This is a genomic window from Vibrio sp. 10N.222.52.B12, from assembly GCF_002875385.1.
Taxonomy (GTDB): domain Bacteria; phylum Pseudomonadota; class Gammaproteobacteria; order Enterobacterales; family Vibrionaceae; genus Vibrio; species Vibrio jasicida.
The window spans coordinates 159176-204836 of record NZ_MDAW01000098.1; the positions used below are offsets into that span (position 1 = coordinate 159176).

The window sequence follows — 45661 nt, forward strand, 5'->3', positions numbered from 1 at the left end:
ACTGAGCCACCACCAACAGCAAGAATAAAATCAACATTCTGCTCTTTAACGGTCGCTACCGCTTTATCCAAGGTTTCTTTCGTTGGGTTTGGCTCTACGCCAGAGAATTCAAGCCACTCGCGACCTTCAAGTGCTTGTGCAACTTGGTCGTACACGCCGTTCTTTTTAATAGAACCGCCACCGTAGATAACCAGTACTTTTTGGTCTGCAGGGATTGCATCTTTGATTGCGGCAATTTGGCCTTGGCCAAAGAAGATTTGAGTAGGGTTGACGTATGAAAAGTTCATTATTAGACCTCTTGCTTCCAATGTGAGGATGGTTAATACATGCATATTAGTATGCGTTAATGGCGCTGAGTAGACCGATTTCTGCAAATTTATTGCCTATTTCTACAAATATACCGTTCTTGTGCTGGAACTGTAATCGGAACTCCAAGTATAGTGCGTGCATAACTATTGGAGTGACAAGATGAAGACACTTGCTGAGATCATGCAGCAGTACGCCACTAAATATGGTTTAGATGATTTAGAAGGCATTAAAGAAACCGCCATTGATGGTGTGTGGTTTTATCGCAGTAGCAAAGGCAATAATCGTCAACCTTTTGTTTATCAATCAGGGATTATTGTTTTAGGGCAAGGTTACAAGAATATTCATATTGGCCAAACGCCAGTACGTTATGGCCCTGACGATTATTTGGTTGTAGGGGTGCCTATGCCACTTGAGTGCGAAGCAATTTCTGTTAACGACGAGCCTTTGTTGGGTATTTCCATTGATATTTCTCCCGCCATGCTTCAAAAGTTGGTCAAAAAAATGGAGTCGCAACACTTCAGCAATACTTGTGAGGACGCTGCTCGTTGTGGGTTGAAATCGGTTCGTATGAACGATCTAATGCTGGATGCGTGCAAACGTCTAATGACGGCATTGTGCAACGATCTTGAAGTCGCAATGCTTGGCGACATGCTTCTAGAAGAGATCGTCTACCGTACTTTGGTGAGTGAATCCGGCCATGTTCTTTTTGAGCTCGCACATCAAGAGGGGTCGTATGCGAGGGTTGCAAAAGCATTAAACCGCGTTCATCAGGAATACCATGAACAACTCAATGTACAAACGTTGGCTGAAGAGGCGAACATGAGTGTATCCGCGTTTCACCAAGCGTTCAGGAGTGTGACTTTGGAGTCACCGTTGCAATACATCAAAAAGGTGCGTTTGAATAAAGCTCGTGAATTGATTCAGCTTGAAGGAAGAAGAGTGAATGACGCCGCGAGACAAGTGGGCTATAGCAGTCCTTCTCAGTTTAGTCGTGAGTACAAGCGGCACTTTAACGAAACGCCAAGATCAACAAAGGCTTAGTGATCTTTATTTCAAAATTAGGACTTTTTTTGTGTTTTTTAATTATTTGCGATCGATATATTTATTTGAGTAATAAAATTAGTTATCGGTGCAAAATAAGATGTCATTCGTTGCAAGGTTTTAGTGGATTCTTGAGAGGTGTTGCTGAAAATCTATAAATTCTTAGTGTGAAACTCTGTACTTGTACTTAAGTTATTTTACGTCGAAACAAAAGTAATGATGCGCAGTATTTAAAGCGTATTTTGTATTGTACTAACAATAACTTAAGGAAGAGCAATATGCACCTTAGAAACGGGAAAGCAGTAAAGAGTGTATTTACACTCAGTACGTTAACTGCATCTTGTCTAATGGCCTTCAACAGCTATGCAGCCGTTGATTGTACGCCGTTAGCGGCTTGGGATTCGTCAAAGGTTTACAACGGCGGTGACCAAGTTCAACACGAAAACAGCGCATACAAAGCGCGCTACTGGACGCAAAACAACAACCCTGCACAGTCCGGTCAATGGGGGGAGTGGGAAAACCTTGGCGCTTGTGATGGTGGCCCAATTGACCCACCAGTGAATGAAGTTCCGACAGTTTCATTAACTTCACCTTCTGCGTCGGCTTCAATTACAGCAGGTGATGTTGTTACTCTTGCTGCGGATGCGGCAGATACGGATGGAACCATCAGTAAAGTTGAATTCTTTGTTGATGGCGCTCTAGTGGGTACGTCAACTGCAGCACCTTTCACAGCATCATGGACGGCGACTGAAGGCGCGCATGAATTCTCAACGAAAGCTTACGATGATAAAAACGCAGTGAGTGCGGCAAGTGCTGTAACCCTTACTGTTAACGCCGGTCAGCCTGGTAATGAAGCACCAACCGTTGACGTAGCGCTCTCTGCAACGACTGTGGATCTTGGTGGTACGGTAACGGTGACTGCAAACGCAGCTGATGCTGACGGTGCGGTTGCGAAAGTGGAATTCTTCGCAGCAGGTACGCTGATTGGTACAGCAACTGCTGCTCCTTATTCGGTTGACTTTACTGCAGCAACGGCAGGCAACGTCTCAATTTACGCGAAAGCGACAGACGATGCTGGTGCGACAACAGACTCTTCTCTTGTATCGTTAGTGGTTAATGGCGGTGCGGTTACTTCAAACTGTCGTCCAGATGGTCTGTATCAAACGGCAGGTGTCGACGTTCCTTACTGTACTATTTACGATGAAGATGGTCGTGAACTAATGGGTACAGATCACCCGCGTCGTGTTATCGGTTACTTCACAAGCTGGCGTAGTGGGGATGACCCGCAAGCTGCATACTTAGTGAAAGACATTCCTTGGGATCAGCTAACACACATTAATTACGCGTTCGTGAGCATTGGCTCAGACGGTAAAGTGAATGTGGGCGATGTAACAGATCCAACTAACCCAGCAACAGGTAAAACATGGCCAGGTGTTGAAGTTGACCCAGCACTGGGCTTTAAAGGTCACTTCGGTGCACTTGCAACTTATAAGCAAAAACACGATGTTAAGACGCTAATTTCAATTGGTGGTTGGGCTGAAACCGGCGGTCACTTCGGTGCTGATGGTAATCGTGTTGCTGACGGTGGTTTCTACACCATGACGACTAATGCTGATGGCTCTATCAACCATGCTGGTATCGAGAAGTTTGCAACGTCTGCCGTTGAAATGATGCGTACCTACAAGTTTGACGGTCTAGATATCGACTACGAATACCCAACGTCAATGGCGGGTGCTGGTAACCCTTACGATAAAGACTTCATGGAACCACGTCGTGCTTACTTATGGGCATCTTACCAAGAGCTGATGAAAGTTCTACGTGAGAAACTAGATGCGGCTTCTTCGCAAGACGGCATCCACTACATGCTAACAATCGCGGCGCCTTCTTCTGGTTACTTACTGCGCGGTATGGAAACATTCGACGTTACTAAGTACCTCGATTACGTAAACATCATGACCTACGACTTGCACGGTGCTTGGAATGATCACGTTGGTCACAACGCTGCCTTGTACGACACTGGTAAAGATTCTGAGTTGGCACAGTGGAACGTATACGGCACGGCGGCATACGGTGGTATCGGCTACTTGAATACTGACTGGGCGTATCACTACTTCCGTGGTTCTATGCCAGCAGGTCGAATTAACATCGGTGTTCCTTACTACACTCGTGGTTGGCAAGGTGTAACAGGTGGTGATAATGGCCTATGGGGCCGAGCAGCACTTCCTAACCAATCTGAATGTGCTCCTGGCACTGGTGAAGGTGAGAAGAACAATTGTGGTCACGGCGCTATCGGTATCGATAACATGTGGCATGACACTGACCCTAAAGGCAACGAAATGGGTGCAGGTTCAAACCCAATGTGGCATGCGAAGAACCTAGAGAAAGGTATTTGGGGTTCTTACGCTCAAGCTTACGGCCTAGACCCTGTGAACGATCCAACGGACAAGTTTGTTGGTTCTTACACTCGTCACTATGATGATGTTGCGGTTGCACCATGGCTATGGAATGCTGAGAAGAGCGTTTTCCTATCGACAGAAGATAAAGCGTCTGTACAAGTGAAAGCGGACTACGTTATCGACAAAGAAATCGGTGGCATTATGTTCTGGGAGCTGGCAGGTGACTACAACTGTTATGTACTAGACGCAAATGGCAACCGTACTGCAATCGACGCTACAGAACAGGCTTGTGCGGCGGGCAATGGTGAGTACCACATGGGTAACACTATGACTAAAGCGATTTACGACAAGTTTAAGTCTGCAACGCCTTACGGTAACAAGATCGCAACTGGTGCAATCCCAACTGAAGCAGTAGACATTGCAGTGAGTGTTGGTGGTTTCAAAGTTGGTGACCAAAACTACCCAATCAACCCTAAGATCACGTTCACCAACAACACGGGTCAAGCGATTCCTGGTGGTACGGAATTCCAGTTCGATATTCCTGTATCTGCTCCGGATAACGCGAAAGATCAGTCTGGCGGCGGTCTAAGTGTGATTGCTTCTGGCCATACTCGTGCGAACAACATTGGTGGTTTGGATGGTGTAATGCACCGCGTATCTTTCTCGCTACCAGCATGGAAAGACCTACCAGCGGGCGGCACTTACGAGCTTGATATGGTTTACTACTTACCAATCTCTGGCCCAGCTAACTATACGGTGATTTCTGGCGGTAAAGAGTTTGCGTTTAAGTTTGAGCAACCAGACCTACCAATTGGTGACCTAAACTCTGGTACTGGCGGCGGCGGCGGTACTGAGCCGGGTACTTGTGACACTGCGGGTCTAGTTACTTACCCTGATCTTCCACAAACAGATTGGCAAGGTAACCCAAGCCACGCTAACCAAGGTGATAAAGTGATTCACAATGGTGTGGTGTACCAAGCAAATTGGTGGACAGCATCTGAGCCGGGTAGCGATGGTAGCTGGGCGACAGTATGTAACATCTAATCCGTTTTAATCGGTTATGGAAAAGCGCGCGATGTAAATCGCGCGCTTTTTATTATGGGAGATTAATAGTGTTACCAATGGCGAGTCAGTTAGAATTCATACCCCTCAGGGATAACCACGATGCCTTTTTCCGATACGTGGAATCGCTTTGCATCCTCGATCTTGTTCATACCGATTTGAGTGTGTGGTGGGATGCAAACATGTTTATCGATAATACAGTTCACGAGTTGGCAGCCTTCGCCTACTTCAACATCATCAAAAATAATGCTGTCCACGACAGTTGCGCTGTCTTGAATACGCACATTCGATGCAATAACCGAGTGCTGAACTGAACCGCCTGAGTTGATTACGCCGTTTGCAATGATGGAGTTAATGAAAATACCCTCATTGCCAGTAGCAGAAGAAACGGTTCGTGCTGGTGGAAATTGAGCTTCATAGGTTCGAATAGCCCAATTGGGTTGGTACAAGTTCATCGGTGGAACGGGTTCTAACAAATCCATATTTGCTTCATAGAAAGAGTCAATCGTACCCACATCGCGCCAATAGCAGTCTTTGTCAACCCGGCCTTTGCTGCCACAAAATTTGTATGCGTAAACCGACTCGGTATCAATGAGCTTAGGAATGATGTCTTTACCAAAATCGTGGCTCGACTCTTCGAGTTGCGAGTCTTGTTCGAGAGCGTCTTGCAATACATCCATATTGAAGATGTAAATTCCCATCGATGCGAGACTCTGTGTCGGATCATCAGGCAGAGTAGGTGGGCTTTCTGGTTTCTCGATGAAAGACTGCACCAAACCACTTGCATTTGTTCCCATCACACCAAAAGCGGTTGCTTCTTCTACAGGAACATCCATACAAGCTACAGTTAGTTTTGCTCCGTTCGATTTATGCTCTTCGAGCATTGCCGCGTAGTCCATTCGATAGATATGGTCACCGGATAGAACGACAACGTACTTGGCATCATTTCGGTCGAGAAGCCACATGTTGTGGTAAATAGCGTCCGCAGTGCCTTCGTACCATGCACCACCTTTGCGCATTTGGGGTGGGACAGCGGTAATGTACTCACCAAGTTCGGGATTAAAAACGGACCATCCATCTCTTAAGTGTTTTTGTAATGAATGGGATTTGTATTGAGTGAGAACTAATATCTTTCTTAAACCTGAATGAAGACAATTAGTTAGCGTAAAGTCGATGATTCGGTATTTTCCTCCAAAGGGGACCGCAGGTTTTGCCCTATCATCGGTCAATGGACTGAGTCGAGAACCCATTCCTCCAGCTAAAATTACGGCGAGTGCATCTTGCATAATATTCCCTTTCCCTTATTCTTCGTGTCCTGAAGCAGCGATAAGCCTGAGGAGTTAGCCAACTGCTCGCGTGCTTATATTTGACGTTATGTAATGCTACATAACGCATTACAAGATTCGAGCCACAGAATTTTTCTAATAGAATCAATGCGCTTTGAGCAAAATGGAAGGTTGGTTGCACTATATTAGGGAGTTAAGGAATATACCGTGCACTATATTGGTGAAAGGGAGGTGTGGAAGTAGGACCTTGGTGTTGGTTTACACTGTAAAGCTATTTAAAAACAGAGGATTAAGAGGATTAAGAGGATTAAGAGGGTTAAGAGGAATAAATGGAAAAATAGGAGTGTTGAACACTCCCATTCTATTTTTAAATTCGCATACCTTAAGACAGGCCGATAATATTGCCTTGATCATCAAGGTCCAAATTCATAAATGCTGGTTTATCTGGTAAGCCTGGCATGGTCATAACATTACCTGAAAGCGCGTAAACAAAGCCAGCGCCTGCGCACAAACGCAGTTCTCGAATTGGTACGCTAAAGCCATTTGGTGCCCCTTTAATGGCAGAGTCGGTTGTGATCGACAATGGTGTCTTAGCAATACAGACCGCTAGGTTATCAAAGCCGAGCGCTTCAAAGTGTGCTAATTGTTTTTTCGCTTGCTCGCTCATGTCGATAGTTGACGCCCCATAACCCGCTTCACACACTGCCATCAATTTTTCTTTTAGAGGCTGTTCTGGCGTGTAAAGGGGACGGAATGATGAGGGCTGCTCACAGGCTTCAACAACATGTTGCGCCAACTCAATCGTGCCTTCACCCCCTTGGACAAATGCCGTGCTCACGGCCACTTTTACATCCGGATTGAAACGTTTAACCAATGATTTCAACTCACTAAGTTCTTCTAATGAATCTTGAGGGAATTGGTTAATAGCGACGACCGCAGGAATACCATATTTATGGACATTGTTAATATGCCATTTTAGGTTTTCAAATCCTGCTTCTAATGCGGCTTGGTCAGGGTTAAAGATTGAATCCGGAATCGCCATACCTGGGCGAAGATCATAATGACCCGAATTGGCTTTTAGGCCCCGGAGTGTTGCTACGATTACCACACAGTCCGGGGCTCGATTCGCTGCCGAAGCTTTAATATTGCACGCTTTCTCGAAACCCATATCAGAACCAAAACCCGCCTCAGTGACAACGTAACAAGAAAGTTTTAATGCAATTTGATCGGCAATGATAGAGGAGTTGCCATGGGCTATGTTGGCAAAAGGGCCTGCGTGAATCAACGTAGGTACACCTTCCAACGTTTGCATGAGTGTTGGGGCAATGGTGTCTTTTAGTGTGACAGCCATAGCTCCTGCGACTTGTAGATCTTCCGTCGTAATCGGTTTGCCTTCTAAGTTGTAAGCGACAACAATCCGACCTATACGCTGACGTAAGTCGTTTAAATCTTTTGCAAGCGCGAGTATCGCCATCAGCTCGGAAGCGGCAGAGATATCAAACCCTTCATCACGCTCAAAGCCGTTAATGGTTTTACCTTCTTCGTTCAGACCAATTTTCACCATACGCAGTGCGCGATCGTTATGGTCCATAACACGTTTCCACGTGATACGCTCAACGTCGATTTTAAGCGCAGTTAAACCCGTTCGTGCTTCAAATGCCTCATAGCCTTCTCGTTGTTCATGGTAAAGACGTGCATCCAATGCTGCAGAAGCAAGGTTGTGTGCTGCGGTTACAGCATGAATATCGCCTGTGAGATGAAGATTTAGTTCGTCCATAGGGGCGACTTGAGAGTAACCACCGCCAGCTGCACCACCTTTGACTCCAAAGACTGGCCCCATTGAAGGTTGGCGAATGCATGCCATGACCGATTGGTTAATCTTGGAAAGGCCTTGTGATAAACCAATAGTGGTAACGGTTTTACCTTCACCAAGAGGGGTGGGCGTGATTGCAGTAACCAATACCAATTTACCGTCTTGATTTGTATGAAGGCGTTGAAGGCACTGGGGGTAAACTTTGGCTTTATATTTTCCGTGTGTATCAAATTCGTGCGGTAAAAGGCCTGCGTTTGCGGCAACGGTAGCGATGGAAGATAACGGTGTGTTTCGGCAAATTTCAATATCAGACTGCATGGATACTCCAAAAAAATGGCTAACACGTAGCGAGCAACATTAGCCATCTGAGCTGCGGCCTTGTTGTTGCGCAAACGTTTGCGCGGGAATAATACTGGTAAAAAATAAGGTGTAAAGCAGTTCGTGCGCCTTAGCGTGCTACATCATAACAAAAACCACTAATTACTGCGCTAGATCAAAACAAAAAGGCCACCAAATGGTGACCTTCGCATATTTATTGCTCTAAGTACTTGGTTCTTATCGATCCCAGTAGGTCTCTTCTAGACTATCTTCGCGTTCTGGTAGCGCACGTGATAGACGAGGTGAGTGTTGTGTCAGTACTTCGTAGCTTACGCGGTTTGCGTATTTACAAATTTGCGACAGAGAAGAGTAGGTTAGGCAACGTACTTCGTGTTTCTCTGAGTTTGGCACTTCTTTATTGTGGAATGAGTTAGCTGCCATGTCGTGCAACAGTGCAGAGAGCGCAGCGTCGCCAGCTCCATTCGTGTTTTTAATCTCAAGCGGGCCGCCAAGGTATGGACCAATGTGAGAGTACACTTTCATTGGATTCTGGCAGTCGTCTTTACGCATTGCACGGCTAAACTCAAACTTGTTGAAGTCTTCAATTGAGCCTTCAAGAATATCGTGAGTGGTTTCACGCTTCACTTTTTCATCCGTGTAGCCAGCCATGTAAAGGCCATCTGGACCAGCAGTGCAAAGAACAAGGTCCACCCATTCCAGAGCTTTGTTTGCAGCAGCAAGCGGATCATTCTCACCTGTTAACGCTGCTCCTTCTTCTTCATTCATTGCGACAACTGATACGTTCTCGCGAATGTACTCTTGCCACCATTTAGCATTACCTTCGATAACGTATTTAGTGCCTAAAGTCAGTACCACAGGGACTTCGTGTTTCTTTGCAAACTCGATAGCGCGTTGAACGGCTTGCGGCATCTGGTCTTCTTCTTTACCACGCATTAGGTAAGAAGAAACCACGAGAGCAGAAGCTTTGGTAAATACTTCTTCCGGGATGCTCTCTGGAGAGAGCTTGTTCATATGACCTTCATTGATTGCGAACGTACGTTCACCATCTTGAGTGATCAGTGTGTAACAGCGACCAATCGGACCATCTACGGTTTGTAGGTGGTTCAAGTTCATACGAGAAGAGGTACGGCATAAGTAGCGGTATGCGAATGAACCTACTTGGATGTTTTTAGACATCACACCAAGAAGTACGGATTTACTGTCTGCAAGTACCGAGTAGTTGTGAAGCGTGTTGCCGATTGTATCACCAGGGTATTGGTGCGTAATCAGGCCTTGTTCAACGAGCTCTTCGTACAGTGCATCAGCTTTACTCTCTTCAAGAACGAGAGAGTGACCTTTACTTAGGTTATATTTTTCTAAAAACGCATCATCTACACGCGCTTCGATATCTACGATGGTTTGACCAACACCGACAACCGTTGGACGGTACAATTTAGGTGCTTGTCGAATTTGGTTTACTAATGGATCTCGAGCGTGAGTTGGGAAGTAGTGTTTAGATTTTCGCTGACCAGGAAACTTCATGCTTGTTCTTGAGTGAGAAAAAAAGAGGCGGGATTGTATCACAAAATTTTGAAAATCGTTCCGTTTTATTGCAAAGAAATTTGCCCGCTGAAAAATTCAACGGGCTGCTGTTTTTACAAACAATTTAGACTTAATTTGTCGGATTTACCGTCGGTTCTACATACGCTTTTGTTCCATAAAGAGGGACAGTAGACAGGCTGTGTTTGAAGCTGCCTTCTGTTTCTTTGGTCGTGTAAGACAAGTAAAGCAATGTTTGGTTTTCTGGATCGTAGATACGACGTACTTTCATGGTTTTGAAGAAGATACTCTTTGACTTTTTAAAGACCACCTCACCCGATTTGCTCTTGTCAATTTTTGCAATCATCTCTGGTGTGATATCGCCTGTTTGACGACATGAGATGGAGCTGTCACTTGGATCAGACAAGCTTAGGTTTGCTTCAATAGAGGCAATATGACAAGTCACACCGGTAACGACCTCATCTTGAAGATGACCAATCTTGATGTCTTTCATTGTGAACATGCCCAGTGAAACATCCCCAACTTCGTTATCGCTACATCCAGCTAATACCGTCACTAAACCCAAAGCAAGCAAGCTCTTTTTCATTTTTTCATCCCTTAAATAGGCAAATTTATCGAATCAATTTATCAGACGGACGCAGTTAAAACAAAATTTGGCGTTACCTCAGGAGTTTAGCTAGGTTTGTAAGAGGCTTCATGCTAATGTACCGCTCCATAACGGGTGACGCCTATATTTCTAATCAAAGTCCCGTCTTTACTCGCTGCCAATGAATAGCGTGTAGCTCTGAAGGTAATAAAATGAACGAACAACAGTTAGAAAGTATTCAACGTAAAAATGCATGGCTACATGACTTGGTCGAGGTCGAGTTTCCAACTAAGGAAAGCTTAGAAGGACGCGCGACTTACTTTCGTGCTCTTGAGACGCAAGAATACCAAGTCATGGGTAAATCAGAGTTACTCGATAGTGATAACGCGTTAGTCAAAGACGATATTTTCCTTGTTGATTTTCATCGGCTTACTGTGATGTTTTCTATTCTTCAGTCACAACGTTGGGCGGATAAGCACGACCAAGAAATGATCATTGAGTACCTGACTCAAATCATTCTGACCCCGGATTTTGAACTGTATGTTGGCTTCAAAGAGGGTGAAGCTGTGGGAGCGGCGATTGTTAGCCAACATGAGGAAAATACCCTCATCTCTGATATCGCTGTTTCTCAAAAGTTAGATAAATCAGACTTTATCGCGGATTTAGCAAAAAAATTGAACGACGATCAAAAGTTGTATGAAACAATAATAGTAGAAAATTGATCAATGTCGTGCTCAGTTAAGAGTTCGACATTTAGTATGTGCAACATCATTTCTTCTCGGCTGGGTATCACATGGTTAAGCGTTTGACGCGTTTATTGGCTCTTTTATTGTGCCTAGGGACGGCTGCAGTCAATGCTGACGAAACTGATTGGGAAATCAAACGAGTACTGGTTTTACATTCTTATGAACCGTCCTATCAATGGACGAGTGATATTCAAAATGGCATCGAAGAAGGTTTCGAACAGACCAACAGCGAAGTTAAACTGTCTATTGAATATCTTGATGCTAAACGTATTCACTCCGATGGCTATTTTCAAAGGATGGCCAACTACCTACAGCTGAAATATCAAGACTACGAATTTGATGGTGTCATTATCTCTGATGACGCTGCCTTGCAATTCGCCAAGAAATATTTACCTAACGCTGAACGTTCGACGCCTTTAGTGGCGGTCGGTATCAACGATACTTCGGCAAACTTAGATACCTTGAGTTCTGCCGGAAGTGTGCTCTATGAGCAAGACCGTGTTGTCGAGAACATTAAGTTAATCAATCAAGTACGCCCACAAATCAAAAACTTGTATTACTTAGCTGATCGAAGCATGACCTCTGAATTAATTCACCAACGTGTTGTTGAAGAAATGCAGAAGTACCCACAGATAAATCTGATTGAGCTGCGTGATGAAACACTCGCTGAAGCTTCAAGCATGTTGGCAAAGGTAAGCCCAAATGATGCAGTTTTATTGACGCACTATAATACCGAAGCAAAACACGGACATTACCACTCATATCAAGAAGTCGCGCATGTTATTGGCTCAAAAAGTGGAGCGCCAGTATTTGTGTTGTGGGAAATGTACTTGGAAGAACCCGGAATATTAGGTGGCTTTGTCAATCGCTCTAAGCAATATGGATATGAAGCCGCAGAATTGATGTCAGGTAAACTTGGTTTGTCGATAACAAAGGTGGATGATGAGCTTATCTCTGAAGCAGTGCTCGATTTCGTTGCTATTCAAAAATACGGCATCAGCCGCTTCGATATACCGAGAACGGCCCACATCATTAACGCGCCACCACCAGCAATTCAAGTCAACGTAAAGCTATTGCTGTTCGCCTGCGCCCTCATTATTTTGTTGTTTATGGTGATTGTCAGTCAGTTTATGACGATACGCCAACGTAAAGAAATTGATCGCAAAAATCGTAAGATAGTGACGTTGCAAAAACGTACCTTAAGCGTTCAAAAAGAAATGATCCACGTGCTTGGTGAAGCGATTGAATCCCGCTCGGGTGAGACCGGGCAGCATGTTAAACGTGTCGCGAGGTTATCCGCGACATTGGCTGAGTTCTGCGGTTTGAGTCATCGTGAAGTCGAGATGATTGAAATTATAAGCCCAATGCACGATGTGGGTAAGATTGCGGTGCCTGAATCTATTTTAGATAAACAGGGCAAATTATCCCCCCAAGAATGGGAGGTGATGAAGCGACATACTGTGAAAGGTTATGAGCTGCTAAATAACCGCGAAGGTGAACTGACTAAACTTGCCGCCATCATCGCCTATGAGCACCATGAACGGTGGGATGGCACTGGCTACCCAAATGGATTGAAAGGTGAGGACATCCATCTATTTGCACGTATCGTTGCTATCGCAGATGTGTTCGATGCATTGCTGAGTGAACGTTGTTACAAGCGCGCTTGGACAATCGATGAGGTGGTAGAGTTATTTAAACGTGAGCAAGGTAAGCATTTTGACCCCGCGTTGTGTCAGTTAGTTCTCGATAATCTTGACGACTTTATAGAGGTTCGTTACTTATTCCCAGATAACGAGGTGTAAGCAAGCCATACCTACCGAGTGAAGTTTCATATTTCTTCAATTTGGATCTTCATTCGGTGATCTTGCTTAGAAAATCGTTAATTCCTCTTTCTCATTTCCACGAAATGCCAACTCAGTCGTTTAAACATTTTTAAACTTATCTATCATGAAGAAACATATTTAGTACCAATAAATAAGTCAATAAGATCAAATAAATTGGTTATTAGTGTTTTTTTATTATTTAGCGTCGGGGGAAGTCATGGCTATTAACAATATTAAGTGTGTTATTTTTGATTGCGATGGCACGCTCGTGGACAGTGAGCGTCTGTGTTGCCAAGCCTTGGTTAATGTTTTTAGCCAGTATGGGACAGAGATGACTTTTGATGAGTGTGTTGAACATTTTAAGGGCGGCAAACTGGCCGATATTCTACGCGATGCTAAGGTTCTGATGAATATTAACGTATCGATTGATGTGCTAGAGCCACAATATCGTGCTGAGTTGCAAAAACTGTTTGTTCGTCACCTACAACCAATGGATGGCGCTAAAAAACTGATTCAGTTTCTCGATGAGCACAATATTGAGTATTGCGTTGCTTCAAATGGCCCGAAAGATAAGATTGAGTACGCCTTAGAGCTCACAGGGTTGTTGGGGGCATTTAAGGGGAAAGTCTTTTCCGCTTTTGATGCAAACAGTTGGAAGCCAGAACCTGATTTGATCATGTACAGCGCAATGAGCATGGGATTTTTACCAAGTGATTGCCTGTACATCGACGACACACCAAAAGGCGTTGAAGCCGGATTGAATGCGGGTATCAAGACCGTTCAGCTGTATAACGGTGCTGCTGTAAATCTCGTCGACGATGAGCGAGTCATTCGTATTCAGCACCTTGATGAACTAAAAGAGCAGCTCTTAGGCTGCTCCGTTTAGTGACATACGTTACTCAAACTGTGGATATGCTTGAATTTAGTTTGTAATAGTGGTGTTTGATGTAAGCATTGGATGGAAGAGAAGTTTTTAGTGTGAAACCCGCAAGAAGCACATGTGAATTTCTCACCATCTGATGAAATCATATATTCATCGCATTGGCAGAGCGGACACTGAAGATCTTCAGCGTTGTGAGCTTTGTTGTAATTATTCATATTATTCACCAGCAGCAAAATTGATTGGCAAGATCTAGAATAGCTGAACGCCTATCCTTTGAACATTCTTTCATCAAATACAGAAGATTATTTCGATTCACTTCAAACTAAATTATATCGGTGCTTTCTTTAAACTCAATTTAATTAAGTTCTCCCACTTTTGATACGAAAAAGAAATGACGAAACTTAGTGGTAATAATGAATAGATAACGTAATAAACAAGAAAAAGGGCTTCCAATTGGAAGCCCTTGTCGTAGGAAGCGGTTTGCTCTAAGCGGTACGATAACGCTTTAATATTTCACCTAAAGAGTTTGATGCTTTGGTCAGATTGGTGACTCCCGATGTTGATTGCTCGGCGACTTCTCTGATGGTGTTTGATTGGGAGCGGATATCGGCCAGCTCGGAGGCAATGTCATTTGCGACAGCACTTTGCTCTTCCGCTGAAGTCGATATTTGAATACTCATGTCCATTAATGAGCGGGCCGAACTCGCAATCGAAGCTACATCGCCACCTATCTCATCAATCAAATGACTGCTTGTTTGTGCTTGTTGAACGGTACGGTTGGTGATCGAGGCAATGTTTTGGCTTTCCGTTTGTAGTTTTTCAATCATCGATTGAATCTCAACGGTGGCTTGTTGTGTTCGACTTGCAAGCGTACGTACTTCATCGGCTACCACTGCAAAACCACGGCCTTGTTCACCAGCACGAGCAGCTTCAATTGCTGCGTTTAAAGCGAGTAGGTTGGTTTGTTCAGAAATGGCATTGATTGTGGTGATCACTTCGTTAATTTGAGTGGTGTTTTCATTGAGGCTTCCAACTGAAGCAGAGGCCTGCTCAATATAGTTCGATAATGTCTCAATTTCAGATATGACACTCTGAACACGGATACGGCTCGTCTCAATTTGTTGTGTATCTTGATCGGACTGCATCATCGCTTGTTGAGAGATATTCGATACTTCTTTTGCGGATGCTGTCATTTCTTCCATTGCCGTCGCAACAGAATCAAGCGTTTGATATTGGTGCGTAATCTGTGTCTCACTCCGACGCATGTCTTTTTCGAAGGCCGTTGAAGTCTCGCTCAATGTGTGTGCGTTGTTTTTTACGTTGTTGACTAGGTCAGTCAACGTATCCATCGATTTATCGAGTGCGCAGCCGATTGTGCCAAACTCGTCTCGGCCAGGATGAAAACCAAGACGTGAAGTTAGGTCGCCATCGCCGATTTTCTCAGTCGTCGTATACAGTACCCACAGTGCGCCACCGATAAAGGTTGCGACCCAATACGAAAAAAAACCAAATGGGACAATCCATAACATGCTAAGAAGGAAAGTTGTTAAAGCGTCTGTTTTAGCTTGTTTATATTGGTTAGATAAGTTTTGCGTTAACTGAATCGCTTGTCCGGATTCGAGTTGAGAGTATACCGTTACCGTACCATTATTGAATTTTGGGTTGTTTTGAGCGCTGACGTTTACCAACCCGTCTATATTACGCAAATTTTCGGGTTGGGCTTGCACCACACCAAAAATTGTCGCTTGTGCAGAAGCAATCGAGCGTTGCTCAAATGCCTGTATGTCATTGAAATATCGGCTTCCTGCCACTGAAGTTAGAGCTCCCAGAAATAGGAGGAAAATGGCCCACATTTTGTCGTTGATAGACATTTTAATGAATAGCTTATCTATCGTTCTAAACTCTACTTCTCTCATTTGTTACTCCATTTGAGATGAAAAGGATGGTGTACAAGTTATGCGACTATCGAAACAAAATATGCGATAGGAATCAGCAAAATATGTAACAGTCAGTTGATGTATTTCAAAATATGAGATCTAAATTCACAATAAACGGTTTGTCGTATCTTTTAATGACAGAAATATTGATTAACCATGACAATGAGCCTTTGTGTTTGTGGTTTTAGTTGGGCGGAAGGGGTTATAGAAGAGAAGAATCGATGCAAACGTTTACTTATGATTCCTGTCATAGCTTTCTAAATCTTTACTTCTCGCTGTCATGAATGTGTCATATAAAGTGTATAAAAAGGAGTTGCTGTCATCGATGAAGAAAAGAAATGACAGTGAAGATTGAAGCGGGTTGCTTCAGGAGATGTAAAACAAAGGAGGTCACAATGAGCGACCAATACCAAAACGACGAATGCCTAGAGTTGCTAGATGCACTTGAAATCGGTATTAACTTGTCGGAATACGTAGGCTCAGAAGACGAAGCCGAATAAGTACAATTAGTACTCTCACCGCGTCACAACAGACGTTATAATAAGTTCATGTAAGACGAGCCAAAAGGCCACTCACAGCGTCTAATGAACTTTCTAGCCCACCTGCATATTGCACAACATTGTAATAGCCATTTAATGGGAAACTTGCTTGGAGATTTCGTAAAGGGAGATCCAAGCAAGCAGTATCAAACTGACATTTCCAATGGCATTAAACTCCATCGCTTTGTTGACCGCATCACAGATCATCACCCTATAGTAGAAGAATGTAAGCCGCACTTTACTGGTGTCGCCCGTCGTTTTGCGCCTATTGCGCTTGATATGTTTTGGGATCATTGTTTGGCCAAACATTGGGACAGTTTTTCTTCTGAATCGTTAGATTCGTTTGTCCACAAAGCTTTCAAACAAGTCGATGACCAAATCACAGATTCATTGCCATCAAGGTTTTTACTGATACATAACCGAATGTGGAGTGGTGGGTGGTTACAATCTTATCGCCAATTGGAAAACATAGAGTTTGCGTTACATCGAATGTCTCAACGTACGCCTCGTATGGCGGATCTCACCACAACGTTTGAAGTATTGGATAAAGAGTATTCAACGTTAGAAGCAAAGTTTCCTGCGCTTTATCAAGATGTTCTGAGTGAATCACGAGAATTCTACCAACAACTGATCAATTCATAGATTGGCAGAGTCTAAAGGTAGTCGGACTATCAAGGCTCTGGTAAACTCTGCGCTCCAAAAATTATGAGGTTTATCATGTCCGTTAATTTCGCTGATCTTGGCATTGAACAACATTTGGTGGAGACGTTAACTGGTTTAAATATCGTTACTCCAACACCTGTGCAGGAAAAATCTATCCCGCATGTCTTGGCCGGAAAAGATCTACTTGCTGCAGCTCAAACAGGCACAGGTAAAACCGCCGCATTTGGTTTGCCAATTATCCAAGCCGTGCAGCAGAAGAAACTGAACGGAACACCTCAAGCTCTGATTTTGGTGCCGACGCGTGAACTTGCGCAACAGGTTTTCGATAATCTAACGCAATACGCTACCAACACTGAGCTTCGCATCGTTTGTGTCTATGGTGGCACAAGCATTGGCGTACAAAAGAATAAGCTTGAAGAAGGAGCTGATATTCTTATCGCGACTCCTGGACGCTTACTTGACCACTTGTTTAACGGCAATGTAAACATTTCAAAAACGGGAATACTTGTCCTTGATGAAGCCGACCGTATGCTAGACATGGGCTTCTGGCCAGATCTTCAACGTATTCTTCGTCGCTTACCTGAGAGCAAACAGTTCATGCTATTCTCTGCGACATTTGAAAAACGCATTAAAACCATTGCTTATAAATTGATGGATGAACCCGTTGAAGTCGAAGTGTCTCCACCAAATACGACAGCCGAAACGGTAAAGCAAATGGTGTACCCAGTTGATAAGAAGCGCAAGCGTGAACTATTGGCGTATTTGATTGGATCTCGTAACTGGCAACAAGTGTTGGTATTCACTAAAACCAAACAAGGTAGTGACGAACTGGCGAAAGAGCTTAAGTTGGATGGTATCAAAGCTGTGTCGATTAATGGTGACAAGTCGCAAGGTGCTCGTCAGCGTGCACTTGATGAGTTTAAATCGGGTAAAGTTCGCGCTTTGATTGCAACTGACGTCGCCGCGCGTGGCTTGGATATCCAGCAACTAGAACAAGTAGTGAACTTTGATATGCCTTTCAAAGCTGAAGATTATGTTCACCGAATTGGTCGTACTGGCCGAGCTGGTAAATCTGGTTTAGCTGTGTCTTTGATGAGCCGAGATGAAGAGTATTTGTTGCACGCTATTGAGAATTTGCTCGATCAACGTTTACCACAAGAATGGTTAGAAGGTTTCGAGCCGAGTCTAGTTGAAGAAGTGGAACCTGAAAACAATAATGGTGGTGGCCGACGTAAGAGCCGTTCATCAGAAAAACGTAAACTAAAAGCGAAATTAGCGATTCATAAAAATCGTGGTAAAAACCGCCGATAGAAAAGGTGATGGCGTCTATCAGTAACTCTGATTACGCCGTCTTAGCTTCTTGGTAAGCTTCAAGGGGGTGAGGCATCGCCAATAAGTAACCTTGATACATATCGAAACCGAGTTTTTTCATTAAGTTAAGTTGATGCTCGGTTTCAATTCCTTCAATAACGGTTTTTGAACGAATATCTTTTGCGAGATTGAGTGCTTCCATCAAGCAAGAAAAATCCCCATTTTCATATCTGAGTAAAAGTGACCGGTCAATTTTAATAATATTCGGTTTTACGCATCGAACTCGCTCAATGGTAGAAGCGTCAATTCCGTAATCATCAATCGCCAGAAGATAACCATTGTTGCTCAACTCCTTCGTGGCTTTATATAAGAAAGCTTCATCACTGGCGTCTAATTCCACCAATTCCATGACGATCTGCTCCCGCCTTAAATCCGCTTCAATAATCGCTTGTTTGAGTAGATTGCTGTACGAAACATCTTTTGCCAACATTTCCGCGGCTTTAGGCAGAACATTCAAAAACAGCTTCTTATTACTAAACTTTGATTGACCAAAGTTACTGATGTGAATGAGACGGCTGAGACGTTCAACATTGATTTGGTCATGGACGGGGATAGTGTTTGAATGGAAGAACTGATCAGGTCTGATCATTAAGCCTTCTTGGTTACTAATTCTAACCAATGCTTCGAGACCGATGATGGAAAGATCTTGTTTATAGATAGGCTGAAACACACTACGCAACGTGAGTTGATTGTATTGTGCTATGTACTGCCCATCGGGTTGCTTCGATATGCAGCCAAGCAGCTGCGAAATACTCATCATTATTGTTGTAACCTAGACCAATGCTCTTTACTGATGCTTAACTGATTGTTGTGCATCTAGTTTTACTTCAGTAGTTTGAATCTAAGCGGGGGCTTGCTCCAAGGCAAGAGAGTTAGCACTCGATAAACAGAAATATCGACCAGCATCAAACAAATGGATGAACAGGCTGATAATCTACCCGTTGCAATTTGATACTACCACTGTAATACCGCATAAAGTTGGAGGTATTTTCTGACCAATTGTTGTTTGTTTGAACGACGCAAAGGGTGGCCAAATTTAATGTAGCAAGGGCTAATCCCAAACCTACCATCCAAAGAATTGCTCAACTGCGATTCACTCGTAAAGAGCGTGATTCCTTGCTCGGTATATTCATTAATAGGCTCAGGAAGTTCACCCATCCACCAGTGTAAAAGTTCTCGACTGGTTTTACTGCGGCTAATCCAATGGTCACTGACCAAAAACAACAAATCATTGGGTTGTAGCGCATACCCATATTCACTTTGCCATTCGGTAATAGAGGAGAGCAGGTTTTCTCGGCAAGAATTTCCTGCGCTCACCATATGGTGGCTTAGTACCCAAACCGTACCCATTTCAGAAGAAATACGATAATGATGAGGTAAATCTGGTGCATCGAGCACTTCGATTGGTTTAATGACACTGCTATAGCCAAAATGGCGGAAGGTGTGTTCCATACGTCTTGCAAACGCGAGTCCAAGGTGATGTTCACTCATGCCTTGGTTATGCACCGCAGGATAATGCTTCTCACAGAGTTTGAGACAATCGTCCTGAAAATCATTGACACTTTGGATGACTAAGTCGAGTAGCAAAGAATATCCCTTAACGGTTAACAAAATGAACGGCGAAAGGTTAGCATAGTCCTTTTAGGATAGACTAATTTGGAGAGGCAACTTCTTGATCTAAACATCAATTTTGAGAATGGAACAGTATAGGTAGAACATGATCAAACTAGAAAGAGCACAAAAAGAAGCGTTAGCTCGCGCAATTCAAGATTATATGCAGGATGAATTGAGTGTGGAAATCGGCCAATTCGACAGTGAGTTTTTAATCGACTTCGTAACAGAAAAGCTTGCTCCGATTTATTACAACAAAGGAATTGAGGATGCGAAGTCAGTGATTGAAAGACGTATGCTAGAAATGACCGATGAGTTGTATGAAATTGAGCAAGAAGTTGATATCTAAGTGTCAGTTTTTTAAATGATTTGAAGTTCCTTCTAATTTTTCGAACAACTTGTTTAAAAAGGTGTTATTGGTTAGATGTAAAGGATGGTAAATAATCTGTTGCATACAAAGTAAATAAGTTAATGTTGTGTTTCTTGCTCAACATCAACTTAGGAATATATCTAGGACGTGAGATGGATACACTGGTAAAGAATTACAACCTAACTGCACGATTTATGCATTGGCTATCTGCGCTTTGCATCATCGGTTTATTTGCTGTGGGTTTGTGGATGGTCGACCTTAGCTACTACAGCGAATGGTATCGCACTGCACCACATTATCACCGCTCTGTGGGCATTTTATTAGCAACCCTCACTTTGGTACGCATCGTATGGAAGCATGTGACGGCGTCACCAAAAGTGGAAGGGAAACCTTATGAAGTAGTTGCAGCGAAAGCCGCACACGGTGTGATGTATCTATTGCTCATCACCATCTTTATTTCAGGTTACCTCATCTCAACATCTGATGGTCGCGGTATCGAAGTATTTAATTGGTTTACGGTGCCAGGGGCGGGGGAATTGTTTCCCGGTCAGTCGGATATTGCAGGTGAAATTCACTTCTATGCAGCTTGGGCAGTAATCCTAATGGCAGGTTTACACGCAGCTGCTGCACTCAAACATCACTTTATCGATAAAGACAACACATTGAGAAAAATGTTAGGAGCTTCAAAATGAAAAAGTCACTTTTCGCTACAGGATTAGCAATCGCTATGGCACTACCTTTTGGTGCTAACGCTGCAGATTACGTTATCGATACGAAAGGTGCTCACGCATCAGTTAACTTTAAAGTTAGCCACTTAGGTTACAGTTTCATCAAAGGTCGTTTTAATACATTTTCTGGTGACTTTTCTTTTGATGAAAACAACATCGCAGATTCGAAAGTAAATGTAGTGGTTGATACGACAAGCCTTGATTCAAACCATGCAGAGCGCGACAAACACATCCGTAGCGGTGATTTTATTGATGCCGGTAAGTTTGGCGAAGCCACATTTAAGAGCACCAAAGTTGTCGACAAAGGCGACGGTAAGCTAGATGTAATAGGTGACCTAACGCTACATGGTGTTACTAAACCAATTACGATTACTGCTGAATTTGTTGGTGCAGGGAACGACCCATGGGGTGGTGAGCGTGCGGGCTTTATTGGTCAAACTCGTCTAGAACTTGCTGACTTCGAAATCCCAGTAATGGGGTCTTCTAGCTACGTGGATATGGAACTGCACGTAGAAGGTATCAAAAAGTAACCTTCTTGCAGTACAACAGAGTTTCCAAATGATGAAAGCGCTCTTAATTAGAGCGCTTTTTTATTGGTGCCAACCGTATATTGTCAGTATTTATATTGTTTATGCGGTTTCTAGAACGTTATCTTCAACAAGGTTTAAGCGTTCGCCGTAAACTGGGCGCAGAGCTTTAAGCACTTCATTACGTGTTACAACGCCAACCATCAAGCCATTTTCTAGAACAGGGAGTACCTGAGGTTTGCTTACTTTAATGCTTTTTGCTCGCTCTTCTAGAGAAAGAGAGGTTAAGCGTGTAGCCATCCCCATACTTGTTGTCGGGTATAGTTGTTCTTTGTCAATGCAAAGGAATTCAACGACATCAACTAGGCGGTCATTGGCATCAATTGCCACGACATTACGACTCATCAAATCTACGACTTTCTGTTCGTTAGCAGGAATGTAGTCTTGGCACCACAATTCAACCATCACATCATGAGCAGAAAGGAAGCCAACTAGACGGTTTTGAACATCAACAACAGGTGCACTGATTAGATTGTTATCCAATAGGGTATCAAGTGCAGTTGCTACTGGCATTTCTACGCTTAGCGTAACTGGCGTTGGGTTCATGATTTCTTTAACGATAGATGCATTTTTCATAGTGCTTTCCTTAACTGACGTGAGTGTTGTAGTGTTTGTAATTGATGCAACTTTTGCTGCTTTTAATTCTGGGCGACGGTAAATACACCAGTTAGCCAAGCCAACTAAGACGGCACCACCGACGATGTTGCCAAGTGTCACTGGAATTAAGTTTGCAGTAATAAAGTGACCGACATTTAAATCTGCGTATTGAGAAGCTGGTACGCCGACTGCAGTCCAGAACGATTCCGGTGCGAAGTTTGCGATAACGATCCCCAGCGGTACCATGAACATGTTTGCAACACAGTGCTCGAAACCACTGCTGACGAACATGGCAACTGGCATGATGGTCATTGCGGCTTTAGTCATTGCATTTGCAGAGCTGAATGTCAGCCAAATAGCTAAACAAACAAGTAAGTTACAAAGAATGCCCAGTGCGAATGCTTGTACTAAGGTGTGGTGCAATTTATGTTGTGCGATGTTCAGTGCATTTAAGCCCCACTGACCCGCGTCCATTGTGTACAAGCCTGCCGCACTAACGAGAGCCAGTAAGAACATGGCACCAATAAAGTTACCAACGTAAACTTTGCCCCAAATCGAAAGCATTTTGCCGAATGAAATTTGTCTGTTTGCCCAAGAGATGCTCGAAAGCACAGAACTGGTAAACAACTCACCGCCGCAAATCACGATGAGAATTAAGCCCATACTGAACGCTAAACCACCAGCAAGACGACTAAGACCCCAACCAGCGTCAGCACTGCCTGTTGTTACTGTGATGTAGAACAGGAAAGCCAATCCGATAAATGCGCCTGCCATGATGGCCAAACCCAGTGTCATGCCGCTGGTTTTATTTGCCTTACTTAGCGCAAACTTCTCAGCTTCAGCCATCATTTCTTTTGGAGAAAAGTATTGATGATTTTCAGAGCTGCTCACCGCCATGTTGACTCCTTAGTTTGTGGTTCCATAGAAACTCCTTAGTTAATGAAATCGAGGTATTTAATGCGCTCGAAAATGAAGGTGTTAATTGTGTTTTGTTGCGGTGTTCCCGAACCGCATATCCAGATTAAGCACTCAGGACGTACAGGTAAAATTGATAATATTTAGAATCCTCATCAAATTATTTGATAAGTTCTGTAGGGTAGGTAAAATGAACCTCATTGCGTATTTACGCATGGATTTTGGGGTCGCGAGGGTATGAGGAATACTCGCCAATTAGGGAGACAACTTTGCGCTACTCACTTAAGCAATTAGCGGTTTTTGACGCAGTTGCAGACACCGGCAGTGTAAGCCAGGCCGCAGATAAACTGGCTTTAACACAATCAGCGACAAGTATGTCGCTTGCGCAATTAGAAAAAATGCTTGGCAGGCCTTTGTTTGAAAGGCAAGGCAAGCAAATGGCCCTAACGCATTGGGGGATGTGGTTAAGGCCAAAAGCTAAGCGTTTATTACAAGACGCGCTGCAAATAGAAATGGGATTTTATGAGCAGCATTTGCTGAGTGGGCACATTCGATTAGGTGCCAGTCAAACACCGGCAGAACACTTGGTTCCTGACCTTATCAGTATCATTGATAACGACTTTCCAGAGATGCGAATCTCACTTGGAGTACAAAGTACGCAAGCCGTTATTGATGGAGTGTTGGATTACAAATACGATTTGGGCGTGATTGAAGGGCGTTGTGACGATAACCGTTTGCACCAAGAAATTTGGTGTCGTGATCATCTTACTGTAGTCGCAGCGTCTCACCATCCGTTTGCTCGTAACGATTCGGTGAGTCTTGCTCAGTTAGAACATGCAAAATGGGTTTTACGTGAGCATGGTTCTGGTACTCGCAAGATTTTTGATAGTTCCATTCACCATCTCATTGAAGATCTCGATGTTTGGCGTGAATATGAACACGTCCCAGTGCTACGCAGCTTAGTAGCGAACGGTCAATATCTTACTTGTTTACCTTACCTTGATGTAGAGCGATACATTGAAGCGGGTGAACTGGTGGCACTAAACGTACCTGAACTAAAAATGGATCGAACGTTGTCGTTTATCTGGCGTGCGGATATGGCGGAAAACCCATTGGTTGATTGCATCAAGCGTGAAGGTCTACGAATGATGAAAGGTAAACCTTCGGTGCTTTAAACGATATCTGATATAAATTGATCGAATTTTTCAAAAGGCTCTGCATTAGGCAGGGCCTTTTTTGTGATTTTTGATCAATTCATTATGATTTTGTTATTTTCGAAATCTGTTGATTTATCGGTTGCGTCAAATTTAACGTGTAAAAAATGAAACGATATGAGGTTTAATGTGATCTTAATCACCGAAGTAATAGGGCTATATGCCTAGTATTGACTGCCTGATTTCAATGTATGAAGGCAGTTCTCAAACCAATTCGGTACGAACTAGCAAGCGGGTAAGAATACCATGACAACACTTTTAGCAATCTCTATTACTACTGGCATTCTCTCTGGCGTGTGGGGCTGGATCGCGATCTCCCTAGGCCTGTTATCTTGGGCTGGCTTTCTTGGCTGTACAAGCTACTTTGCATCCCCGACAAGTGGCTTAAAAGGCTTAGGAATTAGCTTAATTACCAACTTGAGTGGTGTTTTTTGGGCAATGGTGATCATCTACGGTTCTACTTACGCTGGGCTAGAGATTCTTGGCTACGTAATTACTGCTGTTGTTGCGTTTTTCATGTGTATTCAAGCCAAGCAAGCTTGGTTAGCGTACATTCCTGGTACTTTCATTGGCTCATGCGCGACTTTCGCTGCTGATGGCAACTGGCAACTTGTCGTTCCATCACTGATCTTAGGTGGTGTGTTTGGTTACCTGATGAAAGCGACGGGACTTTGGTTACATGCGAAATCAGCCGCTACTTCTTCGCTTGCTGAGCAAGTACAGTAGTGAACCCCCGATCTTATTTGTATCCGCTGTGTATTGAGACTTATCCCGCTCAATACAGTTAATCAAAATTATTGATTCTTGATACGAGCACACCAAATTGGTGTGCTTTTTTTATGTTTGTATTTCCGTCCGCTTATCTGCAACACAAGTCATGGGCACGATCAGGTGTTGCCGTTCGCCATCGTTACTACTCGTTTTAGGGTCCAACGAAGCAAGACAGGGATGCATTCGACACCTCGTTCTTCGCAATGGGCAACGATAGCAAGGGCTAAATCTGGCTTCGCTTGTTTCTTCAAAACACGATTAACCACTTTTTTCGCAGGGATCGGGTGGTCATGAGGGATCTTAACAATGTCTTTAAAGAACAATTCGAACCCGTTGTTATACAAGAAGTGTTCAATGTCTCGATCTGGCAATTCGGTTAAGCGATGGCGTTCCTGATCATTATCTAAGTGCGCTCGAACCGTATGTGCGTATTTTTTCCCCGCGGGGTCTCCATCGGTAACAACGTGCCAATCAATCCCAAACTCTTTGGCCACTTTGATGAGTGACTTCAAACCAGACTGTGCAAACTCAACAATTTGAACACCCTCCGCCGCTAAATCATATCCGCATTGGCGGGCGAGTTCGTTAAATAGCCATACTTCAGTTTCTCCCTCAACCAATAACCAACAGCGAGCAAAGAGTGCACCAGCACGGTGGAAGCGAATGTGGAAGCCAATCCGTCTCAATTGATCGACACTAAAGCGGTTAGTATTGAGTGACTTTGCAACGGTCTTGTCTGATAAACGAACTAAACGTCGGATAGAGGCCAATGGAACAGAACCGAGCAAACGGGCACTGTTGGTGGTAAGAATTTTCTGCATTGGTAATAGCTGCAACAAACTCCAAGCACGCGATAAGTGGGTAGGGTGTAAACGACCTTCCGGATCTTCAATAATCAAAATAGGGCGAGCGCAGCGCCTCAAGTCGGTTGGACCTTTTGCTTGCAAATACGCGTTTAGTAAGCCCATTAAAAGCAATCGACTTTGTTTGTTGTTGGTTTCTTTAAGAAACTGCGCAAGGCCTTTTTCAGAGGAGGGGCTCGCATAGAACAATCCGTCGCGTGGCTTTCTTGGGTTGCCTTTTTTAACACTTCGGAAAGCAAAGTAGTGTTCAACCAAAGTTTGCATGGAGCCTAGACTACTTCGTACCTCACCTTTGTTGACGTGGCCGGGCATGGCAACTAAACGACGACAAGTGTTGTTAATCCGTTTTTCAATACGTGCATTTTTGCTGTCTCCATTGGTGGGAGGAGCAGGGAAACGACGTGAGTCTCGTAGACGAATCACTGGATGCAGCGTCATGAGTTCAACCGCGAGCTTTTCTGAATGGTGCAGTTGTTTTGGTTCGCCGTCGCAATCTAGAAAGGCGTACTTTGTCGTCGTGTTATGGCCGTCTCGCGTGGCACTTATACGGTAATAAATGACGTGCTCATTGTCTGCATTGATACACCATGTCGGCTTTATACGACGGTAACGACCAGCATTCACTTCTTGTTTATCTTGCGCCTTAAAACACAGGATAATTTGTAAATGCTGCGATTGCGGATGGGCGATGGCGTAGTCAACGTGGAAATCAGTCATCTCAAACTGATAAAGAGAACCGTCAGCAGGAAGGGCAAGCGAAAGCGCATCAAGTAATGATGATTTGCCCCAAGTATTTTCACCAATCAAGGTGGTGAGTTCGTCAAAAGAGAGTGAAAGGCGTTTGATGCCTCTAAACCCAGAGATTTCGATGCGTTCTAGTCTCATCTCACTCCTCCTTGCAATTATTTGAATTATAGAGAGTTCTTTTGCTTCTCCTAAGCATATATGAAATTGGTCTAATCGAGTTAAGCTCAGTTCACAAAATTAAGAGCATTCACCCTAGGAATGCAGACCGTTTAGGCGTAAAGTCGCTTTCATAATTGTACGCAAGATGAATCTTGATCACGTTAAAATGAAATGACAATTTCTCTGTTTCATAAAATTCATGATTCTGTCATGATTCAATTCTAATAATTAAAAGGAATGAAAAGAGAGAAGATGACAATGAATAAAAATCATAAGCCAGTCAGAATCAAACTGGCGCACATCAATGACACACATTCCTACTTTGAACCAACGTCATTACAACTAAAACTCAATATCGATAACGAACGTACACTGGAGCCTTACGTGAGCGCTGGTGGTTTTTCGCGTATTGCAACACGCGTAGAACAGCTTCGCGATGATGCTCAACGCCAAGGTCAGGGCATGTTGTTCCTTCATGCTGGTGACTGTTTTCAAGGCACGTTGTATTTTTCCCTATTTAAAGGCAAAGCAAACGCTGATCTGTTAAATGCTCTAAACATCGATGCCATGGCTTTAGGCAATCATGAATTAGATATGGGGAATGAGCCAGTCGCGTTGTTTTGTCAACGTACTCACTTTCCACTGCTTGCGGGCAATTGGGATTTGTCGAATGAGTTATCGAGCAAAGATCACCGTATGAGTGATTGTGATAATGTACTGAGCTTCGATACTGCAACTCAAAGTGCGCAATATTTGGTCAAAGAATTTGATGGCGAGAGAGTGGCCATTTTCGGTTTGTCTATTGATAAGATGAGCGACATCGCAAACCCAGATTCGGATACACCATTCATATCTGCAATTGAAACCGCAAAGCATACGGTTGAACAGATTAACCAAGCGGGTATCAAAAATATCATTCTTTTAAGCCACTTAGGTTACGAAGGCGATCTTGAATTAGCATCCAAAGTAGAAGGTATTGGCATTATTGTCGGCGGTCACAGTCATAGGTTACAGGGTGACTTTACCGCTATTGGTCTAGGTCAAGACGACCCTTATGGCATTAAAGTTAATGACACTTACGTTGTGCAAGCTGGTTATCATGCGCTGACGATGGGGCATTGTGTGCTTGAGTTTGATGAAAGCGGCAAACCGACCATGCTAAATGGCCAAAATGAGTTGTTGCTTGGACGTCGAATCTTTTGGGACTCAACGTTAAACGAGCAGCTCGATCAAGGTGTGTTTGAGGAAGCGTGTGACTTTATTCATGGTCAGCCAAATGTGGTGGTGTGTAAGAAGCACCCTGAAACACAGGCAATTTTGAGTGATAAATACATTCCGCGAGTGCGCAAGTTGCAAGCACAAGTCATTGCAAACGTAGTGCAGAAAAAGCGTCATGTTCGAGTGCCCGATGAATTCGGTGGTAGCGAGCTTGCGCCATCCGTTACACACTCCTTTCTTTATAGTTTGAACAAACGTGGTCATCAGGTTCAATTTGCAATTCATAATGCGGGTGGGGTGCGCACTTCTCTCAATCCGGGAAAGATCACCGTGGCAGATGTTGCCGGACGATTGTTGCCATTTGCCGTGCCAATCGGCTGTTATGATGTGCAAGGTAAAGCGATTCGTCTAGCATTGGAAGGCGCAATCAATAATGCACTCAACAATGGCGTTGAAGGCACTGGTTCTGGTAGCTACCCATATACGCATAACTTGAGCTTTGATTACGATGCGGGTGCGGCCAAAGGACAACGCATTAAAAAGTTAGAAATTTTTGATGGGGATCGTTGGTCACTGATTCAAGAAGAAGAGTGGTATCGCGGGGCATCCTCGGCCTACACAATGAAAGGTAAAGAAGGCTATGAGGCATTGCTGGATATGAAAGGTGAAGGGTTTGTGAGTAACCTTTCTATGGCCGATTGTTTCATTGAATTACTGACCGATGAACCAAACTGTTTGAACGAAAATCACAAAGTTTATTCCCAAAAGAACCAGTAAAGCTTATTGGTATCTTTTTTGCTCTCTTTCTGTTGCACATGCGATTAAGAGGGAAGAGAGTATGTGGAAAAAAGATTGGGCTGATGCAGCGGTCGTCGTTGCGTGGGTCGCGGTTTGGTCAACACTGGTTTATTTTGTACCATTAACTGGTTTGTAAACCCGATAAGTCATCAAAAAGGAGCACAGCAGTGCTCCTTTTTTTTATTTATCATCCAGTTGATAGGTGCTGCTGATAACCGTTCTTCACAAAATACTTTGTTTTTATCGATAAGTAATTTTTGTTGGAGATCGCTGCAGGCAGGGGTATGATGGCGGCGTTTGGGGAGTAGTTAGCGCAAGTTTATTTATCGTCATCTCGTTAAGCATCAGCTTATCCGGTAAATAAAGGTGATACTTGATTCATCAAGTCGTCACTTCAACGAGACCAACGCATTCATTGATTAGCAGACACATGGGTAATGTGACTGCTGGTTTGTATTGTTTGCGGAAGGTCAGCCCGAATAATGTCCTTCCGCACGGGAGGAAGCATGTCTCTTATCGAAAATACCACCCAATTATCCCAGTCTGTTCCACTGCAAGAATCACTGACAATGTACGGTGTATTCGGCCTATTTACTTTGGTTTTAGTCGCTCTCGATATCTATCAGACTCGTGGCGGCGTGATTACCATGAAAAAAGCGATTGGTTGGAGCGTATTCTGGTTCTTATTAGCGTTTGTCTTTGCAGGTTCTATCTATTTCTTTTGGGATTATTACGCGCCTCATAGCGTTTATACTCACGAAAAGGCGACCATATCATTTTGCTTGAGAAATCGTTAAGTGTCGACAACTTGTTTGTTTTTGCGATTATCTTTGCGCAATACAAGGTGCCAGAACATTTACGTCCTCGTGCTTTACTGTGGGGTGTCATTGGTGCGTTAGTGCTACGTGCAATCATGATTGCTGTTGGTGCGCAGTTGTTGGCTCAATACCACTGGGTGCTTTACCTATTCGCGGCATTCCTAATTTGGACTGGTATCAAGTTAGCGCGAGATAAAGGCGAAGAAGAAGAGGTGAACCCTTATCCTGAGCAATTCATTCGCAAGTTCTTGCCAGTGACAGACGAGTATCAAGGCAACCACTTGATCTTAAAACAAGCAGGTAAGTGGGTTGCAACGCCAATGTTGATCGTTGTTGGTGTGATTGCGGTGATGGACGTTATGTTCGCTCTGGATTCTATCCCTGCGATCTTCGCTGTCACACGCGAACCGTTCCTAGTTTTAGCGGCAAACGTATTTGCTCTACTTGGCTTACGTTCATTGTACTTTGTACTTCAAGCGATGTTGGATAAGTTTGTTTACCTAAAACCAGCGTTGTCAGTCATCATGATCTTTATCGGTATCAAGATGCTGCTAGTTGGAACTCAATATGAAATCCCGACGGTTTGGTCATTAACGTTCTTGGTTACGGTCATGACGGCGGCGGTTATTGCGTCTATTTATAAGAACAAATCTAACGATAATTCTAGCGTTAATATTACTAATCAGAACTCTTGATGATTTTGTAAATTCAAAAACACTGGAAAACGATTTCAGTTAAAAAAATGTTGCATTTAAACTTGGATTTACCTACGTAAATCCAAGTTATTCAACTAAAGATTTCAATTTATGAATAACTATTCATTTTAGTGGCTTTTGTATTCTGGGTATTTGTAAATACCTTGTTTCATTAGAAAAACTAATTTGAATGAGCAAATTTTGTCATTTTTTGCTCAATGAAAAAATGACTAATATACAACCAACGAAACAAATTACTGCTTTTAAAGAGAGGCAATCATGGCACAAGCAATGCAAATGACAAATGTAGCTTTACCAACCTCTATGGATAAGAAAACCTACTCGGTTAACTTCAAAGGATTGATTGCTCACCTACTAGACATTCTTTTTGTAGACAATTCTGCACCTCGCAGCTATTACGCAGAAGATTTGTCAGCACATATTCAGAAAGATATCGGTATGTATCGTTAATCTGAATATAAAGCGAATTCGAAATGCCGGCTTAATTTGCCGGCATTTTTGTATCTGAAATCTACACTTGTAAAACAGTATTGAAAGCTATCTTTAGGTAGCACGGTCATAGTCAGTAGTTACAAGAAGGAACTGTCTATGATTGCTATATCAACTTTGTCTATTCTAGCGAGCCTTTCTGCTTCTCAAATATGGTCTCATGAGGGTCGGCCTGCCCAAGTCATCGAACTGTTTACTTCAGAAGGTTGCTCTAGTTGTCCACCTGCAGACAAATACCTTTCCACGTTCGAATCCAACCCTGATTTGTGGGGAAAGTACATTCCCATTGCCTACCACGTTGACTATTGGGACTATCTTGGCTGGAAAGACAAATTTGCAAAGCCTGAATTCTCTCAGCTGCAACGTTTGTATCGTGCTTATGGCGCGGTGGGGAGTGTTTATACTCCGGCATTTGTCGTTGATGGTAAAGAATGGCGCGGCTTCTTCAACTGGCGTGAGCGTGTGTTACCAAGCAATCACAACGATAAAGCCCAATCTTTGGTTCTAGAGCGATCTGGCAACCAATTCACCCTACGATTTGAAGAGGTGGGTATGTATGATGCGGCGATTGTATTTCTCTCAAATAATGAAACCACACCAGTGAAAAGGGGTGAGAATAGAGGTAAAGTCCTTGAGCATAATTTTGTGGTATTAGAGAAACAACAAAGTCGTTCAGAGAATGGACAGTGGACGTTTAAGCTCAGTCAACCGTTAGATAATATTGATGCCGTTGCGGCGTGGGTGACTGAGCCTAGTACCTTTAACCGCGTACAGACGGTTGCAGGAGACATTGATTAGAATGTTTACACTGCGTTTTTCCAATCCACCAACGCTTTGATGTGTTCTGGGCCGATACCGCAGCATCCACCAATGACGGTTGCTCCTTTTGCATACCATTCTTTGGCAAATTCGACGTATTCTTTTGGAGTAAGTTCGCGCATGGACTGAAGTGCACTATTCGCTTCATGATCAGATTTAATTGCAGTAAAGTTATTTGCATAAACGCCAATATCAATATTGCTCTTGTGTTTGTTTAAGATAGCGTTGGTGTCGCTGACTGCTTTTGCCATTACCTCTGGTACCGAACAGTTGAAGTATATACCACGTGTATTAACCGAAGCATTGGCCACCACTTGTTCAATGGCTTGCGTTACGGTTTCTCCGGAACGAAGGAGTGCGGTGCTTGACACGTCGTCGTTGAGAGAAAAAGCATAAACGACCGGTTTATTGCTGCTATTAAAGACGTTTTGCAAACAAGTGAGCTCCTCTAGGCTGCAGATCGTTTCCGCAATCCAGATCGCGACATAGTCATCTTGTGCTTTCAGTAACGTTTCGAAGATCTGTTCGCCTTGCTCTTTTTCAAACAGGTCAGGGCGATAGCTACCAAATGCGGGGGGAATACAGCCTGCGACGACAATGTCGTTTGGTGATTGATTTGCGCATTCTTGTGCAATCTGAGCCGCTTGACGAGCAAGTTCACTACCACGTTGTTCGTAGAGTGTTTCACCAAGATGAAACGGTACACAAGCATAACTGTTGGCGATAATGATCTCCGCCCCAGCATTGATAAAGCTTTGGTGCGCCTGATAGACGTACTCGGGAGATTCAATCAGAGCTTGAGCGCTCCATTGTGGCTGCGAGAAAGGTGCCCCAATGCGTTTGAGTTCACGGCCCATACCACCATCAAGAATGGTTAACTTCTTCATACAACAATCCATCTTAATTTGTTCCTTCTCGAACCATAATCGAAAATGCTTGAGAGCGAAAGCGAGGAATGACAGCGATAAAATAGATAAGTAGAAGAAAGCGGAAGTTAGAAACGAAAACGGGGTCCCAATTGGAACCCCGTTAAACTTCGAAAGTAATATCGAGATTACTTCTTACGGCAGTACTCAGCGATCACGTACATTGACTGACCGCCGTTTGCCTTACCTGAAACAAGTTTAGGATCATCACCAAGGCTGATACCACGAATAACAGTACCTTGTTTGATTACTTGGTTTGTACCTTTAACTGGTAGGTCTTTGATTACGGTTACGTCGTCACCTTTTTTAAGTTCAGTGCCGTTGCAGTCAACCGTTTTGTCGTCAGCAGACATACCTTTCATTGCCCAGTTCATTTGCTCTTCTTCCATGTACATCATGTCAAGAGCATCTTGAGCCCAGCTTTCAGAGTTTAGGCGAGTAAGTTGGCGCCATGCAGTGACTTGTACCGCTGGTACTTGGCTCCACATGCTGTCGTTTAGGCAGCGCCAGTGGTTAATGTCTTTAGGATCTTCGATCTCACCATGACACTTATCACAAACCATGATAGCAGTATCAACAGTCACGTTACCGTGTGGTGGAACAGCAAATGCTGTTAGTTGAGATTCAGAAGAACACAGTTCACATTTTGACTCGCAGCGAGCAAGCAAAGTAGCTTCGATAGACATAAGGACTCACCTTAGTAATGTTTTTTTGGTGGCGGTATTATCCACTTTATCCTGAGAAATAAAAGGGTGTTAGAGAATTAAAGGCGAGATTTTACAATATTCCAACCTGAAAGGAGTGAAGATGTAAAATATTCGCTAACCAAATAATAGTGAGAATATAAATAAGGGTGTTGATTGTTTTGAATGATGAATTAGTTGCATTGATAAAGGCTATTGGTTTCAAGTTGAGTTATTCAGGGTGAATGAGAAGTGCCCTCTGTTTTCCAGAGGGCACTGTGTTTTATCGTTCAATGATCTGTACAACTTGGTCTTTAGAAATGCTCATTTCTTTTCCATCTACGTCCTCATATTCGTACATACCAGTATCTTCATTGAGATCTGGCTTGCCGTAAGAGGTAATGATTTTCCCTTCATTCGTTGACATAAGATATTGGCTGCTACCGCAAGCGGCAAGAAGTAGTGCAGTGGCAATCACGGTCAATACGCGCATAGAGTTTTCCTTTTTAAACAAGTGAGTTAGACAAAGACATCGACTTAACTATAGCAGAGGAAATATGAGTGGGTTTGAATAGCACTGAAACGAAAAAGCCCAGTCGAAACTGGGCTTTGGTATTGCTAAAGATACTTACTTAAGTACAGAGGTATTGGTGACACCAGTTAACATATCATCCATTAGGAAGTCAGCATTTTCCATCTGCATTTCTACATGATGGTCTAAGTCAGCCAGTGTTCCCCCCGGGGATGCAAACGTGCTGTGTGTCGCTGTCGCATTAAATTGAACAAAGCTAGCAGAAGGAGATACCGCAGTATTTGCACTGTTCACAGTCGTTAGCCCAAGTTTAGCCGCAAGAGGTTCAGTACCCGCGAATGGTGCGTTTGCAACATTGTTTGGTACGGTATCGTCACCATCGACTTCTGTCATAAAGAATGGTGTTGATAGCGAACCTGAAGCCATTAGGTCACTCGCGTTAGTAAATGGATCAACCGTATCTAACGTCGTTTGTGCCGCATAGATAAAGCTAGAGAAGCCAGCGTTTAATTTAGCTAAGTCTTCAGCACTCGCGTTTGCTTCAAAAAACTCGTAACACTCTTTGTCTGACTTTCCGGTACAAGATGCATCAGCGTAATCAGCGTAGTCTGCTGATGCTGCATAAGCTAAGTTGTGTTTGATCTGCGGGCCAAAGTTAGACGAACCAAGCAGTAGGTTACCAATTTGGCCACCTGCGTTTTGAATTGATGCGCCGCTGAATGTGTACAACGCGTCTGCCGTTGGGCTACCCAATGTGTTGTTCGCCGCTGCTACTGCAGAAGTACCGACGATACCACCCAATGAGTGACCAAGCATCTTCACTTTTGAACCCGTCATCGGGTTAAAGCCTTGAAGCGGGCTGCTTGCCAGAAGGCCAGCTTGCGCTGAAACAACTAAGCTTACACGTAAACCCAGCACATCGAGCACGCTTTGGCGAAGGTTATCACGCGCCACTGCTAGGTTAGAAAGGTTCAGGTAAGCCAGTACATCTGCGTTGGCAGAGCGTTGGTCATCTAAACTACGAGTACCATGGATTGGTAGATCGATTGCAATAACAGCAACACCTGCTTTAACCATATTAAAAGCAAAAGAGTACGCATTTTCTTTAGCTGATGTAATACCGTGTTGGTAAATCACGACATCTGTAGGTGTGCCAGTTTGCGGTGTAAACAACAAGAACTCTACGTCTTCGAGTGATTTAACCTCTGGTACAGGTGAATAACGAGTGATAATACGGTCGCTATCCAATTGTGTTCCGTCCGTTAGATACAGAGTCGAACCAACAAGCTTTAACTGCTCTGTCGGGTCCGTAGCTAACTTAGTGACATCTACAGGATCATCGGCAAATACACCTGTAGAAAGCTGTTGAACCATGTTCGCTTGTTCGCCTTCATCCGCTAGTGCAGCACTGACTTTAGCAAGGCTAGGCATTGCAGAAACCATTGGTTGCATGTTCCAGTAAGCGCCTTTCTCTAGATAATGAGGCAGTTTTGCAACACCTTGTGTCACATTGACCGCCACGTTAGCGCCAGCATATAAACCTTTGATTGCTGTTTTAGCTGCATCCAGGTCACTAACGTACTTGTTAAAGTCTTCATCAGCGTCAAGTGCTGTAATAAAGTCTTGTGTCGTCCCCATTGTCAGAGTGTATGCGGTAGAAAGGTCAATAGCACCTTCATTTGCGTCGTTTTTGTACACAGTATTTAACGTATTAGCACCAGTAGCAAAACCGGTTGCCGTGACGCCTTTCACAGCAGCAAGCGTATCGCCTACAGATTGTGTGCTAAACCATGATGAGTAAACAATATCAGCAGGGTTGACACTTGCGAGTCCGAAAATACCCTCTACTGCTGTCGTTGCTGCCTGTACTGAAGCTAAGTCACCAGTCTCATAAACGATCTCTTTCGTTTTACCTGTCGCATAGCTTCCTGACGTACCAATTGGATTTCCGTTTACGTCTTGAATCGCTTGAGTTACCGCGAAGATGTATTCGCCAGATTCGTCCAAAGAGTTCATAAACTGAATGTACAGAGAATTGCCGCTCGCTTGTACAACGTAGTCAGTACCCAGCGTAAGTACTTTTTCGATTGGGTTTGAAGCGCCATCCCAATCGGTAAGACGTTGGTTTATCTTAATAACGCTGATACCAGAAGTAACAAGGCCGTCAGCAAAACCATCGCCATTGAAGTTAAGAACGATTGGCATAGACGTTGACCAACCATCCATTGTGTTCATGGCAGCTAGGGGATTGGTTAATGCATCGTCCCCGCCTGTTGGAAGGCCAAGCGTTCCGTCTGTGCTATCCATCAATAAGTAAGATGGCGCAGGAACGTCTGCATCTGCACCTTGCAATGTAAAGCTAATCGATGTGTTGCGGTCAAGTAGCGCTTGTACTTCGGGCTCAAACGTCGGCGTATCTGATGTACCAGAGCTCGATGTATTGTCACCACAACCTGCAAGTAGGATTGCAGAACAAAGCAGTGATAGTTTAAACGTATGTTTCATTGGTTTACTCCGTTAATCCTAATTACTTGAACGTGTAGTTCATTTGTACAGCACTGATGTAGGCCGTACCTTCTGAATCAAAAGTGATCTCTTGATCCGCGGCGTTGGTTTCAGTAAACGAGCCAGACTTACTCTTGACGAAAGCAAAACCTGCATCGAAGGTTAGGTTTTCTTTCATTGCATAAGTCACGCCTGCGCTGTACCAAAAACGGTCGCTATCAGGGATACTCAATGTGGCTTCACCGGCTTGCTCGTCATAGGCGATACCCGCGCGAAGTGTCCATTGGTTGTTCAGAGTGTATGTACCACCGAAGGAGTAACGGTTGTTGTCTTCGTATTTTTCAGGTTTGAAGAAGCAGACACCACCAGCACAATCTTTACTGGTTGCTTTTAATTCTTTAAATGTGCTCCAGTCCGTTTGTTGCCATCCGTAATGGATCGCCCACGTTTCGTTTAACTGATGGAATGCAGAAAGTTCGATAATAGACGGAAGAGAAATTTGCAGACGGCCATCTACTTTTGCAGCGTTGGCGACACCAGAGTCATAGCTGCTGAATTCACCTTCATCAAAGTCAAGGTCCACTTTAGAGCGGTAACCAAAGCCAAAGCGGTTGTTTTCATCCAGCTCGTATAAAGCGCCAATGTTCCAACCCCAAGCAAACGTGTCGCCTTCCATACCAATGAGGTTGTCTGATTTCTTGCTGTCAGGACCAAATAGCGGAGCAAGTGCACCTTTGTGGCGAGTTAACTCTGCGTGTGCGTATACCAAGTTAATACCACCACCAACGCTGAATTGCTCGTTAATGCGATAAGCGATATTAGGGTTTAGGTTGACGGAAAGTAGGGAGGTATCACCCGCCATATCACCGGCAGAGATGTCATCTGGGTAATCAGTAGCAACACCATAGGTAGTGAACATACCAATACCCCAAGCCCATTGATCATTGATTGGGCTGATGTAGTAACCCGCTGGAACGATTTGTAGCGGAGCCACGTCGTCAGCGTGCTCTTTATGGTAAGTGTCGTAGACGTTAACTTCAGGGTCGACAATAGACAGTGCACCTGAAAATTGAGCTTCTTTAAAAAGTGTCATCGCAGCTGGGTTACGTGCTAATACGCTTGCATTATCCGCAACCGCGCCTTCACCTGAAAATGCTCTACCAAGACCAGATGCCGAGTGCTCAGCAACCTGAAAGCCCGCCGATTGGGCATTACACGCAAACAATATTGAAATTGTAAGCAGAGAGCAGTGCTTCTTGTTCATCCTTGACCCTCCTAGGGTGTCATTATGTTAGACCGAAGTCTTTGTAATTGTTGTGTAGCGATTACACCAGCTGTTGTCGGTTCGAATTACAACTGCGATGTAACGATAATGTTAATTGTATGTTTATTAACTTGTCAAAGATCATACCTATATTACGTTTTAAATTTGATGCATAGGTCAAATGGTATTTAGTAAGGCCATGTATTATGGTGATATTTTTATAACAAATGGTACGACCAGAGTTTTTTTGTAAATCTGATGGTTAAATGATAGTCAAACACTAGTTGTTAACATGCTTTTCGTTCGATTCCTTTACAGGCATAATCCGCACTTCGTGTTTATCGCATTGGGAATAGCGTGGAATTACTACACATTGAATTTCTTGGGAGACCATTGAGATTAGAAGGGTCAATGGCTGGATGGCAGCAGTTGTTTTGGGATAACACTTTGGTATCGCAAATTGATGCCAGTGAGGATGATTCAGGCAAAACCTCACATCAATTTAAGCTTTCTTCAGCGGAAGAGATCTTATCTTGCCAACTCGACTGTGAGCTAAATTGGCAACCGTTTGATTTCAAATATCAAGCGTTTGTCGACGATGTTTTGGTTACCGAAGGGACAAGAAACGAAAAAGACATTGAGCGTCAGATACCGGTTGAAGCGCCGCCAACCGAAAAGCGTTTTAGTTTAATTGGTATGGTGTCACTGGGGATGAAAGCACTGAAGAGTGCGAAAGTCATCAAGGTCGCACTTGCATCGGCAAGTCTAGCAGCGTACTCCTGGTTATTTTCCATTGAGTTTGCTTTGGCATTGTTGGCGTGTCTTGTTTTTCACGAATACGGGCACATTAAGGCGATGAAGTACTTCGGCATGAAGACCAAAGGAATTTATCTCATCCCGTTTCTTGGTGGTTTAGCGCTGAGTGATGAAAAGATAAATACTCGATGGCAAGACGTGGTTATTTCTATAATGGGGCCGTTCTTTGGCTTGGTGCTTAGTATCATTTTCACCGTTCTTTACTGGATGACTGGAGAAATGATCTTCGCAGGGTTGGCAGTGTTTAATGCACTGTTAAACCTTTTCAACCTATTGCCGATTCTACCTTTAGATGGTGGTCACGTCTTAAAAAGTATTACCTTTTCAATGAACACTTGGGTCGGGCTTGTCGGTAGTATTCTTGCAGCATTGTTTGGAATCTATATCAGTTACACGTTTGGTTTAACGTTATTAGGGTTTCTATTAATGATGGGCATGTTGGAAGTGGTAATGGAATGGCGAACGCGACATCATAGCCACTTATTGCCGTTAACTCGTTATGGCCAACTGTTCTCGTTTGCATGGTACTTAGTATCCGTCGGTGGTTTTGTGGCGATCATTTGGTACTTTGCTGGGTTAGGAGATAGCTTACTCAGTTTGCCATTGCAAATTCTGGGCACCTAATTTTCGCTCTCGAGCTGACCAATCTCATCTGAAGCAGGGACCATAAAGGCAAGAGCTAAAAAGAAAGCTCCGGTAGGTTTTAGCCTAACGGAGCTTTCGTGTTTTTGGTGTTAGATTAATTATGTATTTTTACGTAATACAACCTAAAACATTAAATTACCCGCACTTCGGAGCTTTCACGGTAGAAGCTGGCAAGGTTTTAATGGTGGCCTGCAAATCTCTGATACGAGTGTTATGCGATGGGTGAGTTGAGAAGAATTCAGGTGGTTGCGCACCACCGGCTTTGCCCATATTTTGCCAAAGATCGACGCTCTGATTCGGGTCGAATCCCGCCTTTGCCATAAAGCCAAGGCCAACAATATCCGCTTCCGACTCTTGAGTTCTACCATAAGGAAGAATCACACCATACTGAACACCAACACCTAATGCCGCCATGGTCATTTGCTGGTATTGCTTGTATTCAGAGGCGCCAATTGCAACATTAGCAAGGGACAACCCTGCGTTGGTGAGTTGGCTTTGAGAGAGGCGTTCGTTACTGTGATCCGCTAGGACGTGAGCAACCTCGTGGCCAATAACGGTTGCGAGTTGGTCTTGGTTTTTAGCGACTTTCAACAGTCCTGTGTATACGCCAATTTTGCCACCGGGTAACGCAAAGGCGTTCACTTGGTCACTATCAAAGACAACCACTTCCCAATCTTTAAACCCAGCTTGTGGTGGAATGGTATCAGTGATTTGTTTTGCAACACATTGAACGTATACATTGGTTTTCTTGTCTTTGCTGATCGGGATCTCTTTTTTCATTTGATCAAACGATTTTGCACCAAGTGAAGACATTTCTTGATCAGAAAACATTAAAATCTGATTGCGGCCAGTAGGGGAAGAACTGCACGCTGTTAAGCCAGCTATAGTGAAAAGCACTGATGCTTTAATCCATGTTCTCATAGTGGGTTCCATATAAATATTTTCTGTTTTGTACCAATAGTATAACGCTTAGTAAAGAAACTTTAAGCCATTATGTTGATCACGTTGAACGATGTGTTTCGTCTTGAAGTGATGTTACGATCGGGACTATCCTAGAGGCACTTCAAATCGAGATTGCCAGTGGTTGTAACTGGTTAGAATAAGAGCGAAAACATGAGTATTTGGAAAAAGCCAATGAGCTTGGAGGTTCTTAACGCTACGTCTAAGAACACCATGATGGAACATCTGCAAATCGTCTATACCGACTTCACTGACGACTCGCTTACCGCGACCATGCCTGTGTGCAGCTTTACTCATCAGCCATTAGGGATGCTTCATGGTGGTGCATCGGTTGTGTTAGCAGAAACGTTAGGCTCACTTGCCGCTAATTTCTGTGTGGGCGAAGGCAGTTACTGCGTTGGCTTAGACATTAATGCCAACCATGTGCGTGCGATGAGAAGCGGTTACGTTATTGGGACGGCTACACCAGTGCATTTAGGCGTATCTACACAAGTTTGGCAGATCAATATTACCGACGAACGAGAACGTTTGGTTTGCACCAGTCGTTTGACCATTGCAGTCAAACATCAAAAAGAAAAGACAGCGTAATTCAACGAAGGTAAGGCATGGTTATCGAATTTTCTCTGGGTAAGATCATCGCAACCCAACGTGAAATTGTCATCAAGTTAACCGGTTCGGGTATGGTTACGATGCAAGCCCAAACTGATGCAATTCAATTGCTTGGTCGTGGTGCGAATGTGGTGTTAGCACATGGCGCAGAAACAAAATGGTCGATCAAACTCGACGATGAAGATCAATTACGCCAAGTAGCGCAAGAAATTGGTATCGACATTCAATAATTTCACTCCCGAGGTTTGCACTTTTTGCAAAAAATGAGGAAACTTAGTTTATCGCAATGAAAACTAAAATTTCCTCTTTATGAGCAGTCCTCGTTTACGTGTTCAATTCGAAACACTGTTTGAAAAATTTTCTGGTAATGACACGGAAGTTCAACTCGAAGACATTACCGAAGCGCTCTTTTGTACTCGACGTAATGCCCGAATCGTTCTCAATAAATTAGAGGAAGAAGGGTGGATTGAGTGGCATCCTGCCGCTGGTCGAGGAAAACTCTCTAAACTTGTCTTTAAACGTAATCGCAGTGACGTGAGTGAAAACTTGGCTCGTCGTTATCTTGATGAAGGAAAAATTGGGCAAGCTTTAGAAGCGTTAGACAATGATGCCGCCAAACTGACTCAGGTAATCCAAGGCTACCTTGGTTTGCAGCACCGTCAGGGTGAGCAAGTCGTCCGTTTGCCTTACTATCGGCCATTAGCCATGTTGAATCCTCAGAAACCGATGCGTCGGTCTGAGCAACATATTGCCCGACAAGTATTCAGCGGTTTGACTAAGCTCGACGACAACGAACAACTGCAGCCGGATTTGGCGCACTATTGGGAAGCGCTATCCGATACCCATTGGCGTTTTTATTTGCGCCGAGGTGTTCGTTTCCATAATGGAGAGTTGCTCACGACGGACTGTGTTATTGAAAGCATTTATGCATTGAGTGGCTTGAATCTGTTTTCTCATATAGAAAAAGTGATTTCACCAGAACCGTGGACGGTGGACATCCATCTTGTACGTCCTGATAAGTATTTGCCCCTCGCGTTGAGTGAGTCTCAGGCGAAAGTCCTGCTTCCCAAGACGCTTCGCTCAGAAGAGTTTGATCGAAAACCCGTCGGTACAGGGCCATTTCAAGTCAAAGTAAACGATGACAAACGACTAATATTAACAGCGTTTGACGGTTATTTTGGACTACGTCCACTACTTGACCAAGTCGAAGTCTGGGTGATTGATGAAGCGTACTCTTCGATGGTTTACCCAAGCTTGTCAAAACCACAAATGGACAAACAAGCCTCCACCGACGAAGTCGAACTGGACCCAGGCTGTACCTTTTTACTACTCAATAAAAACAAAGGGATAGCGAAAGATCCACGTTGGGCAGAGTTCCTAAGTCAGGTATTGAACAGCTATCAAATTTACTCTCTTGTGCCACAAGATAAGGTCATCGAACTCGGAGTGCTACAAGCATTTGGATTGAAACCTGGTTGGATAGATCTTAAGCCGACAATGGGAGGTGATGCGCCTCAAAAAGAGAAAACGATTTGTGTTGCTTATCAGAAAAAACACCCAATGTTTCCGGTCATCGGGAAGGCCATTAAAACACTGTTAAAGCCGCATGGTATCGATGTAGATTTCATTCGCTATGATACTCAGCCGCCTTCCCCAGAAGAAGTGGATATTTGGATTAAAGCCATGGGCATTGCCACAAATCGCAATGATGCACTAGCAGGTTGGCTACTAGACTACAGTGATATCGATAAATTTAGCGCAGGGTACGACTTTTCTGGATGGGCAACGCTGGTGGATCAGTGGCGAGCAGGGCAACACAATGATTTTCCTGCACGAGAGCTTGGTCGACAATTAGTGAAAAGTTGCCAAGTCATCCCGATGTTCCACTGCTGGCTTGGCGTAAACAAAGACCACAGTGGCGCATTACAAAACGCCAAATGCAACGCACTAGGCTGGTTCGACTTTAGCAATGTATGGGTAAAACCAGAAATAGAGAAAAATGGCGAAACCGAATAAAAAACAACCGACAAAAACCGTCGAAATATACTGCGCAAAATGCAAAGCTCAGCTGTTTAAATACCGTAAAGGAGGAAAGGGGGCTTTGGTCAAATGTTTTAAAGAACGTATTGTCGAAGACTTCACTAAAGTGCCGTGTGTTTGTCCGGGTTGCGAGCAAGAGTTTGCACGAGATACGTTGGTAAGAGGAACGCCCGCCTTCAAGATGATTGGCGGTAAGGTCACGATGAAATAAGAGTCAGTTATGAACGAACAACACGATTACTGCATGGTACTGAGTACAGCGGGTACACAACAAAACCGAGATGAAATTATCAACGGTCTACTAGAGGCTAAACTCGCTGCGTGCATTCAAACTATGCCAATAGAAAGTCATTATGTGTGGAAAGGGGAAATTTGCAGCGATAACGAATGGCTCATGGTGATTAAGACGCGGCGTGATTTGTATGCATTAGTGGAAGACAAAATAAAAGACCTGCACGAATATGAAGTTGCTCAAATCGTACAGGTCCCAATTGTCGAAGGGTTTAATCCGTATTTAGAATGGCTTCGCCAATCGACGTTGAGTTGTCAGTAATAACAAAGAAACTATCGCACCCATGGTGTCGCACAACATGTCTTTCTGGGCATCCCAAATATCGCCCTGTGATCCCAGAAAGGCAATGCCTTCATCTCCACCTGCAATCGCGGCGTACCACCATTCAATGATCTCGTAGCCAGCCGCTAAAGACATGATTGCAAACAAAGCAAACCAAGAAGCGAAGCTTGCGCTGATTTTCTTTTTATTAATCAGATATTCAGCGATTGGGTATGCGTATAAGCCAATAGAAAAGTGCGCGACTCGGTCGAAGTTGTTGCGCTCAGATCCAATCAAATTGTTAAACCAGTCAAAGGGGACTTCTGCGAACGTGTATTTTGCGCCAATGGTATGTAAGCAAAGCCAAATGAACATCAATACGTAAGCGGTGTTACTGAATTGGTAACGAATAGACAGTGCCCAAATCGCGATGAGAATACCAATGGCTGGTACGATTTCGGCAAACCACACCGCTCGAGAGCTCGGCTCTAACGCTGAAAACAGAAATACGACGGCATAGAAAATGGTTAAACCCAATAAGGTAGAAGTATTCTTCATAGAGAAATTGATCCTTCAATTAAATACTGACGTTATGATTACACTTAATTGAACGCTGTGCAATTGTTTGTTTTATCAAAATAATGATTACTGTTTTTGTTGATATATTGGCAAACTGCTCAACAATAAAACGTTTGCGCGGAAACATTTCATTAAAGTTTGATTTACAACATGCCCATCCATAGAATTCACGACTCAGTCTAATAAAAAAGAAGTAAAGTCATGAAACTGGAAACTGTCGATTATCTTGCTGACGATGCTGCTCAACAGTTCGTCACCTCACTACGTGAAACTGGGTTCGGTGTATTAAAAAACCACCCAATCCCACAAGAGCTGGTCGAGTCAATTTACAAAAACTGGTACGAGTTTTTCAGCTCAGCGCAAAAAAACGATTTCCAATTTAATGTTGAAACACAAGACGGTTATTTTCCACCTTCCGTTTCTGAAGTTGCGAAAGGCCACAGCGTAAAAGACATCAAAGAGTACTTCCATGTATACCCATGGGGTCAGATCCCTGTGCAGCTAGAAAAAGAAATCTTAGAGTATTACGAACGTGCGAACGCATTTGCTCAAGAATTACTTGGCTGGGTAGAAGAGTACGCACCGAAAGAGGTTCAAGAGAAGTTTTCTATTGCGCTGTCTGAAATGATCAACAATAGCGACAAAACATTGCTACGCGTTTTGCATTACCCACCAATGACGGGTGAAGAAGAACCGGGAGCAATTCGCGCTGCGGCTCATGAAGACATCAACTTACTCACGGTGCTGCCTGCGGCAAATGAGCCGGGCTTGCAAGTTAAGAGCAAAGAAGGTGATTGGTTAGATGTGCCTTGTGACTTTGGTAATATGATCATCAACATTGGTGACATGCTACAAGAAGCGTCAGGGGGTTACTTCCCATCAACGACACACCGAGTCATCAACCCAACGGGTGGTCGTCAAGAGAACTCCCGCATTTCTTTGCCGTTATTCCTCCATCCAAAGCCTGATACAGTGCTTTCGGAACGTTACACAGCACATAGTTACCTGATGGAACGACTACGAGAACTCGGCGTTATTTAAACCAATGAGATCTTCGTTCAAAAGGCCGACCGTTTCTTACTGTCGGCCTTTTTGTGTTTATGGTACAAATTGACTAGCTTTAGAGAATACACCGTGAAAACAAAGAGGATACATGGACGAACAACATGACGTTTGCCAACGTGGTCATCATGATATGGAAAACCCATTGTTATGGCCGATTCTCGAAATCCTCAAAAAGAAACCTTCAGGCTGGAAAGTGCATACTCTAGCTCATGAATTAAGTGAGCATGGTTACATTGCCCAATTAGACTCATCTCCAGATAAAGATCTCTTCAAACGTAACTTCTTGTTGATGAATGCGCTCTTTCAATTACAAGAAACGTTATATCCAGAAGGTTGGCTGCAAGTTGAAGCCATGGACATCGTGTTAATGTCCTCATTAGAAGCTACGCGCCATACTATCGATACGACGAATCCGTTACGAGAATACTACCTCGACTGGAGTAATTATGAAGCCAACGAAGGAGAGGTACGCCGATTGCTGAATGACTTTTGGAATCGCTATCAACACTTCATTGGTGGCTCATCCAGTTCTTGTATTGATAGGTCCAAAGCGTTGAGTCTGTTTGAGTTAGGGCGTGACGCGACAAGAGTGGAGATCCGTAGGCAATGGCGAAAATTAGCGTTGCGTTGGCATCCAGATAGAGAAAACGGCAGCGCAGAACGCTTTCGTGTGCTGTGTGATGCGTGGAACGTATTAAGAAACGGATAGTTAACTAACCTGAGATCGGTTT

Annotated in this window: 41 protein-coding genes and 1 pseudogene (1 of these 42 only partly in view); 24 read left to right on the forward strand and 18 right to left on the reverse strand. The window is 43.7% G+C overall.

The features are described 5' to 3' along the window. Positions 1-287, reverse strand: partial view of an iron-containing alcohol dehydrogenase gene (locus tag BCT11_RS06325; protein ID WP_038870824.1) — the 5' portion only. 862 nt of this gene lie to the left of the window's left edge; 287 of the gene's 1149 nt are visible here — the first part of the coding sequence; the start codon lies at positions 285-287; its stop codon lies beyond the left edge, outside the window. A 181-nt stretch (positions 288-468) separates the two neighbouring features. Here BCT11_RS06325 and BCT11_RS06330 point away from each other — a divergent pair, with 181 nt between their 5' ends. Next, positions 469-1350, forward strand: a complete 882-nt coding sequence (locus tag BCT11_RS06330) for an AraC family transcriptional regulator (RefSeq protein ID WP_045405308.1) — start codon at positions 469-471, stop codon at positions 1348-1350. Between the two features lie 278 nt (positions 1351-1628). Beyond that, positions 1629-4790, forward strand: coding sequence for a glycosyl hydrolase family 18 protein (locus BCT11_RS06335; protein ID WP_038870818.1), 3162 nt, complete (start codon positions 1629-1631; stop codon positions 4788-4790). An 89-nt stretch (positions 4791-4879) separates the two neighbouring features. On the opposite strand, the gene glgC is transcribed toward BCT11_RS06335, so the two are convergent. The 4 genes from glgC to BCT11_RS06355 all read right to left on the reverse strand — a co-directional run bounded on the left by glgC (position 4880) and on the right by BCT11_RS06355 (position 10371). Next, the gene (glgC, locus tag BCT11_RS06340; RefSeq protein ID WP_102387668.1) at positions 4880-6094 is read right to left on the reverse strand and encodes a glucose-1-phosphate adenylyltransferase; all 1215 of its coding nucleotides are present in this window, start codon (positions 6092-6094) and stop codon (positions 4880-4882) included. Between the two features lie 382 nt (positions 6095-6476). Beyond that, a complete protein-coding gene (locus BCT11_RS06345; RefSeq protein WP_102387669.1) occupies positions 6477-8225 on the reverse strand; it encodes a formate--tetrahydrofolate ligase in 1749 nt (582 codons plus the stop codon). A gap of 237 nt (positions 8226-8462) precedes the next feature. Then, a complete protein-coding gene (locus tag BCT11_RS06350) occupies positions 8463-9767 on the reverse strand; it encodes an inosine/guanosine kinase (protein ID WP_038870810.1) in 1305 nt (434 codons plus the stop codon). Between the two features lie 130 nt (positions 9768-9897). Continuing rightward, a complete protein-coding gene (locus BCT11_RS06355; RefSeq protein ID WP_038870808.1) occupies positions 9898-10371 on the reverse strand; it encodes a CreA family protein in 474 nt (157 codons plus the stop codon). Positions 10372-10583: 212 nt separating this feature from the next. On the opposite strand from BCT11_RS06355, the gene BCT11_RS06360 reads away from it, so the two are divergent. From BCT11_RS06360 to BCT11_RS06370, 3 genes are all read left to right on the forward strand, one after another. Beyond that, positions 10584-11093 carry a hypothetical protein gene (locus BCT11_RS06360; protein WP_039976775.1) on the forward strand — a complete coding sequence of 170 codons (510 nt, stop codon included), beginning with the start codon at positions 10584-10586 and terminating at the stop codon, positions 11091-11093. A 71-nt stretch (positions 11094-11164) separates the two neighbouring features. After that, on the forward strand, positions 11165-12919 hold the full coding sequence (locus BCT11_RS06365; RefSeq protein ID WP_102387670.1) for an HD domain-containing phosphohydrolase: 1755 nt from the start codon (positions 11165-11167) through the stop codon (positions 12917-12919). A 238-nt stretch (positions 12920-13157) separates the two neighbouring features. Next, a complete protein-coding gene (locus BCT11_RS06370) occupies positions 13158-13826 on the forward strand; it encodes an HAD-IA family hydrolase (protein ID WP_038870802.1) in 669 nt (222 codons plus the stop codon). Here the strand turns inward: BCT11_RS06370 and BCT11_RS28590 are convergent. Both BCT11_RS28590 and BCT11_RS06380 read right to left on the reverse strand, forming a co-directional pair. Further along, on the reverse strand, positions 13823-14038 hold the full coding sequence (locus BCT11_RS28590) for a hypothetical protein (RefSeq protein ID WP_095760689.1): 216 nt from the start codon (positions 14036-14038) through the stop codon (positions 13823-13825). The two genes, BCT11_RS06370 and BCT11_RS28590, sit on opposite strands and share 4 nt — an antisense overlap. Positions 14039-14308: 270 nt before the next feature. Further along, positions 14309-15739, reverse strand: coding sequence for a methyl-accepting chemotaxis protein (locus tag BCT11_RS06380; RefSeq protein ID WP_102387671.1), 1431 nt, complete (start codon positions 15737-15739; stop codon positions 14309-14311). A 605-nt stretch (positions 15740-16344) separates the two neighbouring features. On the opposite strand from BCT11_RS06380, the gene BCT11_RS06390 reads away from it, so the two are divergent. Both BCT11_RS06390 and BCT11_RS06395 read left to right on the forward strand, forming a co-directional pair. Continuing rightward, the gene (locus tag BCT11_RS06390; RefSeq protein WP_102387672.1) at positions 16345-16941 is read left to right on the forward strand and encodes an ACP phosphodiesterase; all 597 of its coding nucleotides are present in this window, start codon (positions 16345-16347) and stop codon (positions 16939-16941) included. Positions 16942-17016: 75 nt separating this feature from the next. Then, positions 17017-18273, forward strand: a complete 1257-nt coding sequence (locus tag BCT11_RS06395; protein WP_038870796.1) for a DEAD/DEAH box helicase — start codon at positions 17017-17019, stop codon at positions 18271-18273. 31 nt (positions 18274-18304) lie between these two features. On the opposite strand, the gene BCT11_RS06400 is transcribed toward BCT11_RS06395, so the two are convergent. Then, positions 18305-19093, reverse strand: coding sequence for an EAL domain-containing protein (locus BCT11_RS06400; protein WP_102387673.1), 789 nt, complete (start codon positions 19091-19093; stop codon positions 18305-18307). A 194-nt stretch (positions 19094-19287) separates the two neighbouring features. After that, positions 19288-19920 (reverse strand): hypothetical protein, encoded by a 633-nt coding sequence (locus BCT11_RS06405; RefSeq protein WP_038870794.1) that lies wholly within the window; start codon positions 19918-19920, stop codon positions 19288-19290. A gap of 130 nt (positions 19921-20050) precedes the next feature. On the opposite strand from BCT11_RS06405, the gene BCT11_RS06410 reads away from it, so the two are divergent. The 3 genes from BCT11_RS06410 to BCT11_RS06420 all read left to right on the forward strand — a co-directional run bounded on the left by BCT11_RS06410 (position 20051) and on the right by BCT11_RS06420 (position 21572). Then, positions 20051-20293: a DUF2164 domain-containing protein gene (locus tag BCT11_RS06410; RefSeq protein ID WP_038870792.1), complete on the forward strand. Its 243-nt coding sequence runs from the start codon at positions 20051-20053 to the stop codon at positions 20291-20293. A 173-nt stretch (positions 20294-20466) separates the two neighbouring features. Further along, positions 20467-21006: a cytochrome b gene (locus BCT11_RS06415; protein WP_038870791.1), complete on the forward strand. Its 540-nt coding sequence runs from the start codon at positions 20467-20469 to the stop codon at positions 21004-21006. Next, positions 21003-21572, forward strand: coding sequence for a YceI family protein (locus BCT11_RS06420; RefSeq protein WP_038870789.1), 570 nt, complete (start codon positions 21003-21005; stop codon positions 21570-21572). The genes BCT11_RS06415 and BCT11_RS06420 overlap by 4 nt, the downstream gene beginning before the upstream one ends. A 99-nt stretch (positions 21573-21671) precedes the next feature. On the opposite strand, the gene focA is transcribed toward BCT11_RS06420, so the two are convergent. After that, entirely contained in the window at positions 21672-23123 is a 1452-nt protein-coding gene (gene focA, locus BCT11_RS06425) for a formate transporter FocA (protein WP_038870786.1), read from the reverse strand. A 287-nt stretch (positions 23124-23410) separates the two neighbouring features. Between focA and BCT11_RS06435 the strand changes: the two genes are divergently transcribed. Together BCT11_RS06435 and BCT11_RS06440 are read left to right on the forward strand one after the other, a co-directional pair. Next, entirely contained in the window at positions 23411-24316 is a 906-nt protein-coding gene (locus BCT11_RS06435; RefSeq protein WP_038870783.1) for a LysR substrate-binding domain-containing protein, read from the forward strand. A gap of 285 nt (positions 24317-24601) precedes the next feature. Beyond that, positions 24602-25081 carry a DUF1097 domain-containing protein gene (locus tag BCT11_RS06440; RefSeq protein WP_038877926.1) on the forward strand — a complete coding sequence of 160 codons (480 nt, stop codon included), beginning with the start codon at positions 24602-24604 and terminating at the stop codon, positions 25079-25081. 161 nt (positions 25082-25242) lie between these two features. Here the strand turns inward: BCT11_RS06440 and BCT11_RS06445 are convergent, their stop codons facing one another. After that, positions 25243-26874: an ATP-dependent endonuclease gene (locus tag BCT11_RS06445; RefSeq protein WP_039976767.1), complete on the reverse strand. Its 1632-nt coding sequence runs from the start codon at positions 26872-26874 to the stop codon at positions 25243-25245. Positions 26875-27147: 273 nt separating this feature from the next. On the opposite strand from BCT11_RS06445, the gene BCT11_RS06450 reads away from it, so the two are divergent. From BCT11_RS06450 to BCT11_RS06465, 4 genes and pseudogenes are all read left to right on the forward strand, one after another. Next, positions 27148-28890, forward strand: coding sequence for a bifunctional UDP-sugar hydrolase/5'-nucleotidase (locus BCT11_RS06450; protein ID WP_102387674.1), 1743 nt, complete (start codon positions 27148-27150; stop codon positions 28888-28890). A gap of 527 nt (positions 28891-29417) precedes the next feature. Continuing rightward, positions 29418-30424 (forward strand): annotated as a pseudogene (locus BCT11_RS06455) (TerC/Alx family metal homeostasis membrane protein). Between the two features lie 279 nt (positions 30425-30703). Further along, positions 30704-30895 (forward strand): hypothetical protein, encoded by a 192-nt coding sequence (locus BCT11_RS06460; protein WP_005424996.1) that lies wholly within the window; start codon positions 30704-30706, stop codon positions 30893-30895. A 138-nt stretch (positions 30896-31033) separates the two neighbouring features. Continuing rightward, positions 31034-31732: a DUF1223 domain-containing protein gene (locus BCT11_RS06465; RefSeq protein WP_102387675.1), complete on the forward strand. Its 699-nt coding sequence runs from the start codon at positions 31034-31036 to the stop codon at positions 31730-31732. A gap of 5 nt (positions 31733-31737) precedes the next feature. On the opposite strand, the gene BCT11_RS06470 is transcribed toward BCT11_RS06465, so the two are convergent. The 5 genes from BCT11_RS06470 to BCT11_RS06490 all read right to left on the reverse strand — a co-directional run bounded on the left by BCT11_RS06470 (position 31738) and on the right by BCT11_RS06490 (position 37663). Beyond that, positions 31738-32640 carry a homocysteine S-methyltransferase family protein gene (locus BCT11_RS06470; RefSeq protein WP_045405428.1) on the reverse strand — a complete coding sequence of 301 codons (903 nt, stop codon included), beginning with the start codon at positions 32638-32640 and terminating at the stop codon, positions 31738-31740. A gap of 167 nt (positions 32641-32807) precedes the next feature. Continuing rightward, positions 32808-33365, reverse strand: coding sequence for an alkylphosphonate utilization protein (locus BCT11_RS06475; RefSeq protein WP_038870769.1), 558 nt, complete (start codon positions 33363-33365; stop codon positions 32808-32810). Positions 33366-33645: 280 nt separating this feature from the next. Next, positions 33646-33855: a YgdI/YgdR family lipoprotein gene (locus BCT11_RS06480; protein WP_005435119.1), complete on the reverse strand. Its 210-nt coding sequence runs from the start codon at positions 33853-33855 to the stop codon at positions 33646-33648. A gap of 135 nt (positions 33856-33990) precedes the next feature. Continuing rightward, positions 33991-36399 (reverse strand): VolA/Pla-1 family phospholipase, encoded by a 2409-nt coding sequence (locus BCT11_RS06485; RefSeq protein ID WP_102387676.1) that lies wholly within the window; start codon positions 36397-36399, stop codon positions 33991-33993. Between the two features lie 22 nt (positions 36400-36421). Continuing rightward, positions 36422-37663 carry an outer membrane protein transport protein gene (locus BCT11_RS06490; protein ID WP_038877918.1) on the reverse strand — a complete coding sequence of 414 codons (1242 nt, stop codon included), beginning with the start codon at positions 37661-37663 and terminating at the stop codon, positions 36422-36424. A 411-nt stretch (positions 37664-38074) separates the two neighbouring features. Here BCT11_RS06490 and BCT11_RS06495 point away from each other — a divergent pair, with 411 nt between their 5' ends. Then, positions 38075-39103, forward strand: a complete 1029-nt coding sequence (locus BCT11_RS06495; RefSeq protein WP_042604196.1) for a site-2 protease family protein — start codon at positions 38075-38077, stop codon at positions 39101-39103. 156 nt (positions 39104-39259) lie between these two features. On the opposite strand, the gene BCT11_RS06500 is transcribed toward BCT11_RS06495, so the two are convergent. Next, complete coding sequence (locus BCT11_RS06500) at positions 39260-40045, reverse strand: M48 family metallopeptidase (RefSeq protein WP_102387683.1); 786 nt, start codon at positions 40043-40045, stop codon at positions 39260-39262. A 192-nt stretch (positions 40046-40237) separates the two neighbouring features. On the opposite strand from BCT11_RS06500, the gene BCT11_RS06505 reads away from it, so the two are divergent. The 5 genes from BCT11_RS06505 to cutA all read left to right on the forward strand — a co-directional run bounded on the left by BCT11_RS06505 (position 40238) and on the right by cutA (position 43286). After that, complete coding sequence (locus tag BCT11_RS06505; RefSeq protein ID WP_038870760.1) at positions 40238-40672, forward strand: hotdog fold thioesterase; 435 nt, start codon at positions 40238-40240, stop codon at positions 40670-40672. A 17-nt stretch (positions 40673-40689) separates the two neighbouring features. Then, positions 40690-40923, forward strand: a complete 234-nt coding sequence (locus BCT11_RS06510) for a DUF3389 domain-containing protein (RefSeq protein ID WP_038870757.1) — start codon at positions 40690-40692, stop codon at positions 40921-40923. A gap of 79 nt (positions 40924-41002) precedes the next feature. Continuing rightward, positions 41003-42709, forward strand: a complete 1707-nt coding sequence (locus tag BCT11_RS06515) for an SgrR family transcriptional regulator (protein ID WP_042604198.1) — start codon at positions 41003-41005, stop codon at positions 42707-42709. Beyond that, entirely contained in the window at positions 42693-42944 is a 252-nt protein-coding gene (locus BCT11_RS06520; protein WP_038870753.1) for a hypothetical protein, read from the forward strand. Before BCT11_RS06515 ends, BCT11_RS06520 begins: the two co-directional genes overlap by 17 nt. A 9-nt stretch (positions 42945-42953) precedes the next feature. Beyond that, positions 42954-43286, forward strand: a complete 333-nt coding sequence (cutA, locus tag BCT11_RS06525) for a divalent-cation tolerance protein CutA (RefSeq protein WP_042604199.1) — start codon at positions 42954-42956, stop codon at positions 43284-43286. On the opposite strand, the gene BCT11_RS06530 is transcribed toward cutA, so the two are convergent. Then, a complete protein-coding gene (locus BCT11_RS06530) occupies positions 43248-43844 on the reverse strand; it encodes a DUF2238 domain-containing protein (RefSeq protein WP_038870750.1) in 597 nt (198 codons plus the stop codon). The two genes, cutA and BCT11_RS06530, sit on opposite strands and share 39 nt — an antisense overlap. Before the next feature lie 222 nt (positions 43845-44066). On the opposite strand from BCT11_RS06530, the gene BCT11_RS06535 reads away from it, so the two are divergent. Further along, entirely contained in the window at positions 44067-44906 is an 840-nt protein-coding gene (locus BCT11_RS06535) for a 2OG-Fe(II) oxygenase family protein (RefSeq protein ID WP_038870749.1), read from the forward strand. Between the two features lie 112 nt (positions 44907-45018). After that, a complete protein-coding gene (locus tag BCT11_RS06540) occupies positions 45019-45639 on the forward strand; it encodes a DNA-J related domain-containing protein (protein ID WP_042604200.1) in 621 nt (206 codons plus the stop codon). Positions 45640-45661 lie beyond the last annotated feature (22 nt).

Excerpts from the sequence above, each read along its gene's own strand:
- BCT11_RS06360 (WP_039976775.1), top strand. The coding sequence starts at position 10,584 with ATGAACGAACAACAGTTAGAAAGTATTCAACGTAAAAATGCATGGCTA.
- BCT11_RS06410 (WP_038870792.1), top strand. The coding sequence starts at position 20,051 with ATGATCAAACTAGAAAGAGCACAAAAAGAAGCGTTAGCTCGCGCAATT.
- BCT11_RS06440 (WP_038877926.1), top strand. The coding sequence starts at position 24,602 with ATGACAACACTTTTAGCAATCTCTATTACTACTGGCATTCTCTCTGGC.
- BCT11_RS06450 (WP_102387674.1), top strand. The coding sequence starts at position 27,148 with ATGACAATGAATAAAAATCATAAGCCAGTCAGAATCAAACTGGCGCAC.
- BCT11_RS06515 (WP_042604198.1), top strand. The coding sequence starts at position 41,003 with ATGAGCAGTCCTCGTTTACGTGTTCAATTCGAAACACTGTTTGAAAAA.
- BCT11_RS06530 (WP_038870750.1), bottom strand. The coding sequence starts at position 43,844 with ATGAAGAATACTTCTACCTTATTGGGTTTAACCATTTTCTATGCCGTC.
- BCT11_RS06465 (WP_102387675.1), top strand. The coding sequence starts at position 31,034 with ATGATTGCTATATCAACTTTGTCTATTCTAGCGAGCCTTTCTGCTTCT.
- BCT11_RS28590 (WP_095760689.1), bottom strand. The coding sequence starts at position 14,038 with ATGAATAATTACAACAAAGCTCACAACGCTGAAGATCTTCAGTGTCCG.
- BCT11_RS06495 (WP_042604196.1), top strand. The coding sequence starts at position 38,075 with ATGGCTGGATGGCAGCAGTTGTTTTGGGATAACACTTTGGTATCGCAA.
- BCT11_RS06520 (WP_038870753.1), top strand. The coding sequence starts at position 42,693 with ATGGCGAAACCGAATAAAAAACAACCGACAAAAACCGTCGAAATATAC.
- BCT11_RS06355 (WP_038870808.1), bottom strand. The coding sequence starts at position 10,371 with ATGAAAAAGAGCTTGCTTGCTTTGGGTTTAGTGACGGTATTAGCTGGA.
- BCT11_RS06470 (WP_045405428.1), bottom strand. The coding sequence starts at position 32,640 with ATGAAGAAGTTAACCATTCTTGATGGTGGTATGGGCCGTGAACTCAAA.
- cutA (WP_042604199.1), top strand. The coding sequence starts at position 42,954 with ATGAACGAACAACACGATTACTGCATGGTACTGAGTACAGCGGGTACA.
- BCT11_RS06420 (WP_038870789.1), top strand. The coding sequence starts at position 21,003 with ATGAAAAAGTCACTTTTCGCTACAGGATTAGCAATCGCTATGGCACTA.
- focA (WP_038870786.1), bottom strand. The coding sequence starts at position 23,123 with ATGGCGGTGAGCAGCTCTGAAAATCATCAATACTTTTCTCCAAAAGAA.
- BCT11_RS06330 (WP_045405308.1), top strand. The coding sequence starts at position 469 with ATGAAGACACTTGCTGAGATCATGCAGCAGTACGCCACTAAATATGGT.
- BCT11_RS06415 (WP_038870791.1), top strand. The coding sequence starts at position 20,467 with ATGGATACACTGGTAAAGAATTACAACCTAACTGCACGATTTATGCAT.
- glgC (WP_102387668.1), bottom strand. The coding sequence starts at position 6,094 with ATGCAAGATGCACTCGCCGTAATTTTAGCTGGAGGAATGGGTTCTCGA.
- BCT11_RS06345 (WP_102387669.1), bottom strand. The coding sequence starts at position 8,225 with ATGCAGTCTGATATTGAAATTTGCCGAAACACACCGTTATCTTCCATC.
- BCT11_RS06460 (WP_005424996.1), top strand. The coding sequence starts at position 30,704 with ATGGCACAAGCAATGCAAATGACAAATGTAGCTTTACCAACCTCTATG.
- BCT11_RS06400 (WP_102387673.1), bottom strand. The coding sequence starts at position 19,093 with ATGATGAGTATTTCGCAGCTGCTTGGCTGCATATCGAAGCAACCCGAT.
- BCT11_RS06490 (WP_038877918.1), bottom strand. The coding sequence starts at position 37,663 with ATGAACAAGAAGCACTGCTCTCTGCTTACAATTTCAATATTGTTTGCG.
- BCT11_RS06500 (WP_102387683.1), bottom strand. The coding sequence starts at position 40,045 with ATGAGAACATGGATTAAAGCATCAGTGCTTTTCACTATAGCTGGCTTA.
- BCT11_RS06510 (WP_038870757.1), top strand. The coding sequence starts at position 40,690 with ATGGTTATCGAATTTTCTCTGGGTAAGATCATCGCAACCCAACGTGAA.
- BCT11_RS06485 (WP_102387676.1), bottom strand. The coding sequence starts at position 36,399 with ATGAAACATACGTTTAAACTATCACTGCTTTGTTCTGCAATCCTACTT.
- BCT11_RS06380 (WP_102387671.1), bottom strand. The coding sequence starts at position 15,739 with ATGAGAGAAGTAGAGTTTAGAACGATAGATAAGCTATTCATTAAAATG.
- BCT11_RS06365 (WP_102387670.1), top strand. The coding sequence starts at position 11,165 with ATGGTTAAGCGTTTGACGCGTTTATTGGCTCTTTTATTGTGCCTAGGG.
- BCT11_RS06535 (WP_038870749.1), top strand. The coding sequence starts at position 44,067 with ATGAAACTGGAAACTGTCGATTATCTTGCTGACGATGCTGCTCAACAG.
- BCT11_RS06505 (WP_038870760.1), top strand. The coding sequence starts at position 40,238 with ATGAGTATTTGGAAAAAGCCAATGAGCTTGGAGGTTCTTAACGCTACG.
- BCT11_RS06335 (WP_038870818.1), top strand. The coding sequence starts at position 1,629 with ATGCACCTTAGAAACGGGAAAGCAGTAAAGAGTGTATTTACACTCAGT.
- BCT11_RS06475 (WP_038870769.1), bottom strand. The coding sequence starts at position 33,365 with ATGTCTATCGAAGCTACTTTGCTTGCTCGCTGCGAGTCAAAATGTGAA.
- BCT11_RS06445 (WP_039976767.1), bottom strand. The coding sequence starts at position 26,874 with ATGAGACTAGAACGCATCGAAATCTCTGGGTTTAGAGGCATCAAACGC.
- BCT11_RS06370 (WP_038870802.1), top strand. The coding sequence starts at position 13,158 with ATGGCTATTAACAATATTAAGTGTGTTATTTTTGATTGCGATGGCACG.
- BCT11_RS06350 (WP_038870810.1), bottom strand. The coding sequence starts at position 9,767 with ATGAAGTTTCCTGGTCAGCGAAAATCTAAACACTACTTCCCAACTCAC.
- BCT11_RS06390 (WP_102387672.1), top strand. The coding sequence starts at position 16,345 with ATGAACTTTCTAGCCCACCTGCATATTGCACAACATTGTAATAGCCAT.
- BCT11_RS06480 (WP_005435119.1), bottom strand. The coding sequence starts at position 33,855 with ATGCGCGTATTGACCGTGATTGCCACTGCACTACTTCTTGCCGCTTGC.
- BCT11_RS06540 (WP_042604200.1), top strand. The coding sequence starts at position 45,019 with ATGGACGAACAACATGACGTTTGCCAACGTGGTCATCATGATATGGAA.
- BCT11_RS06395 (WP_038870796.1), top strand. The coding sequence starts at position 17,017 with ATGTCCGTTAATTTCGCTGATCTTGGCATTGAACAACATTTGGTGGAG.